The organism is Tatumella sp. JGM94 (genome assembly GCF_018257595.1).
GTDB classification, from domain to species: Bacteria; Pseudomonadota; Gammaproteobacteria; order Enterobacterales; family Enterobacteriaceae; genus Tatumella; species Tatumella punctata.
This window is the reverse complement of record NZ_JAERJN010000012.1, coordinates 57,871-114,121: the sequence shown is the minus strand read 5'-3', so window position 1 is coordinate 114,121 and position 56,251 is coordinate 57,871. Positions and strand designations below refer to the sequence as shown.

The 56,251-nt window shown below is 52.4% G+C and carries 47 protein-coding genes, 1 tRNA gene and 1 other RNA gene (1 of these 49 cut by a window edge); 29 read left to right on the top strand and 20 right to left on the bottom strand.

Going from position 1 to position 56,251, the window contains the following annotated elements; translation table 11 throughout:
- Positions 1-881: 881 nt before the first annotated feature.
- The 3 genes from JK216_RS10220 to eptB all read right to left on the bottom strand — a co-directional run bounded on the left by JK216_RS10220 (position 882) and on the right by eptB (position 2,916).
- Positions 882-995, bottom strand: a non-coding RNA gene (locus tag JK216_RS10220) — RtT sRNA.
- Between the two features lie 32 nt (positions 996-1,027).
- Positions 1,028-1,104: transfer RNA gene (locus tag JK216_RS10215), tRNA-Pro, on the bottom strand.
- Positions 1,105-1,227: 123 nt separating this feature from the next.
- Entirely contained in the window at positions 1,228-2,916 is a 1,689-nt protein-coding gene (gene eptB, locus JK216_RS10210; RefSeq protein ID WP_212708183.1) for a kdo(2)-lipid A phosphoethanolamine 7''-transferase, read from the bottom strand.
- A gap of 237 nt (positions 2,917-3,153) precedes the next feature.
- On the opposite strand from eptB, the gene JK216_RS10205 reads away from it, so the two are divergent.
- From JK216_RS10205 to JK216_RS10190, 4 genes are all read left to right on the top strand, one after another.
- Entirely contained in the window at positions 3,154-3,750 is a 597-nt protein-coding gene (locus JK216_RS10205) for an HD domain-containing protein (RefSeq protein ID WP_212710488.1), read from the top strand.
- 102 nt (positions 3,751-3,852) lie between these two features.
- Entirely contained in the window at positions 3,853-4,566 is a 714-nt protein-coding gene (locus JK216_RS10200; RefSeq protein WP_212708181.1) for a DUF3053 domain-containing protein, read from the top strand.
- 363 nt (positions 4,567-4,929) lie between these two features.
- Entirely contained in the window at positions 4,930-6,201 is a 1,272-nt protein-coding gene (locus JK216_RS10195; RefSeq protein ID WP_212708180.1) for an OprD family outer membrane porin, read from the top strand.
- A 156-nt stretch (positions 6,202-6,357) separates the two neighbouring features.
- Positions 6,358-6,720, top strand: a complete 363-nt coding sequence (locus JK216_RS10190) for a YibL family ribosome-associated protein (protein ID WP_212708179.1) — start codon at positions 6,358-6,360, stop codon at positions 6,718-6,720.
- 20 nt (positions 6,721-6,740) lie between these two features.
- On the opposite strand, the gene JK216_RS10185 is transcribed toward JK216_RS10190, so the two are convergent.
- From JK216_RS10185 to JK216_RS10175, 3 genes are all read right to left on the bottom strand, one after another.
- On the bottom strand, positions 6,741-7,685 hold the full coding sequence (locus JK216_RS10185) for a VirK/YbjX family protein (protein ID WP_249213092.1): 945 nt from the start codon (positions 7,683-7,685) through the stop codon (positions 6,741-6,743).
- 287 nt (positions 7,686-7,972) lie between these two features.
- Positions 7,973-8,590: a superoxide dismutase [Mn] gene (gene sodA / locus JK216_RS10180; protein WP_212708178.1), complete on the bottom strand. Its 618-nt coding sequence runs from the start codon at positions 8,588-8,590 to the stop codon at positions 7,973-7,975.
- A gap of 196 nt (positions 8,591-8,786) precedes the next feature.
- A complete protein-coding gene (locus tag JK216_RS10175; RefSeq protein ID WP_212711599.1) occupies positions 8,787-10,127 on the bottom strand; it encodes an aspartate aminotransferase family protein in 1,341 nt (446 codons plus the stop codon).
- A 188-nt stretch (positions 10,128-10,315) separates the two neighbouring features.
- Here JK216_RS10175 and JK216_RS10170 point away from each other — a divergent pair, with 188 nt between their 5' ends.
- Positions 10,316-11,092 (top strand): DeoR/GlpR family DNA-binding transcription regulator, encoded by a 777-nt coding sequence (locus tag JK216_RS10170; protein WP_212710489.1) that lies wholly within the window; start codon positions 10,316-10,318, stop codon positions 11,090-11,092.
- Here JK216_RS10170 and fdhD read toward each other — a convergent pair.
- From fdhD to JK216_RS10150, 4 genes are all read right to left on the bottom strand, one after another.
- Positions 11,089-11,928: a formate dehydrogenase accessory sulfurtransferase FdhD gene (fdhD, locus tag JK216_RS10165; RefSeq protein WP_212710490.1), complete on the bottom strand. Its 840-nt coding sequence runs from the start codon at positions 11,926-11,928 to the stop codon at positions 11,089-11,091. The two genes, JK216_RS10170 and fdhD, sit on opposite strands and share 4 nt — an antisense overlap.
- A 165-nt stretch (positions 11,929-12,093) precedes the next feature.
- Positions 12,094-14,163, bottom strand: coding sequence for a glycine--tRNA ligase subunit beta (glyS, locus tag JK216_RS10160; protein ID WP_212708174.1), 2,070 nt, complete (start codon positions 14,161-14,163; stop codon positions 12,094-12,096).
- A gap of 9 nt (positions 14,164-14,172) precedes the next feature.
- Positions 14,173-15,084 carry a glycine--tRNA ligase subunit alpha gene (gene glyQ, locus JK216_RS10155; protein WP_212708173.1) on the bottom strand — a complete coding sequence of 304 codons (912 nt, stop codon included), beginning with the start codon at positions 15,082-15,084 and terminating at the stop codon, positions 14,173-14,175.
- Between the two features lie 102 nt (positions 15,085-15,186).
- Positions 15,187-15,498 (bottom strand): cupin, encoded by a 312-nt coding sequence (locus tag JK216_RS10150; RefSeq protein WP_212708231.1) that lies wholly within the window; start codon positions 15,496-15,498, stop codon positions 15,187-15,189.
- A gap of 351 nt (positions 15,499-15,849) precedes the next feature.
- Here JK216_RS10150 and JK216_RS10145 point away from each other — a divergent pair, with 351 nt between their 5' ends.
- Together JK216_RS10145 and JK216_RS10140 are read left to right on the top strand one after the other, a co-directional pair.
- Positions 15,850-16,725, top strand: coding sequence for an SDR family oxidoreductase (locus tag JK216_RS10145; protein ID WP_212708172.1), 876 nt, complete (start codon positions 15,850-15,852; stop codon positions 16,723-16,725).
- A gap of 105 nt (positions 16,726-16,830) precedes the next feature.
- Positions 16,831-18,084 (top strand): AGE family epimerase/isomerase, encoded by a 1,254-nt coding sequence (locus JK216_RS10140; RefSeq protein ID WP_212708171.1) that lies wholly within the window; start codon positions 16,831-16,833, stop codon positions 18,082-18,084.
- Positions 18,085-18,142: 58 nt separating this feature from the next.
- Here JK216_RS10140 and JK216_RS10135 read toward each other — a convergent pair whose 3' ends face one another.
- The 3 genes from JK216_RS10135 to JK216_RS10125 all read right to left on the bottom strand — a co-directional run bounded on the left by JK216_RS10135 (position 18,143) and on the right by JK216_RS10125 (position 21,184).
- Complete coding sequence (locus tag JK216_RS10135) at positions 18,143-18,613, bottom strand: DUF1456 family protein (protein ID WP_212708170.1); 471 nt, start codon at positions 18,611-18,613, stop codon at positions 18,143-18,145.
- Positions 18,614-18,751: 138 nt separating this feature from the next.
- Complete coding sequence (locus tag JK216_RS10130; RefSeq protein ID WP_212708169.1) at positions 18,752-19,471, bottom strand: DUF554 domain-containing protein; 720 nt, start codon at positions 19,469-19,471, stop codon at positions 18,752-18,754.
- Between the two features lie 225 nt (positions 19,472-19,696).
- Positions 19,697-21,184 carry a UbiD family decarboxylase gene (locus JK216_RS10125; RefSeq protein WP_212711600.1) on the bottom strand — a complete coding sequence of 496 codons (1,488 nt, stop codon included), beginning with the start codon at positions 21,182-21,184 and terminating at the stop codon, positions 19,697-19,699.
- A gap of 203 nt (positions 21,185-21,387) precedes the next feature.
- Between JK216_RS10125 and JK216_RS10120 the strand changes: the two genes are divergently transcribed.
- The 3 genes from JK216_RS10120 to mmuM all read left to right on the top strand — a co-directional run bounded on the left by JK216_RS10120 (position 21,388) and on the right by mmuM (position 24,754).
- Complete coding sequence (locus JK216_RS10120) at positions 21,388-22,287, top strand: LysR family transcriptional regulator (RefSeq protein WP_212708167.1); 900 nt, start codon at positions 21,388-21,390, stop codon at positions 22,285-22,287.
- A 117-nt stretch (positions 22,288-22,404) separates the two neighbouring features.
- The gene (gene mmuP, locus JK216_RS10115; RefSeq protein WP_212708230.1) at positions 22,405-23,823 is read left to right on the top strand and encodes an S-methylmethionine permease; all 1,419 of its coding nucleotides are present in this window, start codon (positions 22,405-22,407) and stop codon (positions 23,821-23,823) included.
- Entirely contained in the window at positions 23,810-24,754 is a 945-nt protein-coding gene (gene mmuM, locus JK216_RS10110; RefSeq protein WP_212711601.1) for a homocysteine S-methyltransferase, read from the top strand. Before mmuP ends, mmuM begins: the two co-directional genes overlap by 14 nt.
- A 211-nt stretch (positions 24,755-24,965) precedes the next feature.
- Here the strand turns inward: mmuM and JK216_RS10105 are convergent, their stop codons facing one another.
- Both JK216_RS10105 and JK216_RS10100 read right to left on the bottom strand, forming a co-directional pair.
- The gene (locus JK216_RS10105; RefSeq protein WP_212708165.1) at positions 24,966-25,748 is read right to left on the bottom strand and encodes an ABC transporter ATP-binding protein; all 783 of its coding nucleotides are present in this window, start codon (positions 25,746-25,748) and stop codon (positions 24,966-24,968) included.
- Positions 25,748-26,818 carry an iron ABC transporter permease gene (locus tag JK216_RS10100; protein WP_212711602.1) on the bottom strand — a complete coding sequence of 357 codons (1,071 nt, stop codon included), beginning with the start codon at positions 26,816-26,818 and terminating at the stop codon, positions 25,748-25,750. Before JK216_RS10100 ends, JK216_RS10105 begins: the two co-directional genes overlap by 1 nt.
- Positions 26,819-27,240: 422 nt before the next feature.
- Between JK216_RS10100 and JK216_RS10095 the strand changes: the two genes are divergently transcribed.
- On the top strand, positions 27,241-28,392 hold the full coding sequence (locus JK216_RS10095) for an ABC transporter substrate-binding protein (protein WP_212708163.1): 1,152 nt from the start codon (positions 27,241-27,243) through the stop codon (positions 28,390-28,392).
- 164 nt (positions 28,393-28,556) lie between these two features.
- Here the strand turns inward: JK216_RS10095 and JK216_RS10090 are convergent, their stop codons facing one another.
- From JK216_RS10090 to JK216_RS10075, 4 genes are all read right to left on the bottom strand, one after another.
- Positions 28,557-29,885: an MFS transporter gene (locus JK216_RS10090; RefSeq protein ID WP_212710495.1), complete on the bottom strand. Its 1,329-nt coding sequence runs from the start codon at positions 29,883-29,885 to the stop codon at positions 28,557-28,559.
- 320 nt (positions 29,886-30,205) lie between these two features.
- Positions 30,206-31,141 (bottom strand): biotin-dependent carboxyltransferase family protein, encoded by a 936-nt coding sequence (locus tag JK216_RS10085; RefSeq protein WP_212711603.1) that lies wholly within the window; start codon positions 31,139-31,141, stop codon positions 30,206-30,208.
- Positions 31,131-31,859: a 5-oxoprolinase subunit PxpB gene (pxpB, locus tag JK216_RS10080; RefSeq protein ID WP_212711604.1), complete on the bottom strand. Its 729-nt coding sequence runs from the start codon at positions 31,857-31,859 to the stop codon at positions 31,131-31,133. The genes JK216_RS10085 and pxpB overlap by 11 nt, the downstream gene beginning before the upstream one ends.
- A gap of 60 nt (positions 31,860-31,919) precedes the next feature.
- Entirely contained in the window at positions 31,920-32,345 is a 426-nt protein-coding gene (locus tag JK216_RS10075) for a VOC family protein (RefSeq protein WP_212710497.1), read from the bottom strand.
- Positions 32,346-32,469: 124 nt separating this feature from the next.
- Here JK216_RS10075 and JK216_RS10070 point away from each other — a divergent pair, with 124 nt between their 5' ends.
- The 5 genes from JK216_RS10070 to JK216_RS10050 all read left to right on the top strand — a co-directional run bounded on the left by JK216_RS10070 (position 32,470) and on the right by JK216_RS10050 (position 37,777).
- Positions 32,470-33,372, top strand: coding sequence for a LysR family transcriptional regulator (locus JK216_RS10070; RefSeq protein ID WP_212708158.1), 903 nt, complete (start codon positions 32,470-32,472; stop codon positions 33,370-33,372).
- A 540-nt stretch (positions 33,373-33,912) separates the two neighbouring features.
- Positions 33,913-34,596 (top strand): nucleoside recognition domain-containing protein, encoded by a 684-nt coding sequence (locus tag JK216_RS10065; protein ID WP_212710513.1) that lies wholly within the window; start codon positions 33,913-33,915, stop codon positions 34,594-34,596.
- A complete protein-coding gene (locus tag JK216_RS10060; RefSeq protein WP_212709687.1) occupies positions 34,589-35,056 on the top strand; it encodes a YjiG family protein in 468 nt (155 codons plus the stop codon). Before JK216_RS10065 ends, JK216_RS10060 begins: the two co-directional genes overlap by 8 nt.
- Before the next feature lie 68 nt (positions 35,057-35,124).
- Positions 35,125-36,231, top strand: a complete 1,107-nt coding sequence (locus tag JK216_RS10055; RefSeq protein ID WP_212711605.1) for a M20 peptidase aminoacylase family protein — start codon at positions 35,125-35,127, stop codon at positions 36,229-36,231.
- 181 nt (positions 36,232-36,412) lie between these two features.
- A complete protein-coding gene (locus JK216_RS10050; protein WP_212710499.1) occupies positions 36,413-37,777 on the top strand; it encodes a glycosyl hydrolase family 28 protein in 1,365 nt (454 codons plus the stop codon).
- Between the two features lie 72 nt (positions 37,778-37,849).
- Here the strand turns inward: JK216_RS10050 and JK216_RS17140 are convergent, their stop codons facing one another.
- Positions 37,850-37,981 (bottom strand): hypothetical protein, encoded by a 132-nt coding sequence (locus tag JK216_RS17140; protein ID WP_283092852.1) that lies wholly within the window; start codon positions 37,979-37,981, stop codon positions 37,850-37,852.
- Positions 37,982-38,172: 191 nt separating this feature from the next.
- On the opposite strand from JK216_RS17140, the gene JK216_RS10045 reads away from it, so the two are divergent.
- From JK216_RS10045 to JK216_RS09985, 13 genes are all read left to right on the top strand, one after another.
- A complete protein-coding gene (locus tag JK216_RS10045) occupies positions 38,173-38,784 on the top strand; it encodes a methylthioribulose 1-phosphate dehydratase (protein WP_212709684.1) in 612 nt (203 codons plus the stop codon).
- Positions 38,785-38,836: 52 nt separating this feature from the next.
- Complete coding sequence (locus JK216_RS10040) at positions 38,837-41,152, top strand: molybdopterin guanine dinucleotide-containing S/N-oxide reductase (RefSeq protein ID WP_212709683.1); 2,316 nt, start codon at positions 38,837-38,839, stop codon at positions 41,150-41,152.
- 383 nt (positions 41,153-41,535) lie between these two features.
- Positions 41,536-42,882, top strand: coding sequence for a histidine-histamine antiporter (hdcC, locus tag JK216_RS10035; RefSeq protein WP_212708701.1), 1,347 nt, complete (start codon positions 41,536-41,538; stop codon positions 42,880-42,882).
- A 36-nt stretch (positions 42,883-42,918) separates the two neighbouring features.
- Positions 42,919-44,055, top strand: a complete 1,137-nt coding sequence (locus JK216_RS10030) for a histidine decarboxylase (RefSeq protein ID WP_212708700.1) — start codon at positions 42,919-42,921, stop codon at positions 44,053-44,055.
- A gap of 167 nt (positions 44,056-44,222) precedes the next feature.
- Positions 44,223-45,593, top strand: coding sequence for an amino acid permease (locus tag JK216_RS10025; protein ID WP_249213093.1), 1,371 nt, complete (start codon positions 44,223-44,225; stop codon positions 45,591-45,593).
- Positions 45,590-46,888 (top strand): histidine--tRNA ligase, encoded by a 1,299-nt coding sequence (gene hisS, locus JK216_RS10020; RefSeq protein ID WP_212708699.1) that lies wholly within the window; start codon positions 45,590-45,592, stop codon positions 46,886-46,888. The genes JK216_RS10025 and hisS overlap by 4 nt, the downstream gene beginning before the upstream one ends.
- Positions 46,889-46,954: 66 nt before the next feature.
- Positions 46,955-48,796, top strand: coding sequence for an ATP phosphoribosyltransferase regulatory subunit (locus JK216_RS10015; RefSeq protein ID WP_212711606.1), 1,842 nt, complete (start codon positions 46,955-46,957; stop codon positions 48,794-48,796).
- 94 nt (positions 48,797-48,890) lie between these two features.
- Complete coding sequence (locus JK216_RS10010) at positions 48,891-49,679, top strand: TIM barrel protein (RefSeq protein WP_212708697.1); 789 nt, start codon at positions 48,891-48,893, stop codon at positions 49,677-49,679.
- Positions 49,680-49,727: 48 nt separating this feature from the next.
- A complete protein-coding gene (locus JK216_RS10005) occupies positions 49,728-50,507 on the top strand; it encodes an N-formylglutamate amidohydrolase (RefSeq protein WP_249213094.1) in 780 nt (259 codons plus the stop codon).
- 437 nt (positions 50,508-50,944) lie between these two features.
- Positions 50,945-52,420 (top strand): glycine betaine/L-proline transporter ProP, encoded by a 1,476-nt coding sequence (gene proP / locus JK216_RS10000; RefSeq protein ID WP_212708695.1) that lies wholly within the window; start codon positions 50,945-50,947, stop codon positions 52,418-52,420.
- 437 nt (positions 52,421-52,857) lie between these two features.
- On the top strand, positions 52,858-53,445 hold the full coding sequence (locus JK216_RS09995) for a common pilus major fimbrillin subunit EcpA (RefSeq protein ID WP_212708694.1): 588 nt from the start codon (positions 52,858-52,860) through the stop codon (positions 53,443-53,445).
- A gap of 31 nt (positions 53,446-53,476) precedes the next feature.
- Positions 53,477-54,148: a hypothetical protein gene (locus JK216_RS09990; protein WP_249213095.1), complete on the top strand. Its 672-nt coding sequence runs from the start codon at positions 53,477-53,479 to the stop codon at positions 54,146-54,148.
- 18 nt (positions 54,149-54,166) lie between these two features.
- Positions 54,167-56,251 carry the 5' portion of a TcfC E-set like domain-containing protein gene (locus tag JK216_RS09985; RefSeq protein WP_212711609.1) on the top strand. 423 nt of this gene lie beyond the right edge of the window, so the window shows 2,085 of its 2,508 coding nt (coding positions 1-2,085); its start codon is at positions 54,167-54,169; its stop codon lies off the right edge, out of view.

The following is a 56,251-nucleotide window of genomic DNA, read 5'->3' as shown; positions in this document are numbered from 1 at the left end:
CCGTGACCTTGACGGACCGGCCGCGATTCGCTCCTGCTCAACACGGCCTCTCGCCGCTTCCCTGCGGCTCGCCCTGGTCACACTCATTCACTCAGCGGCCCGGATGCCGCCTCCGGTAACCTGCCTCAGCTATCGATAACGCGGGTTGCAGAAACATGTTTCAGCGGTAAAAGTATCTGATAAATGCTGATTTATTACCGCGGCGGTGTGACCACGCGCTATCCGCAGCGCTGAGCGCAGAGTGACGGCCCGGAGGAGCCGGCAGGACGCCGGCGATAGCACGGCTGAGCCATGGACGGCGAATCCGTGCGGTCCGGAAAGACGGAGCGATAAGCGAAGGAACAGCGAGGACTGCGCGAAGGCGTGGATTGTTAAGGCCCGCGCCCCCGGGCCTTAACCCGTCCGCCGCAGCGCGGCTGCTGAAACTCCGCCACTGATGGCGGAAGGAAGATGCTCAGAGTCAGACGTTTACATAGCGAGCCAGGTGACTCAGCGCTAAAGGATGACGCGAAGGCGTGGATTGTTAAGGCCCGCGCCCCCGGGCCTTAACCCGTCCGCCGCAGTGCGGCTGCTGAAACTCCGCCACTGATGGCGGAAGGAAGATGCACAGAGCCGGACGTTTATGCCCGAAGGCGGGTGGATTAGCACTGGCTATCGATAACGCTGACTGCAGCAAAACTGTTTCAGCGATAAAGGTGTCTGATAAAGGAAGATGCTCAGAGCCGGACGCTTATGCCGGGAACCGTAATCCGGAGGTAAAAGGCTACACACCAGGCGCAGATCCAAAGACCAGCGCCCTCTGGTCTTTCCTCACCCGAAGGTTCTCATCCTCTTTTACTACAGACGTAAAAAAACCCGCTAAAAGCGGGTTTCTTTGAAAATGGTCGGCGAGAGAGGATTATTCCCCTGCGGGCCGTTGCTTACGCAACGTTGTCTCGCTGCGCTCGGCGCAAACCTCCTTCGGAGGTTCTCATCCTCTTTTACTACAGACGTAAAAAAACCCGCTAAAAGCGGGTTTCTTTGAAAATGGTCGGCGAGAGAGGATTCGAACCTCCGACCCACTGGTCCCAAACCAGTTGCGCTACCAAGCTGCGCTACTCGCCGATGGGGGCGAATATTACTGCGCCCCCCCGAAGGCGTCAACCGCTTTTTCGAAAATCAGCCGCTGACTGACCAAAAAGCATCCGGAGCAGCCAGCGACAGATTATTTTTCGCTTCGGGGCCGCATTACCTGACTGCTTTTTCATCAACAGGATTCTGACACCAGTTATTTTCAGGCCTGATACCACCATCCGGCGAAGTATATCCCAGGCAGCCTAATAGTGAATCATACAGCTCACGATGATAATGGGTCACACCGGCTTTAGCCTGCTGTTGCAGAATACTGAAACGCTGCCGGTTAGCATCATCTGCCAGGTATTTATCTGAAGCCCACACCAGCATCGGGACGCGGAATTGTTCCGCCGGTGCCATCTCTCGCGGCGTACCGTGAAAATGGGTGTTACTGCTGATCGATTCACCATGATCCGCGACATAAAACACAATCGCTTTTTTATCTCTCAACTGGTCAAAGACAGTATCCAGCATATAGTCGACATAACGGACTGAATTATCAAATGAATTAATCAGCTGGTCTTTCGAACAAAAATCATCCACACCAATACATTCCGGGGTAAAAAATGCGAAGCTGCGCGGATAACGCTGGGAATATAAATAATGGGAACCTTTAGTATGCAATATCACTAAATGCTTACCCTGCGGATGCCGCTGCAAAGATTGCTGTAGTTTCGGAATCAACAGTGAATCATCGACCGGTTTACCATTATTCTGCGGCTCTGAACCAATCTGTTCACGAAATGCCATATTGCTGACATCAGTCAGACGATAAAACCAGATTTCACTCTGCATTGCATACAGTCCGGAACTGAATCCCAGCGCTTTCAGTACTGCAAATACGTTTTGCTCTTTTAATGTCCGTCCCGGATCCTCACCGGCTCCCCCCTCGCGGACAAACATACAGCGCAAAGAAAGCTTAGTTGCCGTATCACAGGAATGCCCTTTAAAAGCCACCAGATTTTTTTCTTTTGCCAGTAACGGTGTTGTGTCCCGCGGATATCCCAGAATCCCCATATGATCCCAGCGGGTCGTTTCACCAATCACAAACACCACATAAGTATCATCAATACCTTGTGGTGCAACATAGGTAAAATGGCTGGCCGGAGAGAATAATTTATCCCCTGTCAGCTTTGTATCCAGCTGTGCCCAGCCAAATAACCCTGTTGCCGTGAGCCAGTTGACCGGCAGATAAGAGTGCGCCACCATGCCGCCATAACTGGGTAAATCAATATTCGTTTCCAGCTCACGGTGTTTATACTGTTTATCCAGAACACGCAGGGGCAACCAGACCAGAGCAATACATACCACTAAACCGGTCAGTGCCCTTACACGCTGTCCGCGGGTCGTCAGTTGTGATAACAGCGACTCCGTCAGCTGGCTGCGCCAAATCAGGAACAGGGGTAACACACTGACCAGCACCATCCACAGATAAAAATAATGACCGACCACTTCTTTAGAGAGATCGGTATCCGTCGTCAGTACTGAGGCTACAATCCCGTAACCAATAACAACATTAAAAACCACCATGTAGTAGCCGGCCGAAACAGAAATCACGACTATCACTGATGCCATCAGCCGGAAAAATATTTTCCCGCCCAGCGAAACAAAACGAAATACGATAAAACAGGCCAGTATAGCTGCCACAACTTCAGCCACCGCCGATGACCACTTCAGTACATCTCCGCCTGCCCACAATCCCTGAAATCTGCGTTCAAACACAGACCAGTTTAAAAAAACACCAATATACAAGGCCAGAATCCATGATAACTGACTTTGTGTTAACAGCTTGATTTTATTCATTAATAAACCCTGGAACTCCGGATGATACAAGATTATCTATTCTCAGAGTCTGAACCACTCTATAAGTTCGACACAATTTAAAATAAAATGAAATATACGGAATTTTCCGGAAAATAATTAAAAATCCGAATTATTTATAAAAAGTAATTATTGTTTAAAAACAAAATATATTGCCTTGCCTGTATCCCGGCCAGCATTCTATTATCAGAAAATAAATATCCTGCATACGGAGGGCATATGTATTATTCACTGGAAGAAAAAGCAAAACGCTTTGCCCGGCATATGCATTATCAGTCAGGACAACGGCGTAAATACAGTAATGCTCCCTATATTGTGCATCCTCAGGCAGTAGCTGAGCTGGTCCGTACAACAGGCGCCGATGAAACTCTGCTCGCCGCCGCCTGGCTGCATGATACTTTAGAAGATACCCCGGCCACTTTTGCACAATTACAGCGCCTGTTTGGTCACCGAATTGCAGTCATAGTGCATATGCTGACTAATCCTGATATGGCTGAGTCTGGTACCCGTCAGCAACGCATTACCTGTTGTCTGCAACACACTGTCAGGGCCTCAGCAGAAGCACAAACCATTAAACTTGCCGATATCATTGATAATACAAAAGATATTGTAGATAACGATCCGGTTTTTGCTGCCATCTACCTGGTCGAAAAACAGATACAAATCGGTTTGTTGTGTGAAGGTAACCCGCAACTCCGCGCACAAGCAGAGTTGCAAATAAAGTTTAATATCAATAGGTTATCCAGACACCCTTACAATATATCCGCCAGCTGGTTTCGGCAGCAGGCAAAAAAATATCGCCCTTTTTCCGGATAACCACAGGCTGCAGAAAGATGATTGGCGGAAACCCCGCTTTGCTCTATCCTGTGATCTTTCTGGTGGTCAAACACGTTGTCAAATATCAGGAGCTAGCCCCTTATGGCATCAGGCATTTTCCGTTTAACAAAGCAGTCTGGATTGCTGCTGGCAACATTCCTTATGATTTCCCAGCTGACAGGATGTGGTGATAAACAAGCTGAGCAAAGTCAGGCATTCAGTGATTTCCTGCAGAATACCGTTATGCGTAGCGGTTCACAGTTACCCACCCTGAGCGAGAGTCAGAAAAAAAACTTCGGCAATTTTGCCGGTGACTATGCAATTCTGTATGGTTTCTCACAACAACTGAATAAAGTCGTTAATGACGGTATCCGTCCGGTCACCGACGAATTGTCAGCAATCAAAATTCCTGCCGATTACCAGTCACAACGGGATGCACTGCGCCAGGCCGCAGGTGCGCTTAATGTTGTCACCCAACAGGTGCAGACAGCCCGTAATCTGGCAGACAGCAGTAAATCCTCGCTGAAATTACCGCCAGAATTGCAAAAAACTTATGAGGCGGCATATAGCAAAGTGGTGACCCGGCCGGCAGACAGCATACTGCCTTTACTGCCACAACTGCAGGCACTGAGCCATTCTGTTATTGCCACCGGTGATTTCCTGCAGGCCCAGAGCAACAGTGTCAGCTTTGCCAATAATAATGTCCAGTTCGCATCCAAAGATCAGGTAAACCAGTACAATACGCTGGTCGGTGAAATTGCCAGCGAAGCACCGGTGCTCGGCCAGCTGAAAGCTGCTATCAGCAACGTACAGTAATGTTTTCCGTCCCCGTAATTTTTTACCGCATTACGGGGCGGATTTTTCAACGGCCGCTGAAAAAGGATACAGATCCGGCTAGATAATTAAGTTTTTCATTACTTATTATTTTTATTTATAATTCATAGATTAGCATTAACTGTTTATTTAATTTTTTACTTAACAGAAAAAGCGATTTATTTTATTTAAAACTGTCCGTTATTTCTATTCCCCCGTATACAAAGGGCTATTATTTACGTTGCAAGAGTAATAGAATCCCCCTCCGGTATTTACCATCCTTTATTAATAATTATTCTTCTTATCGGAATAATAAAACAGCTCCGGGCGTAAAACAGATATATAAAATACAAAGGTATAATAAAAGTGAAAAAAGAATTACCAATTATTCTTTGCGGAATATTAAGCGCTATCCCGGCATTGGCAAGTGAACAGTCACAGAGTAAGGGTTTTATTGCCGACAGCCATTTCAATCTTCTGCTGCGTAATGCATATATGAAGCGGGATTATAAAGTACCGGGTATTCAGAACCGTGCAGAATGGGGCCAGGGGCTGATCGCTGACTGGCAGTCAGGCTACACCCGCGGGCTGATTGGATTCGGATTCGATGCTATGGGTCAGTATGCGGTACGCCTGGACGGCGGGCGCGGCAAAAGCGGCGACGGCGGAATAGATTTCTTTAAACAGGCACATAACGGGAAAGCAAAGTCAGAACTGGCAAAATTCGGTGCAACTGCCAAAATGCGTATTTCTGATACGGTGATCAGCTACGGTACACAGCGTCCGCAGTTACCGGTCGTTTCGGCCGATAACTCACGGTTACTGGACGAAACCTTTACCGGGGTGGTGGTCACGTCTAAAGAAATACACGGGCTGGATATTAATGCCGGTTACCTGACCGATGAACAACGTAAAAGTGACGATCGCCATAATAGCGGCCTGAAAAGCCTGTCATTTGGCGGTGCCAGTTACCAGTTTAATGATCGGTTTAGCGGATCATTCTATGCATCAAATGTCGAAAAAACCCTGAACAAACAGTATCTGGGACTCAGTTATCAGCAACCACTGGCGGCCGAACAGTCGCTGGCACTAAACTTTAATGGCTATAACTCACGTCTGACAAAAAAATATGCCAGTCAGCTGGATACCGGCCGCAGTAATACCATCTGGAGCATGGCTGCTAACTATAGCTGGTGGATACATACTTTTAAGCTGGCATATCAGCAGAGTAATGGCAGTACCGGCTATCAGTACGCTGGTTACCGTGACCAGGGCGGCGTCGGTGACGGCGGGAACAGTATCTGGCTGGATAACTCCTACTGGTCAGACTTTGATGCAAAAGGTGAACGTTCCTGGCAGGCCGCCTATGGGATCGATTTTTCCGAGCTGGGGATCCCCGGCCTGAGTTATAACATCGCTTATGTTCGCGGCGACAATATTAAAACCAGCCAGACCAGCAACGGTCATGAGCATGAACTGTATAACCAGATCCAGTACAAGGTTCAGAGTGGTGTGGCAAAAGATCTGACACTGGACCTGCGTTACTCTATCCTGCGGGTGTCAGCAAATGCGGCAGATTACAACAGCGGTGGCAGTGAAATCCGCTTCTTTGCAGACTATCCTTTCAGTTTCTTCTGAGATTAAACCGCTTCCCCCCGACCGGCGATTACATAAAGGGGGTTTCCTGACGGTCTGCCATGGTAAGCTATCGCCGGGATCCACAGCAAACGACGGACAGAGTTAAGTCCGCCGATATTTTGGTGTATCCTTGCCGCTGTTTAACAGGAGTCAACAATGAAAGAACAAGAAAAAGCCGAGATCAAGCGTCTGAGCGATCAGCTGGATGCCATCAATCATAAATCCCAGCCACTGCTCGAAGCCGGTGATATGGAAAAACTGGGTGAGCTCCAGAAAGAAAAGCACACTCTGGAAGAAGAAATCGCCCGTCTGCGTAACGTGCGAGAACAAAAACTCAGCCAGGAAGCACAGAAGCTGCAGAAACTGTCTTTCAGCCGTGCGATTACGAAAAAAGAGCAGGCCAATCTGGGGGCTCTGAAAAAAGCAGCCCGCGGAGTAGTTATTGTTCACCCGATGACTGCCCTCGGTCGGGAAATGGGCCTCAAAGAAGTGACCGGATTTGCCAAAAAAGCCTTCTGACCCCTCACCGCAAGGCAATACTATTTGCCGGTGATCCCCAGCGCGTCGTTAAACTGCTGCTGTAGCTGCGCCAGTAACTGATAACGACGCCGGTATTCTGCCCGTTTTTTACTGACAACCTCTTCCAGCGGTTTACGTATCACCTGTAAGGGTAAATCATAGTTACCCCGGAGATTTGGCCTGCCTCCCAGGCTTTCCCAGAACTCACTGTAACTGGCAAAAAATTTATCCTGTTTACTATAACGGTAACGCAGACTGCGGAAGACATGACTGTTTTCACTGACCGCCTGAATCGCATCAATATTTCCGGCGGCAGCCAGCCAGAAAATAACATCCATCAGCAGTCTTTTCGGAAAAATACCGTAAGCCGCACGGGTTGCCTGACGAATGATTTCTGCCGGGACTTCCGGCCCGGGCCCCTGCAACCCGCCGATAAATAGCACTGATTTTTCTGCCTGGCGGATCAGCGCAAAAGTGATGGTAGCAACTACCTGCTGCTGATAAGACAGGCATAACATCACCTCGCCTTCACGATCAAATCTGGCCGGGCCACAGCTCAGTGTGAATGCCTGTCCCTCAGAACTGTGCCACTGCAGTAACGGTCTGCCCGCCGGCTGCCCGAGGATCTGTTGTAACTGCGGGTTAACAAGGCCGGCCAGCAACTGATAATGGCTGACAATTGCCTCTGCCCGCTGCTGAACGCCCAGTCCGGCGCTCAGATACGGGCGATGGATTTTCGCCGGCAGCAATCCCTGACGTGCCAGTAATCCAGGGAACATATCCAGACCGGTCAGTGCCCGCAGGTAACGGTAACTGATCCGCGGATAGCAGCAGCAACGTAAGATAAATTTCAGGCAAAAAGGCCTGCTGCGCCATGCCCTGTCCGGGTGGTATCTGCTGCTGATTACTGACCAGAGCAGTGAAGTGTTGGATTTTCTCAGTGAATCAGTCACAAGGGTCGACATAACAAAGCCCGGTTTTTCATCATCTCTCTGGCAAAGCATAGATCCTGATGTTTCAACAACAGAGCAATCAGCTGCAGGTTGCCTCCCGCTATTGAAAAATATGTTATTTGTTGATGACTGATTTACTTTCGGTAACCACTAGCAGCACGGTGAAAAACAGTCTCCGGGAGGAGTACCGCACCACAGCACACGAAGAAGGGAGAAATAACAACAGCATACAAAAAAATACCGGCAGCCAGGGCCGCCGGTATCAGTAGCTGATCAATACGTTGTCAGCCAGTACAGCATTATTTTGCAGAAGCAAAACGCGCTGCAGCTTCATCCCAGTTAACGACGTTCCAGAATGCTTTGATATAGTCCGGACGTTTGTTCTGGAATTTCAGGTAATACGCATGTTCCCAGACATCCAGACCAATGATCGGGAAACCGGAAGCACCTGAAATCGCTTCACCCATCAGTGGGCTGTCCTGGTTAGCCGTAGAAACTACCGCCAGCTTATCGCCCTTTTTCACCAGCCATGCCCAGCCGGAACCGAAACGGGTCGCGGCCGCTTTTTCGAATTCTTCTTTGAATTTTTCAACGCTGCCGAAATCTTTTTCGATAGCCGCTTTCAGATCGCCCTGCAGGGTAGTACCGGTTTTCAGGCCTTTCCAGAACAGACTGTGGTTGGCGTGACCACCTGCATTGTTACGCAGAGCTGTTTTTTTCTCAGCCGGTACCTGATCCAGTTTGGTGATCAGTTCTTCAACAGGCAGAGCAGCGAACTCAGTACCTTCCAGCGCCGCGTTGGCATTATTAACATAAGCCTGGTGATGTTTAGTGTGATGGATTTCCATCGTTTCCTTATCAAAGTGCGGCTCAAGCGCATCATAAGCATAAGGCAGGGATGGCAGTGAATAACTCATGTTCAACCTCTCCATTCTAATGTAAGGACAGCGCACCAGGGGGATGCACTGCATAAGCACCGATCTCCATTATAGTTAAATAATTGATCGGGAAAAGGAGAATCAATACATTGTGTGCGATAACGATTTGTTTTCAGACAAAAAAAAACTGCCGAAATAGCACAATTTCAGCAGTTTCAGAAAACACTCCCGTTGGTCAGCGCCCCAGTTCAGTCAGCGACTGGTCAAGGGCCCCTGTCAGCCAGTCAATATCAGCGCTCTGGAATGCCAGTGGCGGGCGCAGTTTCAGCACATTACCGTAAGGTCCGGCGACCGAGGTCAGTACACGATGCTCACGCAGTTTTTCGATAAGATTCAGCGCCAGTGTTTTATCCGGCGTCTTCGTCTGACGGTCTTCTACCAGTTCAAAACCAATAAATAGTCCGGCACCGCGTACATCACCGATACATTCATGACGATCCATCAGTTTACGCAACTCAGCCAGCAGCTGGCCACCGACGATACGGCTATGTTCCTGTAGTCCTTCCTGCTCAATTACCTGCAATACTGCCTGCGCTGCCGCCATCGCCACCGGGTTACCGCCGAAGGTATTAAAATAAGGGATCTCATCACTGAAGGCTGCCAGCACATCACTTTTTGCCAGCAGTCCGGACACCGGGATGCCGTTACCCATCGGTTTGCCGGTGGTAATGATATCCGGTACCACACCATGACGGCCAAATCCCCAGAACGCATCGCCGGTACGGGCAAACCCCGGCTGTACTTCATCGGCAATAAAAATACCGCCATTTTTATGAACTACATCGACGGCCTGTTGCAGAAAACCACGGGGATTAGGCAATACACCGTCAGAAGAGAAAATTGAATCCGCCAGCAAGCCGGCAAACTTAATGCCGTGGGCTGCCATATCATCAATCTGCGCCTGAATTTCTGCCGCAAACCATGCCCCTAAATCCGCAGCGTTCACCCGATAATCGTCAGGCGGTGAGACCAGTCGGGTCGTTGCTGCCAGCGGCTGACCGCTGCCCAGCGCAGGCGATGCTCCGGAGGTTAATTCACTGGTACCGTGATAGGCTTCTTTAGTAACGATAATCCCTGTACCGCCGCTAAAAGAGCGGGCAACACGGATCGCCAAATCATTGGCTTCCGAGCCGGTACACATGTACATGGCCTTATTAATCTCTGCCGGTGCCGTCGCCAGCAAAGCCTCACTGTAATTCAGGATACCTTCGTGCAGATAGCGGGTATGGGTGTTCAGCTGTTTCATTTGCCGGGTCACCGCATCAATCACTGCCGGGTGGCAATGACCAATACTTGCCACATTGTTGTACACATCCAGGTATTTATCCCCGTTCGCATCCCACAGATACTGGCCTTCACCACGCACCAGATGCACAGGCTTGCGATAAAACAGACGGTAAGAATCTCCGAGTACTCTGCTGCGTTTATCCGTCAGTGTGCGGGTATCTGCATCAAGTTCTGCGGCATGTTCTGCGCGAAAACTGTTGGTATCCATGATGGTAGAACGCGTGGCCATAACTACTCCTGTCGCAATAATCAGTGGGGAAGACGGTGAATAAATTCGCTGTAACTTCATCATCGCTTATTTTCAGAAAAATGCAACAAAATACACAAACGCAACTAAATACATATTCAGGGTATCTCGGCTGCGCTACACTCAGACAACTGTTATCATCCGCCGCACATCTCACTGAGGATTTCTCTATGCTGCAGGAAACGCGATTACACCGTATACGTTCATTAATCAGTACTCATCATCAGGTCAGCACTGAACGCATTATTAATGAACTCGGCGTTTCCAGGGAAACCGCACGGCGGGATATTATTGCGCTGGAAGAACAGGGCGTTGCGCGGCGGGTTCATGGTGGCATTGTCGCTATTGATGCACCGGCAGAACCCCCGTTGCCAGTACGTTATGCTGCCCGGGAAAAAGAAAAACGCAGTATCGCGCGTTGTGCCGTCAGTCAGCTGAATGCCGGGCAAACCCTGTTTCTCGATTCCGGCAGTACCACCACCCTGCTGGCACAGGAACTGAGAACGATGTCAGGGCTTACCATCATTACTAACAGCCTGCAGGCCGCACTGGCACTGACCGCGACCGAAAATGACAGTCAGCTGCAACATGAAGTGATTTTACTGGGTGGCAGTATGTCAGCAGGAACACAACAAACGCACGGTGGTACCACCGTCAGTGAAATTCATCGCTACCAGGCCGATGTTGCCCTGCTTTCTCCGGTCGGTGTGGATGCGGTGAACGGCGCCAGCAGTTTTTCACTGGCGGAAGCCGCCATTGCCGGAGCAATGGCACGCCAGGCAAAACAGCTTATTCTGCTGGCAGACCACAGTAAACTGGGGCTGACCAGCCGCTACTGCTACGCACCTCCGGCAGACGTCAGTTTACTGATTTCCGACAGTACCGCCGTCCGCGACCGTTCATGGCCGGCATTAACTCAGGCGTTTAGCAGGGTGCTGAGCGCTTAATACAGACGCCGGGGATGGCTGTAAACAATGGTACGGCCGGGTTTACTGAAGCCTGCCAGGGTCACACCACAGCGTTCTGCAACATCGACCGCCAGCGCGGTCGCAGCCGATACGGCAAACAAAATTTCCACACCACAGATCGCTGCTTTTTGTACCATTTCATAGCTGGCACGGCTGGAAACCACCACCGCGCCCTGCTGGCGGGGCTGACGCGCACGATCACCCAGCAATTTATCCAGCGCCACATGCCGTCCGACATCTTCATATCCCTGCAACAGCTGGCCGGTATCGTCCATCCAGGCCGCCACATGGGTACAACCGGTCTGACGACCAGCTGGCTGAAAATCTGCCAGCTGTGACAATCCTTTATCCAGCGCCGATAAATTAAACCGCCAGCTAAAAGGCAGTGGCGGGACCGGTTTGCCTATTTGCTGTAACTGCTCAACTCCGCATACACCACACCCTGTCCGGCCTGCCATTGCCCGGCGTTGCGCCTTCAGGGCCATAAAACGCCGCGCTGAAAGTTCAATATGCACCTCAACACCTGCACACAGAGGCTGTACTTCAATACCATAGATTTCTGAAGCCTGGCTGATGATCCCTTCTGACAAAGAGAAACCCAGGGCAAAAGCTTCCAGATGTTGTGGTGTCGCCATCATCACTACATGAGAAATTCCGTTATACACCAGCGCCACCGGCACTTCTTCGGCCAGAAAATCTTCGCTGCTTTCGGTGACTGTACCGGCCTGTACTGCCTGCCGTGTCCAGATGCGGCGGGAAGTCACCCCCGCAGCCACCGTCATCTCCTCGCCGGGAATTGCAGAGCCTGTCTTCATCTCACGGGTCCGTGTATTTTTTTGATGATATAAATATTGTTAATGGTTTTTAGCACAGAAACAGACAGCGGTGTTAAACACATTGCGGCAGCTGGCAGGGAAAACCCGGGCCCTGAAAACAAAAAAGCGAGCCACTGGCTCGCTTAACAGATCATATCTTCGCGGTTATTGCAGTAAAGAAATATCAGCAACCTGCAGGAACAGATCACGTAATTTCGCCAGCAAGGTCAGACGGTTGACTCGAATATCCGTCTCTTCTGCATTCACCATTACTTCTGAGAAGAAATTATCAACCGCTTCCCGCAGTTCAGCCAGTTCAATCAGTGCTTCCTGATAACGGCCTTCCGCGAAGTAAGGTTGCAGTTTGCTGCTCAGCGCACTGACATAGGTCGCGAGGGTGATTTCAGCATTCTCTTTCAGTAACGACGCCTGCACACTGTCGTTCAGCGGAACATCCGATTTTGCCAGAATATTGGATACACGTTTATTCGCCGCTGCCAGTGCCGCCGACTGCTCCAGTGTCCGGAAGTGAGATACTGCTTTCATGCGCGCATCGAAGTCTGCGGGACGCGTCGGACGACGGGCCAGTACAGCCTGCAGAGTATCAATACTGTGACCTTCTTCCTGATACCAGCTACGGAAGCGACCCAGCATAAAGTCGATAACCTCATCCACCACTGCGGTATTTGTCAGTTTATCGCCGTACAGACGTACCGCTTCTTCTGTCAGGGTTTGCAGATCCAGTGGCAGGTTTTTGCCGACGATAATCCGCAGTACACCCAGTGCCGCACGACGCAGCGCAAACGGGTCTTTATCCCCTTTCGGATGCTGCCCGATACCGAAAATACCCGCCAGCGTATCCATTTTATCTGCAATCGCCAGCGCACAGGACACCGGACTTTGCGGCAACTGATCACCGGAAAAACGTGGCTGATACTGCTCATTCAGGGCCACAGCAACGTCTTCGGCTTCGCCATCATGACGGGCATAATGCATTCCCATCACGCCCTGCGTATCGGTAAATTCAAACACCATGTTGGTCATCAAATCGCATTTTGACAACAGTCCGGCGCGGGTCGCATGGCTGACATCGGCACCCATTTTTTCGGCAATCCAGCCTGACAGCACCTGAATACGATCGGTCTTATCGCGTAATGTTCCAAGCTGCTTCTGGAACAGTACCGTCTCCAGACGCGGTAGCTGATCTTCCAGCCGCTGTTTACGGTCGCTGTTAAAGAAAAACTCTGCATCGGCCAGACGCGGGCGTACCACTTTTTCGTTACCGGAAATAATCTGCTGCGGGTCAGCAGACTCAATATTCGCCACGAAAATAAAATTCGGCAGTAATTTACCCTGCGGGCTATACACCGGGAAGTATTTCTGGTCACCTTTCATGGTGTAAACCAGCGCTTCTGACGGGACTTCAAGGAATTTTTCTTCAAAGGTCGCCGTCAGCACGACTGGCCATTCCACCAGAGACGTCACCTCTTCCAGCAGGCTGTCATTCAGGTCAGCCTGTCCGCCCAGTTTTTCGGCTGCGGCTTCCGCGGCCGCTTTGATCGCGGCTTTACGGGCATCATAGTCGGCGATCACTTTACCCCGTTCCAGCAGGATCTGCGGATACTGATCCGCATGATCAATACTGAACTCAGCTTCACCCATAAAGCGGTGCCCACGGATAATACGATCAGTGCTGATCCCGAGAATCGTCGCCGGAATGACTTCATCACCCAGTAACAGGGTAACCGTATGTACCGGACGAACAAACTGTACATCACTGTCAGCCCAGCGCATCAGTTTAGGTACCGGCAGCTTACTCAGCACCCCTGCCACCATCCCCGGTAACAGGGCAGCGGCGGTTTCGCCTTTCACCGCAGCACGGTAAACCAGCCATTCGCCTTTATCTGTTGCCAGACGTCCGGCCTGATCGACGGTAATACCATTACCACGCGCCCAGCCTTCAGCCGCTTTGGTCGGTTTGCCTTCCGCATCAAATGCCGCACTGATCGCCGGGCCACGTTTCTCCACTTCACGATCGGCCTGGGCGGCACTGAGTGCGGCAACTTTTACTGCCAGACGACGGGGAGACGCAAACCACTCTACCGCGCCGTGGGATAACCCTGCGCTGTCCAGTTCACTGGTCAGCTGGCTGGCAAAAGATTCGGCCAGCTGACGTAATGCTTTCGGTGGCAGCTCTTCGGTGCCGATTTCCACCAGTAAGGTTTTTTCTGTCATCGCTGCCTCTTACTTATTGTTATTGCACATCGGGAAGCCAAGGGCTTCACGGGAAGCATAATAGGCTTCAGCCACCGCTTTGGTCAGGGTACGGATCCGCAGAATATAGCGCTGACGTTCGGTGACAGAGATAGCTTTACGCGCATCCAGCAGGTTAAAGCTGTGGGCAGCTTTCAGAATACGCTCGTAGGCCGGCAGCGGCAGTGGTTTCTCCAGTGCCAGCAAGGTCTGCGCTTCTTTCTCGTACTGTTCAAAACAACTGAACAAAAACGGCACATCCGCGTATTCGAAGTTATACGTCGATTGTTCCACTTCGTTCTGGTGGAACACATCTCCATATGTGGTGGTACCGAACTGGCCATCACTCCAGACCAGATCATAAATACTGTCGACGCCCTGGATATACATCGCCAGGCGCTCAAGGCCATAGGTAATCTCACCGGTCACTGGCTTACATTCTATGCCGCCCACCTGCTGGAAGTAGGTAAACTGTGTGACTTCCATTCCGTTCAGCCAGACTTCCCAGCCAAGACCCCAGGCCCCCAGCGTCGGGTTTTCCCAGTTATCTTCAACAAAACGGATATCGTGGATGTGCGGATCAATACCTAAGGCTTCTAATGAGCCAAGATACAGTTCCTGCATATTCTCCGGCGATGGTTTAATCATTACCTGGAACTGATAGTAATGCTGCAAACGGTTAGGGTTTTCGCCATAACGTCCATCGGTAGGACGGCGCGAAGGCTGCACATACGCGCTGGCTACGGGCTCTGGCCCCAGCGCACGCAGACAGGTCATCGGATGGGAGGTGCCTGCACCTACTTCCATGTCCAGTGGCTGAACAATCGTACAGCCCTGTTGCGCCCAGTAATCCTGCAAGGTCAGGATCAGGCCCTGAAAGGTCTTGGTATCAAACTTTTGCATGTTGAGTTCGCACGCTATTTGGCCGGATAAAAAAAGTGGGTCGTAGTATACCCTTTGACCGGCAGATGTGCAGCCGGAAATCCGCACAAAGAAAGGCTTATGTTAAATAGAGTGCTGTTTCTCAGTCACTAAGATACGACTTATCCCCTGCGGGTAAGCGACATGTTCAGTGCCTTCACTGGCGTAAAAGATATCTCCGGCATACAGGGTGATGACCTTCTTTTGTCTGTCCCGTTTGTAGTGTATATCGACGATACCGTCCATCACCGCAAACACCTCCTGTCCGTCATTGATATGCCATTGACAGGCTTCATCAGTCGAGTGGGGGTTGACGCCGGTTTCCCCGAATATCGTGACCGGTAACGCCTCCCATGCCTTATTGCCGTGAAAATCTTTGCTGCGAATAACGTTGATTCTATTTACCCTGAAAGAAAATGATCATCCGGAAGGTCCGTCAGGTGAAGAATCTTCCCCTGTCTCCGCGACAGCAGACCGCTAATGTCAGGTTAGTTTGACCATACGCTGTGCCCGGACAGCACCGAAATTAACATCCTGAAACATAATTTCAAACTCCCTCCAACAACCCGCCAGCTCAGCCATTCCGCATCAGACAACGGGTAACTTACCGCCGCTGATTCGACAACCGGCTGTCGATTTCTATACTTAAATTATTCTGATAGTTACCTGCGACGGGTAAACAAATTCGCTGGAGTGGACGAAGTCAGTGTGTTGTTTACCCGTTTGATGAACTCAAACGGAGGAAATATGGTTCAGAAAACAACAATTCATGCACAGTCACAAACCCTGCCCGGCAGCGATGAAAAACTCAAACCTGCGGCGACATTTATCCGTGAGGATTATCAGGGGAGTCATAAACTGGCAGGAAAAGTTGCACTGGTTACCGGAGGTGACAGTGGAATCGGCCGCTCCGTGGTCCAGCATTTTGCCCGTGAAGGCGCAGATATTGCCCTGACTTATCTGCCCGACAGTGAAGAGGAAGCGCAGGATGCAAAAGTGGCACAGCAACTGGCAGAGCAGGAAGGCCGTAAATGTGTTATTTATCCGGTCGATCTGCGTAGTGCCGATCATTGCCGTCAGCTGATTTCCCGAGTCGTGAGTGAGTTTGGTCAGTTGAATATCCTGGTCAATAATGCCGGCACCCAGTATCCGAACGAAGACCTGACGACGCTCAGTGATGAACAATGGCTGAATACCTTCGATGTGAATATTCACTCTGTATTCTTCCTGACAAAAGCAGCACTGCCTCATATGAAAGCAAACGACGCTATCATCAATACCACCTCGGTGAATGCCTATATCGGCCCGGAAATTCTGCTGGATTATACGGCCACCAAGGGCGCAATCGTCAGTTTCACCCGCGCGCTGTCAAACCAGATTGTCAGCAAAGGTATCCGTGTGAATGCCGTGGCCCCCGGTCCGGTATGGACACCACTTCAGCCTGCCACTTTAGGCCACTACAATCCCCGGTGGCTGGAAGATTTTGGCCACGAAACACCAATGGGCCGTGCCGGTCAGCCTTCTGAACTCGGGCCGGTTTACGTCTTCCTGGCAAGCCAGGACTCTTCATTTATCAGCGGCCAGGTACTGCACCCTAACGGTGGCACCATGGTCGGCGGCTAAACTCTGCCTTCTTCTGCCGGACACTGTCCGGCAGCCCCTGATTCTTTTTATCACTTGCGGCCGCAGACCCTGCGGATGCAGGGTGCCCTGATAACGGAGTAAACCATGTTATTTAAACATCTGACCGACAGCTGGCTGAATAAACCTTATCACCATGACTGGCTGGAAAAAGAAAGCCGCCGCTTAATGTCTTTTTACCGGCAGGCACGCCATCCGGATGCCGGTTTTGCCGCACTGGATAACCAGGGAAAGCTGGCTGACGACAGCCAGCCGGACACGATGCTGACGGCACGGATGACCCACTGCTTTGCCATTGCCAGCATACAGGGGGAGCCCGGGGCAGGCGCACTGGCCCGCTGGGGTATCCGCGCACTGCTCGGCAAACTGCGCGATGCCGAATACGGTGGCTGGCTGGCTGGAATTCCGCAGCAGACACCCGATGGCCGCAAACAGGCGTATCTGCATGTGTTTGTGACTCTCGCCGCGTTGAGCGCGACGCTGGCTGACATTGAAGGCGCCGATAAATTACTGGCTGAAGCCACGGATATTATAGAAAACCGTTTCTGGTCTGATGAGGAAGGCTGCCTGAAAGAGAGTTTTAACCGGCAGTGGCAGGATCCTGAAGCCTACCGGGGCGGTAACAGTAATATGCATGCTACCGAGATGTTTGTGCAGCTGGCCGATGTTACCGGCGACAGCAAATGGCGTCAGCGGGCCCTGTCGATTGTCACAAAAATTATCCACCAGCATGCACGGTCCAATGATTATCTGCTGGCAGAACATTTTACCGCGCAATGGCAGGAGTGGCATGACTACAACCAGGATAAACCTGCCGACGATTTCCGCCCTTACGGGGTCACTCCCGGCCATGCCTGTGAATGGGCTCGCCTGTTGCTGCACCTTGAGGCGGCACTACTGCGCCACCATGAAACCACCCCCGACTGGCTGCTGACCGATGCCAGAGGGCTGTTTGACGCAGGGATCCGCTACGGCTGGTGTGCTGACGGGGAGCCGGGCATCATTTACACCCATGACTGGCAGAAAAAACCGGTCACGGCTAACCGGCTGCACTGGACGGTGGCTGAAAGTTGTTCCACCGCAGCCAGCCTGCTAAAACGTACCGGCGATGCCACCTATGAGCATTGGTACAGAACCCTGTGGGATTACATCGCAAATTTTCTGATTGATACACAGAATGGCAGCTGGTGGCACGAACTGGATTCAGACAATAAACCATCGTCGGTGGTCTGGTCGGGTAAACCGGATTTATATCACGCCTGGCAGCTGACACTTAACAGCAGACTGCCACTGGCTCCGACCCTCGGCACTGCGGTAAAAGCGGGTTTAGACCGGCCATAATCCGGGATTGCTACGTCAGTCCTCGCCCGGCAGTCCTGCAGGCGAGGATGTAGTCGCATTATTTTTTAGACTTACGCACCCGCTCAGCCAGGCCTTTCAGGATATAACGCAGTACCTGATCACCACACTCACGGTAGTTTTTATGGCCCTCTTTACGGAAAAATGCACTCAGCTCATTTTCTGACATCGCAAAATCAACGGATTTCAGAATTTGCTGTAAGTCTTCGGTCTTCAGTTCAAAAGCTACCCGCAGTTTTTTCAGCATCACATTATTCGTGACCCGTTTTTCTACTTCCGGTGCCGGGAAACGCGGATCACGCCCGCGGCGATAAAAGATCAGGCCATTCAGAAAGTGGGCCATGATTTTATCGGTGCAGGCTTTATACCCGGGTTCGTCTTCTTTTTGCAGGTAGCTGTGCATCTCCTGCAGGCTGACTTCTGCGCCGCCGGAGATCAGAATTTCCAGCATTTTTTCATCCCGCAGATCGAGCATATAGCGAACACTGCGCAAAACATCATTGTGCATCATGGTATTTATTTCCTGCCACTGTCTGACCGGCTTAGGGTCGCGGGCTGTTTAGGTGCATTTAGCCGGGCATTATACAAGCCTGTTCGCCCGGATCGCCTGTTAGTTGACAGAATAGCGAAATAAAAATGTTCCGACAGGCTAAAATACCGCAACCCACACCGATGAAAACGGCATTGCCAGCAGTAATGCCGGCAGCATATTGGCTACCGGAAATGACTTAATACCACAAATCCGGAAGCCGGTCGCCAGCATTAGCACGCCTCCCACCGCCGAAAAATCGGCCTGCATTACCGGTGTGGTCAGCGGCAGAATATAAATTGCCCCGTAAGCCAGCAGCAACTGAATCGCCAGCTGGGGGATCGCCACCATCGCCACCGCAACCCCCAGCGAGGTTGCAAAAATCGCGGCAGTAAACAGATCGAGAAACGACTTCGCGATCAGTATGCTGGTATCGCCGGTCATTCCCTCATGCATGGCACCAAAAATGCCGGTACCACTGGCACAGAATAAAACGATAATGGCAACATAACGTTGCAGGAAGGCATCCTGAGATTGCAAATCATGATTTTTTGGCCGAACCAGCCGCTCTGTCAGTCCCCTCGCCTGCGCCCCCAGTTTACCTATCCCCTGTTCCAGACAAACCAGTTCACCGAGTAACGCACCGAGGACCACCGACAGTACCATCACCGGCATATTCACCACCTTCACCACCAGCACCACTCCCATACACATGGAAGCCACCCCGAAAATCAGGGGCATACTGGTGCGTACCCGCTCCGGCAAACGATGGCTTAATATTGCCCCAGCAATACCGCCAATCAGTACTGCCGAACCATTGATATAGGGTCCGATAATCATTTTTATACTCCCTGCAGATACTGCCACAGACTTTCCCGGGTGCGGCGCGGTCATTCCACTGACCGGACTGATGATAATTAACCACCATCTCTGATAACGACACGTTATTCCGCTGTGCGGTCATGCCTGCGGCGCGGTAAGGGAAAGCATAACAGGCGGTCACCGGCAGACCTGTTCACGGGGCCGGTAAGCGCCAATATTCCGCCCTTCATTCTGTCCGGCGGATTATTGCGGGGTAAACCCCGGGATAAAACGACTCACATCCACTTCCATAAACACACTGCGCTGGAAACCGGCTTTCAGATCGTAAGGCACCGTACAGTCAAAAATCGTTTTACAGGCAATCCCCTGACTACGGATGGACGGACTGAATGCCGGATCAGAAGAAGGGTCTAACGGATGACAACGCACACCCGGGATAAAAACCGTACTGATATCTCCCTGGTAACGGGTGGTCATTGCCCACATCACATCACTCAGGTCGAAAATATCGACATCCTCATCCACCAGCATGACATGTTTCAGTTCTGAGAAGGCCGCAAACGCCAGCAGAGCTGCCTGCCGCTGCCGTCCTTCATCTGCTGGTGTCCGTTTTTTTACCTGCAACACCGCCAGGTATTTACCGGTGCCCGGCGACGGACAGTGCACATTCAACACAAAACCGGGTAAAGCACGTTCCACCAGCTGTAAAATACTGGCTTCGGTGGGGATCCCCGCCATATTGGTATGTTCATCACTCGGGCCAATACAGGTTTGCAGAATCGGATGTTTTCGGTGGGTAATTGCTTTGACTTTTATCACCGGCACCGCAGTCTGAGCAGCACCGGTATAGCCCGGAAATTCCGGCATCGCTTTACCTGTGCGGGTATTCTGATCTTCCTGCACCCGGACCCCGGGGAGTAACTCTCCTTCAATAACCACTTCGGCATTAGCGATGGCCAGGGCATCAACCGAGAGACAACGCGTCAGTTCGACAGGTTGTTGGCGCAGGCTGCCGGCAATCGAGAGTTCATCAAACCCCAGCGGGGTGGCTGGCGGTTCAAAACAGGCGCCGATTTCAATGGCCGGGTCGACCCCGATGCTGACGGAAATCGGTAACGGTTTCCCCGCCGCTTCCGCTTTCTGGCGAAAGACATCCAGATGGCGACCCGGCACAAAATACATTGAAATTTCGTCTTTGCTCTGCACACATAAACGGTGAATAGTGACATCATGGGCCCCCGTTTCCGGATCAGCCGCATAACACATACCCAGCGTAAAATACGGACCGGCATCCTGCGGGGTATTGGTCGGTGCCGGCAGAATCTTCAGGATATCAAAACCGGGATCCGTCGCCAGATGGACGACCTGCTGACATTCCGCTGGCTGCCCGGCAATCACTCTGGGCGGAATCGGTGTCGACACCGCATCTTTCAGCATAAACGCCAGTTTTTCCGGCACAGTTCCGAATAACCGTGCGACCCGCTGGCGTGAAGACAGCAGGCCAATCAGTACCCGCATATCCTGATAACCTTTAACCTTATTGAACATCATCGCGGGGCCAATGCGGGTTGGCCGTTGTACAGTACCGTGAGCACCAACATAGCGGTACACTCCGGATAGCTCAGCCACCGGGTCAACCGGTTCGTCCGTGTAAATCAGTTCATCATCAAAGCGGCTGAGCAATTCAATGGCACTGCGTAAATCCGTTACTTTTTTCGGGGTATCTGTCATGGTAAGCCTCTCAGACGGTTGGCATCGGGGGAAATCGACGGCAAACGTCTCAGGTCTTTATTGCTGTGACCCGGCATGTGCATTACCAGCAGGTCTGCGCCGACTTTATACCCGACCAGTGTCTGAATTCTGCTGATTATTGTCTAATCACAATCACCCTGTGTTTAATAAGCTATCGTTATCAGGATTTCGCGGAGAGCCCTATGGAATACCGCCATCTGCACGCCTTTGTGCTGTTGTCTGAAGAGCTGCATTTTGCTAAAGCTGCCAGCCGGCTTAATATCGCCCAGCCAGCTCTCAGCCAGCATATTAAGGCCCTCGAACAGGAAACCGGATTAGCGCTATTTACACGTGACCGGCGACACGTCGCGCTGACCCCTGAAGGCCGGCAACTCCTGCCACAGGCCCGGCTGGCCCTCAGCCATTTCGCCCGGTTCCGTGATACTGTACGGGTACTGAAACAGGGGGTACGGGGACAGTTAACTCTCGGCTATGTCGGCAGCTCGATTCTCGACCCGGCGTTATCCACCCTGATTAATCATTACCGGCAACAGCAGCCAGCCATCGGTATTCACATTGAAGAACATTGTGTCGACCAGCAAATAGTACGCTTACTGAATGACCAGCTGGATGCCGCTTTTATCCGCTCTCCTTTCCCGCAGGTTCCGGGGCTGAATTATCTGGATATCGTCACCCGGCCCCTGATTGCCGTACTGCCGGCCGGACACCGGCTGTTAAAACATCCCGCTTTGTCGCTGGAATCCCTGGCCGATGAAACCTTTCTGCTGCAACAGGACCCGCCGGGGGTGGGCCTTGGCTGGTCGGTGATAGAAGCCTGCCGCCGGGCAGGATTTACCCCGCATTCCGTGATCCCTGCCCGTGACGTCTCTGTCGCCTGTGGCCTGGTTGCCATGGGTATGGGGATTACGGTAGTACCGGAAACCCAGCGATCGATACTCACCCCGGGCATCGGCTACTGCCGGCTGAAAGATCAACAAGCTACTACCACCCTGACACTGGCCTGGCAACGCCGTCGCTATCACCACGCCTTAAAAAATTTCATCCTGTTTATGAAACAAGTAACCGGGAAAAAACAGTACTGACTGACCACAAAAACAGATTAGCCAGGCTCAGTGGCTCACAACTTTTGCATTTCCCGGTTATTCCCGGTATAAACACTGACTCAGCTTTTTTGGATGTCTATACGTTTAGAAGGTTATATGCAGGATCACTCTGAGAATGCGCCACTGAAGCGCACCATGAAGTCCCGTCACCTGGTGATGCTGTCACTGGGCGGGGTTATCGGTACCGGGTTATTCTTTAATACCGGTTACATTATCGCTTCCACCGGAGCCGCGGGTACCCTGTTAGCCTATCTGATTGGCGCACTGGTTGTCTGGCTGGTAATGCAGTGTCTTGGTGAATTATCCGTGGCTATGCCGGAAACCGGCGCATTCCATGTCTATGCCAGCCGCTATCTCGGCCCCGCCACCGGATATACGGTGGCCTGGCTTTACTGGCTGACCTGGACGGTGGCCCTCGGCTCCAGCTTTACTGCGGCCGGATTCTGTATGCAATTCTGGTTTCCGCAAACTCCGGTCTGGTTGTGGTGTCTGATCTTCTGCGTCCTTATCTTCGGGCTGAACGTTGTTTCAACCCGCTTTTTTGCCGAAGGTGAATTCTGGTTCTCACTGATCAAAGTGTTTACCATTATCCTGTTCCTGATACTTGGCGCTGCGGCCATGACGGGGGTGCTGCCAATGCACGATGGTACTCCGGCTCCCGGTCTGCACAATATCACTTCACAGGGCTGGTTCCCTCATGGCGGCGTGCCGATTCTGATGACGATGGTCGCGGTTAACTTCGCCTTTTCCGGTACCGAGCTGATTGGCATTGCTGCCGGAGAAACCGAAAATCCCCATAAAGTGATCCCTATCGCTATTCGTACCACAGTCGCACGACTGATTATTTTCTTTGTCGGTACCGTCTTTGTGCTGGCCGCGTTAATCCCGATGCAACAAGCCGGGGTCGAGAAGAGCCCGTTCGTCCTGGTGTTTGAAAAAGTCGGTATCCCTTATGCCGCCGGTTTCTTTAATCTGGTGATCCTGACGGCTATTCTGTCTGCCGCAAACTCAGGACTTTATGCATCTGGCAGAATGCTGTGGTCACTGGCGAACCAGAATACCCTGCCGCGCTGTTTTACCCGGCTGACCAAACGCGGCGTCCCCCTGACCGCCCTGTCCGTCAGTATGCTGGGCGGAATACTGGCGCTGGCCTCCAGTGTGATCGCGCCTGACACCGTGTTTGTCGCTCTGTCGGCAATCTCTGGTTTTGCAGTAGTCGCGGTGTGGCTGAGTATCTGTGCCTCCCATTTCATGTTCCGCCGTCGCCATTTACAGCAGGGTAAATCCCCGGAAGAGCTGCTGTACCGGGCCCCCTGCTACCCGCTGGTGCCGGTACTGGGGTTTGTACTCTGCCTGGTGGCCTGTGCCGGGCTGGCATTCGACCCTGATCAGCGCATCGCCTTATGGTGCGGTATCCCGTTTGTCGCGTTATGCTACCTGGCCTATTTTATTACCCGCAAAATGAAGATGCGCACCATCCAGCCATCAGGGGAGAAGCACTATGCCGCAAAATAATCCGCTATCACTGCTCAGCAACGGGCTGCCTTTTTTACTGATTGACGGGGCGATGGCAACTGAACTGGAAAACCGGGGCTGCCAGCTGGCCGACAGCCTGTGGTCAGCAAAGTTACTGACCGAAAACCCTCAGCTGATTGAACAGGTCCATTACGATTACTATCAGGCCGGAGCACAGTGTGCGATTACCGCCAGCTATCAGGCCAGCCTTCCCGGCTTTGCGGCACGCGGAATTTCTGCCGCAGATGCACAGGCTCTGATGCGTCTGAGTGTTACCCTGGCGGCCAACGCCCGCCATCGTTTCCTGTCACAACATCCGGATACTGGTCCGTTGCTGATTGCCGGATCTGTCGGCCCTTACGGTGCCTGGCTGGCTGACGGGTCAGAATACCGTGGCGATTACCACCTGACCCCTGAGCAATATCAGACGTTTCACCGCCCGCGTATGGCAGCCCTTCTCGAGGCCGGCGCCGATCTGCTGGCCTGTGAAACCCTGCCATCCTTTGAAGAGATTCGGGCTCTGGCAGAGCTGTTAACCGAATTCCCGCGGGCGAAAGCCTGGTTTTCATTCACCCTGCGCGATGCTCAGCATCTGAGCGATGGTACCCCTCTGAGTGAAGTGATCGCGTTTATTGAGTGTTATCCGCAGATTTTCGCGACAGGGATTAACTGTATTGCGCTGGCGCAGACCACTGATGCGTTACGTTATTTACATTCACTGACGCCTCTGCCGCTGGTGGTCTATCCCAACTCCGGAGAGGATTACGATGCTGTCAGTAAATGCTGGCACGGCCACGGTGAAAGCGACGCCACTCTGGCTGAATATTTACCGGCATGGCTGGAAGCAGGCGCAAAACTGATCGGCGGTTGCTGCCGCACCACCCCGGCAGATATTACCGCCTTACGCCAGTTACAGACCGGCAACCGCTAAGCCTCAGGCGGTTTCCATTTTTCACTGGCCGTCCGCTACGCCCGTCATTCCGCGGGTATATACACTTATAGCAGTCTCCGCGATTATTTTTATCGGGAACAGAAAGCAACTTATATGCCAGAACAGCGTGGAGTGATACAAAAGCGGGATTGCGGAGAACGTCACGGAACAGATACAGCGGATAACCTGCGGTTATCCGCTGTCAGGCAGGTCAGAGTTCGCCGCTGACCAGACCATCGATATGTACCTGAGGTACACCCTGTGAACAGAGTTCGATACGACCACGAACACCATAGACTTCGGCCAGGCTTTGCGGGGTAATAACCTCTGACGGTGCACCGCTTGCCACAATCCGTCCCTCTTTCATCATGACAACATGATCACTGTGACGTAATGCGATATTAATGTCATGCAACACCACCACGGTCACCATATTCCGTAACCGGGTTTCACGTGATACCAGGCTCATCACATGGTACTGATAGTTCAGATCCAGCGCACTGAGTGGCTCATCAAGTAACAGTAACGAGGGATTACGTACCAGCGACTGGGCCAGCCCGACCATCTGCTTCTGCCCGCCGGATAACTCATCCATAAACCGCAGAGCCAGAGCACCGATCCCGACTTCATCGAGCAGTTGCATAATACGTTCGGGCGTAAAATCAGCCCCCTGCTGACCTGTCGCCCTGGCGGCCACCAGTATCGATTCCAGCACCTGCAAATGCACCCCGGAAGGCAGACTCTGTGGCAGGTAGACCACTTTATCCCCCCTTTCCGCCAGTGACATCTGGTTAAGATTCTTATTATCCAGCCAGATTTCACCCTGTGCCCGGTTCAGCCCGGCCAGCGCACGCAACAGTGTCGATTTGCCGCAACCGTTAGGCCCCAGTAACACCGTCACTTTACCGCGCGGAATCTGTTCGAGGGTCATTTGCTCAATCACCGGATGACGACGATAACCGGTGGTCAGCTGTTTAATATTCAGGGAATCCATTACAAATTCCCCCGGTGACGCAGAATGATCACAATAAAGAAAGGAACTCCGACCAGTGAAGTAATAATACCAATCGGGATTATGACTCCCTGTTCAATATTTTTTGAAACCACGGAGGCCAGCGATAATACCAGCGCGCCAATCAGACCGCTGGCGGGCAGATAGAAGCGGTGATCTTCCCCGACCAGTTGCCGTGCAATATGCGGTGCCACCAGACCGATAAAACCAATCGGTCCGACAAACGCCACCGCCAGTGCAGATGCCAGACTAATACGCAGCAGCGACGTCATCCGTAACCGGGCCACATCAATCCCGAAACTTGCCGCCCGGTCTTCACCCAGCCGCAATGCCGTCAGCTGCCAGGCACTTCTCATGGCCCAGGGAAGTAAAATCACAATTGCGGCCGCCAGAATACCCAGTTTTGGCCATGAAGCACGACCCAGGCTGCCCATGGTCCAGAAAACCAGCGACTGCAGGGTATCTTCACTGGCAATAAACTGCATCATGGCGACCAGCGCATTAAAGGTAAACACCAGTGCAATACCGAACAACACCACCGTGGTGCGGGTATTTACCGTGCGGCGACTCACCAGATTGAGGATAAACGCGGTAAGAATGGCAAAAATAAAGGCATTACCCGTCACCAGCCACTGGCCGGGGATCCACGGGATACCAACCCCCAGTACCAGGGCCAGGGCCGCACCGAAAGAGGCTGCCGAAGACACGCCTAAGGTAAACGGGCTGGCTAACGGGTTATTCAGGATAGTCTGCATTTCGCTGCCGGCCATACCGAGGGCAAAACCGACCACAACTGCCATCAGGGTAAAAGGTAAACGGATGTCCCAGACAATCACCCGGGTAGCATCATCGACCGACGAGGGAGCAATCAATGCTGTCAGTAAGGTGCTGAGATCCAGACGGGCAGGACCGATAGTAAAATCAAGAATGACACTCGCGCAGATAGCGATAAACAACACCAGCAGTAATAACACCCGTTTACGGATAATTTTTCGATACTCTGCCCCGATACCGCCGGTCTGGCGGGTCACAGGTTCTGTTACAGTACTCATAAATAATACTTCCGCGTTCTGAAAACTGATTGCAGTGTTTGCCAGCCGCCGGCCCCGGACGATAACTTTCCCGGCAGTGCACATAATAAAAATGGCTTTCAGTAAGCCATTCTTCCCCGGTGACAAAATATAATAATAATCATTCCGAATGATACCCTGAAAACAAGCGAATTCAACGCTAAACAATTTACACAACGTAAACATTGATGAGATAAGTCTGCCCGCCGCGTCCCCCTTCTCTGTCGCGGATTGTCAGATGCTCTGACCATCACAGTCACGCCCGGTAACAGTTTTACTCTATAACTGCTGCGCTTTAAGGTTAATAGTAATTATGATATCAATTCGTATTCATATTCAGGTCCGGTAGTGATGCCCCGCGCAACCCACCGGTTATTGGTCATAAAATACTCAGGAATCCCCCGATGAAGTACGCGAAGCAACGTTTTCAGGGTTTATCCCGTTATGCACGTCATTGCCTGGCTGCCGCTTTATGCTTATCTCCGCTGGCAGCCCTGGCGACGGATTATCCTCTGACTGTCAAAGATATGGATAACCGGACGGTGGTGATTAACCATGAACCCGAACGCATTATTCTGCAGGACGGCCGCGATATTATGGCGCTGGCACTGCTGGACCGCGATAATCCGTTTGCCCGGGTGGTGACCTGGAACAACCTGATCAAAAAGCAGGACAGTCAGGAATGGGCAGTGCTGAGTAAGACCTGGCCGGACGCTGCCAGAATTCCTGATATGGGATTATCAGATCAGGGGAATGTGAACCCGGAAACTGTCCTTTCCACCCACCCCGATCTGCTGGTCGCTCAGTTACGGGCGAAACCGGCGCTGGAGCAAACCGGCGTTCTGAAACGTTTCCGCGAATTACATATTCCGGTGATATTCCTCGACTATGAACTGCACCCGATGCAGGACACGGTGCCAAGTATCACACTGCTGGGGAAAGTACTGAACAAAGAGCAGAATGCTAAAGCATACACTGACTTCTATACCCGCCGGCTGGATCAGATTAACCAGGTCGTCAGCAAACAACAGAAAAAGCCATCGGTATTTATTGAGCCGATTGCCGGTAACTCTGATAACTGCTGCTTTACCCATGGTAAGGCTGGCTGGGGTGAGCTGGTGGCTGCAGCCGGCGGAATTAATATCGGTTCAGAATTACTGACCGGCGCTTCCGGATTTATCAACCCGGAACAGATTATCACCATGCGCCCGGACTGGTATCTGATGACCGGTTCCAGGCGGGGTGCACCGGGTAATCCGGTATTGCCGTTTGGCTACAACACCAGTGTACCGGCCATTCAAGCCAGTTTTGATGCCCTGTTGCATCGTACTGCCGTCGCCAATATTCCGGCAGTCAGCGAAGGCCACGTCGGCGGTATTTATCACCATTTTTATAATCACCCGTGGAATATTATCGGTGTCGAAACCCTCGCCCACTGGTTCTATCCGCAGCAATTTGCCAGCCTGAACCCGACCGCAGATTATCACTATATTGCGACGCATTTTACTAAACTGCCCGATGACCCGGTGAATCTGAGCTACCGTCCGGAGAAATAAACCGTGACAGGGAAGTCTGCTGACTTCCCTGCTACACTCTGGCCGGGCCTGAGGGACACTGCAAAAGACGGCGTTTTACAGGATAAGTACGGCCGGAGGTGTAACGTGGCGGTGACCCGTCACCGGCCGCCGCTGGTTTACGGCGATATTGCCAGATGCGGGGATCATTTCGGCAGTTCCTGCCGGTGAGTATCACGCATCCGTAACAGCACCCACAGGCCGGGTAACGCCGCACAGGCCATAACAATCCCCGGCATATATAGCCAGCCGGTTTTTTCGATTAACGCAGTCACCAGATAAGGGGTAAGACCGCCGCCAAGAATGGCACCCAGGTTAATACTCAGCGCCATACCACTGTAGCGCACCGCCGTCGGGAACTGTTCAGCATAGGTCGGATACCCGACCGACTGCACAATCGGCATCGGCAGGCTGGCGATAAACATCGCCACACAGGCCAGCCAGTAATTATGGTGATCCATCAGTGACATCATCGGCAGCACCAGCACCACATAGCCGATAAATCCGGTTTTCAGCACTTTGCTGCGCCCCAGTTTGTCCGACAACCCGCCCCAGAATGGCATCATCGCCGCCATTGCCAGGCTGATCACGGCCATCATCCAGAAGACCTGCTGTTTGTTATAGCCAAGCCAGGTGGTCAGATAAATATTCATAAAGACAACACCTATCCAGTAACCGGCATTCTGACCGAATGTCAGCACAATCACCCGCAGCAATGCTGAACGGTGTTCGCGGAGCATGGTGAAAAACGGGACAGGTATCGGCTTTTTACCCCGACTGAACGCTTTAAATGCCGGTGTTTCTTCCACCTGGTGGCGCATCACTGCCGACAGGATCACCAGCGGAATAGTCAGCAGAAAAGGGATCCGCCAGCCCCAGCGATGTAACTGCCCGGCGTCGACAAACTGCAGCATACAACCACAGATAAAAGCTGCCAGTGCGCCCCCGAGAGCCACCCCGACCGGGGTAAAAGCACCGTAAAATCCGCGTTTACCGGTGGGCGCTGACTCAGCGACAAAGGCTGCGGCACCGACAATCTCAGCCCCGGCGAAGAAGCCCTGGGCCAGGCGTAATATAACCAGTAGCACCGGTGCCAGAATTCCGGCACTGGCCGCATCCGGCAGCAAACCGATGGCAGCGGTCGATCCCCCCATGCCAAGAACCGTCAGTAATAATATTTTCCTGCGTCCCAGTTTATCGCCTATCCGGCCAAGCAGAATCCCCCCCAGTGGCCGGATAAGAAAAGCACTACCAAAAACGGCCAGTACTGATAATAATGCAGCCGCAGGACTGGCCCCCGGAAAAAATAACGGTCCGATTACTGATGCCATAAAACCATAAATACCAAATTCGTAATATTCAATCGCGGTACCGGTCATTGCAGCCACCGCGGCTCGCCGGGCTAACAAATGACGATCCTGATTATTCTGGCGTACTGACGCCAGCGTAAATTCCGGTTCAGTTTCATAGGACATGGTGGTGTTGCCTCACAGGTGAATGTATTAACAGGCCTGCCGAATACAGCGGCATTCTTTTTTATAGTGAGCAGGTAACAAGCAACTCCGGGACCAGTTCTGCCATTGATAGAAATTATTCGTCAGTCATCCGCCCGTATAAAAATAAATACAGAGTCAGACCGGTGAATAATATTTATTCTCAATGACAGAGCGAAAAAGAGTGATTCAGCGACGGGGTAAAAATAAAAGACGCGGCAGTAAACCGCAGGGAGAAATTAATCGCCCGGATGTTTTCACCAAAATGATCCGGGCTCACTCAGCTGGTGCAATGGTTATTTTCAGCCGCAGGGAATTTTTTCCAGCCACTGCTGACGCTGATAAGCCAGTTGCTGTGCCGTATGCAGAGAAATCTGCCGGAAGCAAAACTGGGCGCCGGGCAATGCCTGTGCTAAGTAAGGCAGATCCATCGTCGCAATATGCGCAATCTTCGGATATCCGCCGGTGGTCTGACTATCGGCCAGCAGAATAATCGGCAACCCGTCGGCAGGTAACTGTACCGTACCGCGGCTGACGGCTTCGGAGTAAATATCCGCCGGCTGGCTCAGGGTCAGCGCTTCCCCCTGTAAACGATAGCCCATCCGGTCAGAATACGGGCTGACCGTAAATACGCTATCGGTGAAACGCTGTTTTGCTTCCCCGGTTAACCGATCCCAGTGTTTCCCCGGGATAAAGCGCAGGACCTGTAATGGCTGAGGAAAAATATCCGGCAGACCAAAAGGGGCCAGTGACCGGCTGATATTATGTAACGGCCAGCGGAACGCCAGCCGATCACCTTTTTTCAGGTAACGTCCGCCATAACCACCAAAGGCACTACCGGAACAGGTACTCTGACTGTCCATAATTTCCGGCGCGGCGAAGCCGCCTTTTATCGCCAGATAACAACGGGCACCCCGCCGGCGGGCACCAAAACTCAGTACCGCACCGGCAGGAACCGTTAAGGGGCGCAACATTTCCACCGGTTCACCGTCCAGCATAGGTGACAGATCAGCGCCGGTCAGGACAATCACCGCCCGACGTAAAAAATGCAGTCTGGCACCCTGTAACGTCATTTCCAGAGTCGCAGGATCATCACTGTTCCCCGCCAGCCGGTTCGCCAGCTGGTGAGAAAAAAGATCCATCGCTCCGGAGATCGGTACACCGAAATGCTGCCAGCCATACCGGCCACTGTCATGCAATGCCGTCGCCAGGCCAGGGTGTAAAATTTCAATCGCCACGCTGAGACTCCTGTTGCAGTTTCGTAAACTGTTGACGGCTGATAGCAGAAAAACGCACTCTGTCACCCGCCTGTAACAGGCAGGGCTCCGGACGATGGGTGCTGAACATGGACAGGGGCGTACGGCCAATCAGATTCCAGCCGCCGGGACTCTGTTGCGGATAAATAACACTTTGCCGGTTAGCGATGCCAATCGCCCCCTGCGGCACACTCAGGCGCGGAGCAGATTTACGCGGCATAGCAAAACAGGGATCGAGGAGCCCCAGGTAAGGATGGCCCGGTAAGAATCCCAGCATCATCACATCGACAGTAACCGCCTGATGGCGCGCGATCACCTGCTGAGGCGTTAACCGGCAGTGTTCGGCGATCTCCTGTAAATCAGGTGCAAACTCAGGGTGATAACAGACAGGGATCACGACTTCACGGGGATGATGCTGGCTGGCTGGCTGCCAGCTGTTCAGTAAGTTTTCCAGCCGGTTATACATCTGGCTGTACGGAGAAAGCTGGCTATCCAGCGACCATAACACCCCCGGCTGGTAGTAGATCCCGAGGGTTGTTACCCCAGGTACAATATCAATGACCCCGGTCAGTGACTGAGACGTTAACCAGTCGGCCAGCTGGCTGGTCAGCCGCCAGGGGGCGTCCGCTACATCCAGGGTAACGATCAGGCAGTCTTCTCCTGACGGGTCACAGCGCCAGCGCAGCGCAGAATACGACATATAAACTCCACAAAAATACCGGGGACCGCGCCCCGGCAGGCACCCACTGACCGGTGATTATTATTTGGCAAACAGCCGGGACATATCTTTAAATGCTTTGAATTCCAGGGCATTACCACAAGGATCCAGCAGGAACATGGTCGCCTGCTCACCCACCTGGCCTTTAAAACGGACATAAGGTTCAATCACAAATTGGGTGTTGAAATCACGCAGCCGTGCCGCCAGACTTTCCCATTCCTCCCAGCTCAGGACAATCCCGAAATGTGGTACCGGGACATCATGGCCATCGACCGGATTGGTATGGGCTGATTGCTGTGTCGCTGTCCGCGGATGTTCATGGATCACCAGCTGATGACCATAAAAATCGAAATCAACCCACTGCTCACTGGAACGGCCTTCAGCCAGACCAAAAATCTCGCCATAAAAACGACGGGCGGCAGGTAAATCATAAACCGGAATTGCCAGGTGAAACGGACTTAATGCCATAACGATACTCTCCGACTGCTCTGTTTTTCTGAGGGTGAGATTGCATTCTTATTGATATATTTTTTGATGAAAAGCGAATATTATGCGTTTCAATCAACAATAATTTTAATGAGTGGCACCACTGATGTTAAGAGAACTCAAAACCTTTGTTGCCGTCACTCAGTACGGAACGTTCGCCGCCGCAGGACAGCGTATCGGCCTGACACAATCCGCGGTCAGCGCCCAGATGCGTATCCTGGAAAATGCACTCGGCATCCGTTTATTTGACCGCTCCGGGCGCAGTGTCATGCTGAGCGCCGCCGGTAACCGTGTACTGCCAATGGCAGAAGAAATACTCAGTATTTTTGCCCGCATGTCACAGCCGAATAACGTCAGTGAATACCGTGGAGTGGTGAAAATAGGGGCGATTTCGACCATCCAGTCCGGGTTATTGCCCGAAGTGCTGGTCGGTATTCAGCAACTGGCCCCGCACCTTGAAACCCGGCTGGTGCCCGGGGTCTCTTTTAATCTGTTATCAATGGTCGAAACCGGCGATGTCGACCTGGCGATTACCATCAAACCGTCCTTCAGTCTGGCCAAAGAATTATGGAGCGAGACGCTGTTACGTGAGCCTTATGTGTTAATCGTCCCGCAAGATGTCACCGGCGATGACGCCAGAGCCCTGCTGCGTGAGCAGCCATTTGTCCGTTACGACCGGACCTCATTCGGTGGCCGGCTGGTGAGTCAGTTTTTACGCGAACAGCGCATCGAACCACGGCAAATCCTCGAACTTGACGAAATAGAAGCCATTGTCCGGATGGTCGAAAACCGGCTCGGGATTGCACTGGTGCCTCTTTCCGGCCAGTGGCTGAAGCGACACGCAAAAGTACGGGTGATCCCGTTACAGGCAGCCACCTTTTACCGTGAACTGATTATTGTCATGCGACACGCTAACCGGCGTTCCTCACTGCATATGATGCTGACACGCTGTCTGTCAGAGGGTGCACGGGCACTGGAATCCGACCACCAGGCCCCGTCACCGGACTGACCGCACGGCTTTTATCCGTGAGCGGCGTAGGTGCCGCTTCAGATACCATGATACGGAATTTGCTGACCCGCGGCTCATCCCGGCCGCACGACAGATTCCCCCCCAATCGCCGTGCCATCTCAATAATTTATCGGTTTTTCATAAAACAACGGTCCGGCAGTCACGCCTGACTAAAAGTAATGCTATAACTCATAAAATACTGTTTCTGTTTTTATAAACCTTTCCGGTAATTTAATGAAATAACCGGCATCACTAATCCGAAATAATCTTATCTATTGCACCAAAATAGCACCAGCGCACCAATACAGTGCCGGTTATTTACCGGATATAGAATAAAAGAATATATTATCAGCTCCGCTCCGGGTGCAGTGTTATATCCCTGCAGATAACCCTCTGTGGATATTTTTCGGCCCCTGCGTTACCGGTAATTTTATTGCTGGCATAAAACCTGCTAATACTCCGGATTGCGGACAGGCAATACAGAGTATTTAGCTTCCGGCATCAGGGAATTTACTTAATTAAATAACAAAGAGAATAATGATGAACCACAACACTACTCCCCGGCAAAAGCCGGATAAAGATGACACAGCCCTGCGGGTAACCCCCGGCGCATGGATCGCACTGGCCGCTGTATTACTGGTATTTTCCGGACTGTTTTTTAATGTCAGAGGGATGGAATGGCTGGGCGCATTCGATTTTACCACCCTCGGCGGAGCCTTCGGTACCCTGAAAGCCGGTGGTTCAGGGACCTTTGTCGGCAGTGGCGGATTAGGTGCGAAAGCCGGTTTTCTGTTTGCCTTGTCGCTGGTGCCTACGGTAATGCTGGCACTTGGCTTACTTGAAATATTTACCTATTACGGCGCGATCCGTGCAGCCCATAAATTACTGACTCCATTACTAAAACCATTACTTGGCTTGCCCGGCTACACCGGGCTGGCACTGATCACAGATTTACAGAGTACCGATGCCGGAGCAGCATTAAGTAAAGAGCTGTATGACAGTCAAAAAATTACCCGTAAACACGTCGTGATCATGGGGGCCTGGCAGTATTCAGGGGCCGGTCTGATTAATAATTATTTCGCGATTGGTTCTGCACTGTTTGCCTCACTGACAACCCCGCTAATTGTTCCGTTATTACTGATGTTTGTACTGAAATTTGTCGGCGCAGGTCTGGTCAGAATGACGTTAAACACGGTCTGTAAAAAGGATTTTATCCATGAGTAATCCATTGTCTGCCCGTAGCAACCCGTTTGATATTTTTGTTATCGGGGCCCGTAAAGGCTTCAATATCGCCATCAACAATCTGATGCCAAATGTGGTGATGGCCTATGTTATTGCCGAAATGCTCAATCTGCTCGGGATTATGCAGTTTATCGGCCATCTTTTTGCGCCGGTAATGGGGGTTTTTGGTCTGCCCGGTGAAGCAGTGACCGTATTGCTTACCGCCTGGCTCTCTTCGTCAGCAGGTACCGGCGTCGCCGTCAGCCTGCTGACTAAAGGCACCTTAGATCCCGCACAGATCACCATACTGATCCCCGCCATTTTTCTGATGGGTTCCCAGTTACAATATATGGGCCGTCTGCTGGGGGTGGCGGACGTCCCGAAGAAATACTGGCCGTTACTGATGCTGGCCAGTGTTATCAACGCGGTGATCTCGATGCTGATTATGCGTTTTATTGCCTGAAACTATAACTACATCGTCCCGGCCGGCCTGAGTGCGCCGGCCTGACCGAAAAGATCAAGGAGTGAAATATGTCACGTACCTTACAGCACTTTAGTGTGCTGCATGAAATTCCGGAGCTGGGCTTCGAAGAATTTAAAACCTCCGCCTACATTGCGTCGGCCCTCGAAACCGCAGGATTTAACGTTACTCGTAACATTAACGGCACCACCGGTATTATCGCTGAACTGGACAGTGGCAACCCCGGGCCGGTATTAGCACTGCGGGCCGATATGGATGCCCTGGGGCATATTATTGACGGGCAGCACGTCGCTCGCCATACCTGCGGCCATGACGGTCACTCTTCAGTTGTGCTGACTGCCGCAGAAGAGATCCTGCGCGAAGGCCTGGTCAGAAAAGGTAAGCTGAGGATCCTGTTTCAGCCCGCCGAAGAACTCGGGACCGGGGCGATTGCGATGGTAGAAGGCGGTGCACTGGAGAATGTGGATATGCTGCTGGGTTTCCATCTGCGTCCGGTGGAAGAATGTCCGATGGGCCAGGCGGTTGCTGCCATGTACTATTCAGCTTCTGCGACCGTAGAAGCCGTATTTACCGGAAAAGCAGCCCATGCTGCGCGCCCGCATCTCGGGGTGAACGCCCTGGATGCAGCGGTACAGGCAGTGCAGGCAGTAAACAGTATTCATCTGTCACCGTCCCTGACCTTCAGTGCCAAAGCTACCCGTTTCCTGTGCGATGCGGGGGTCACAAACTCCATCCCTTCTGAGGCGCGGGTATGCTGGGATCTGCGTTCAGCAGAAAATGCACCGATGGACGAACTGAAACAAAAAGTCACCGCTGCGCTGCAAGGCAGTGCCGCCGCACTCGGGGCCAGTGTGGAGATCAGTATCCTGAAACAGATGCCGGCGGCTATTCTGGACGAAGATGCCACCGGAATTATCAGCCAGGCTATCTGCCAGCAACTGGGCGAAGCAGCTTTGCAGCCCGCCAGAACAACCCCCGGCAGCGAAGACTTCTTCCATTACCTTCGTCTCTGCCCGCAGGTCAAAGGTGGCTTCTGGGGACTGGGAGCTAATCTGACCCCCGGTCTGCACCATCCGGATATGCACTTTGACCACGATGCGCTGGCTATCGGCGTCCGAATTTTCAAATCCTGTGTACGTCAGGTACTGGGCGAGTAATGTTTTCGGCCTCTTGTGCGGAGGCCGGACTTCAGTATTCTGTCCCCCCGCCCCCGGCGGTCAATTGTGTCAGCCGGTAAACACTGTGCACATTCCGAAACGCTTATTTTCTGGCAGCCTGCCGCGCAGCGATAAATGATAGATCCTGATACTTTCCGGACCAATTTTTTCAGGAAAATCTATGTCATTGACCAAAATAAACCGCCGTTTGCTGGCACTGTCCGGCGTTATCAGTGTATCCGTACTGGCACCGCTGGGTTCCGCCAGCGCCGCTGTGGCCAGTCACCACTGTCTGTTTACCCCTTCTGCCGGGACAAACAGGGTTACCGTGCCCCTGCAACAGGCTATTGACCAGTGTCATCAGCAGGGAGGGGGTGTTGTCACCCTGCCTGCCGGTGAATGGATCAGCGGTCCGCTGATGCTGAAAAGCCACGTCACTTTACACCTTGCCGCCGGCAGTACCCTGAAATCTACCGGTGATCCTGCTGATTTCAGGCCCGCCTTTATCAGTCAGCCGCTACGGCCACAGGAAGCGCTGATTATTGCCAGCCATGTTACCGATGTCGGACTGACCGGCCCCGGGACTGTGGACGGCCAGGGACAGCATCACTGGTGGCCGGTTGCCACCGAGGCACGTAATCACCTGAAACAAGGGGACAGCCAGTGGTTTACCCGCCGCTGGCAAGGTGTCCCTGCTGCTAACGGTATGCCACGTCCGTGGCTGATTGAATTTGACCATGTACAGCACGGCACCATCAGTAAGCTGCAGGTGATCAATTCCCCGATGTGGAATGTAGTACTGCGTGACAGTCAGGATATTCAGGTCAGTCACAGCTCTGTGACCAACCCGCCAGACTCACCAAATACGGATGGGGTGGATATTGTGTCATCGCAGCATATCAGCCTGGATCACCTGAAATTGTCGACCGGTGATGATGATATTTCGATTAAATCCGGGCTGGCTTCTGCCGGTAATGCCCCGGCCAGCCGTGATATCACTATTGAAGATATTGATGTCCTGCGCGGCCACGGCGTATCCGTCGGCAGTGAAACCGCCAATGGTATTGGCCGTGTGACCCTGAAAGATATCCGGTTTAACGGTACCGAAAACGGGCTGCGGATTAAATCCGGCCGTGACCGTGGTGAAGGGATCGGTCCTTTTACTGCGGATAATATCCGCATGACCGGCGTCAGTGTTCCGCTGGTGATCACCGACAGCTACGGAGGAAACGGAGGATATTCAGCGAACAGTCTCGGCGTCCTTTCTCCTGCTGCCGTTGGCCGCTATACCCCGTTTATTCACGATGTCACCATTAATCATCTGACCGCCAGCGGTGCGAAAATGGCGGGTATTATCAGCGGTCTGCCAGAAGCGACGCTCAGGAATATCCGCTTACAGAATGTATGGATCTCCGCCGGCCATGGCCTGCAGAGCCGTTACGTGTCCGGCAGCCGCAATAACGTGCATATTACGACACCGCCTCACGGACTCCCATGGCAACAGGGACCGGAAAACCACTGGACCGGGCAGTTTACAGCAGGGTAAGTTATAGCACGGCGGCCGGATACATTGCCGGCCGTGATAAATCTGTTTTCCCTTACCCGCAGGTACTGATGATCAAATATTCAGACTGTCTTGTCGCGGACTATCCGTTCCGCGAACCGCCTCAGTCACGTTACTCTGCGGCAACGTACCGGTGAGCATCCGCTGGCCGATGGACTGACCGGCCAGTTCCGGAAAGGCAATCATGGAGCCGTCCGTATTCCGTCAGCGGAGTGACCCGCCAGCGCATATTCTCCGGGATTGCCCGTCACTGCCGCCCGGGCAGAGAATTATTGCTCCCCTGATGGCACAGTGATAACATCCTTACAGCCATTTAGACGGCTAAAACCGGAAGAATAATTCAGATAAACACAACATCAGGTATTAAAGGAATCCGTATGTGGCAACAACGACTGGCGGACTTAGTCACCGCCTGCCATTGGATCGGCAGTAAAGGCTGGGCACCTGCGACCGGCGGTAATATGTCAGTACGTCAGGACCCGCAATGGTGCTGGCTCAGTGAATCCGGCCGCGATAAAGGCTCGCTGACGACGGACGATTTTTTGCAGGTCGATATTGCAACCCTGCAGGCCCCTTCCGGGCGCATTCCCTCGGCCGAAACCGGTTTACATACCCTGGTATACCGCCTGTTTCCGGAGGCTAACGCGGTATTACATGTTCATACCCCGAATGCCACCGTACTGTCACGCCTCGAGACCGGCCCGCAGCTGAACCTGTCCGGTTACGAAATGCAGAAAAGCCTGAGCGGGCAGACCAGCCATCTGGACACGGTTCCGGTGGCCATTTTCGATAATGATCAGGATATTGCTGCCCTTGCGCAGCGTATTGAACACTGGTCAGAAACACACCCGCTCAGGTATGGTTTTCTGCTGCGCGGACATGGCCTGACCTGCTGGGGTAAAGATGTCAGCGAGGCCCGCCGCCATCTGGAAGGTCTGGAATTTTTGTTTGAATGTGAACTAAAACTGCGCAGCTTCGGTACTCAATAGCCCGTGCCAGCCCGCCAATACCTATCACCCAACACCAGACAGGCCGTTATTGATGCAAGCTGAAAATAAACTTACCTCCACACACTGGGGGACTTACCATGTCGACACCGCGGACGATAAAATTACCGCCATGACGCCGGTGGCATGGGATAAGAACCCGTCACCGATAGGCCAGTCAATGCCGGAGGCCGTCACCGGCAATACCCGTATCCGCCGTCCGGCGGTCCGCCTCGGCTACCTGCAGCACGGCCCTGATTCCCGTGAAGGCCGCGGTAAAGAACCGTTCGTTGAGGTCAGCTGGGAGAAGGCGCTGGATTTACTGGCTGGTGAACTGCACTCTGTTAAACAGCGTCACGGCAATCAGGCCATTTTTGGCGGCTCTTATGGCTGGGGCAGTGCCGGACGTTTTCACCACGTTCAGAGCCAGCTGCACCGTTTTCTCAAAGGTTTCGGCGGTTATACGGCCAGTACCAATACCTATAGCAGCGCTGCCGGGGAGCGTATTTTACCCCATATTATCGGTCCCCTGAGCCCGCTGCATAAGCAGCACACCCATTTTTCGGTACTGGCTGAGCATTGTGAGGTTTTCGTTGCCATCGGGGGCCTGCCGCTGAGGAATTCACAGGTCAATGTCGGCGGTGCTAGCGATCATATGCTGAAGTACTGGTTGGAAAAGATGCAGGCCCGCGGGGTGAAATTTATCAATGTCAGCCCGGTCAAAAACGATCTCAGCGCAGTCAGTAATGCACAGTGGCTGCCGGTCAAACCCGGCACAGATACTGCACTGCTACTGGCCTTATGTCAGACATTAATCAGTGAAGATCTGCATGACACGGCCTTTATTGCCAGTCATACGGTCGGCTTTGAACCCCTGCGTCAGTACCTGAACGGCGAGACCGATGGTGTGGAAAAAAATGCCGCCTGGGCAGCCCCCCTGACCGGGTTAAGTGCCCGGCAGATCACTGAACTGGCACGCACCATGGCTGCGCAGCGCACCATGGTCAATATCTCCTGGTCCCTTCAGCGCTCACGGCAGGGGGAACAGGCCTACTGGGCAACGGTTGCACTGACTGCCCTGCTCGGTCAGATCGGCACCCCGGGTGGCGGCCTCGCTTTCGGCTATGCCTGTACCAACCTGGCAGGGGCTGATCGGCGGTCGTTCTCCGGGCCACGCCTGCCCGCCGGTGAAAATAACGTTAAGAGTATTATTCCGGTCGCCAGGCTGTCAGATATGCTGCTAAATCCCGGCGGAGAGTATCAGTTCGATGGCCGGCAGTGCCGGTATGCCGACATTCGTTTAGTTTACTGGGCCGGGGGCAATGCATTTCATCACCACCAGGATCTGAACCGGCTGGCGGAGGCGTGGCGACGTCCGGAAACCGTGGTTGTCCACGAACAATACTGGACTGCGCAGGCCAAATTCTCGGATATTGTTCTACCTGCCACCACAGTACTGGAACGTAATGATATCGGCAGTGGCAGTCATGACGGGTTTATGGTGGCCATGCGCCAGCATATTGCGCCGTTTGCCGGGGCCCGCGATGATTACGCTATTTTTTCTGACCTGGCCGCACGGCTTGGTTTTGCAGATAAATTCACCGAAGGGCGTAATCCGGAACAGTGGCTGAAACATATTTATGATGAATCCAGACCGCGCGCGGAAAAAGACGGTATCGATCTGCCGCCGTTTGATGAGTTCTGGCAACAGGGCAAACTTGAATTTGACCGGCCGGTTACCCCGCAGGTATTTTTAGCGGATTTCCGTGCCGACCCGCAACAGTACCCGTTAAGTACCCCTTCCGGCAGGATCGAACTGTTCTCTGAAACCATTGCCGCATTTGGTTACAGCGAATGCCCGGGTTATCCGTACTGGGATCCCCGTGAATATGAATTTCAGCAACAACAGTCAGAACAGTGGCCGCTGCATATGCTCTCCAGCCAGCCAGCAACACGGCTGCACAGCCAGTATGATCATGGCAGTATCAGCCGCCGCACAAAAATCCACGGCCGCGAACCCTTGTGGATGCACCCTGACGATGCAGCAGCACGTGATATTACCGAAGGCAGTGTGGTGAAAGTGTTTAATCAGCGCGGAGCAATCCTCGCCGGAGCCCGCATCAGTGATCAGATCCGCCCCGGGGTGATCCAAATCGCTACCGGTGCCTGGTATGATCCGCAGGATCCCGCCACCCCGGGATCACTGGATAAACACGGTAACCCGAATGTGCTGACCGAGGACCGGGGCAGTTCACGTCTTGGCCAGGGCTGCAGCGCCCAGAGCTGTAAAGTAGAAATTGAACGCTGGCAGCAGCCTCTGCCGGAGATTACCGCTTTCTCTCCGCCGGAATTTGTCACCCTGAGTGAATAATTATCGCAGACCTCTCCGCTAACTCCCCGTCCCGCTAAACAGGGTCCGCTCCGGCGGACTCTTTTACTATCCTCATGAATACATATTCAGCCGGAAAACAGACTTTCCGCAGACATTTAATTCCTCAGATAAATAAATTAACTAAAATAAAGAAATAAGAAATAATAATAAGTACATATAAAAAATAAAACAGACACAAAAATAAACAGGGACAGAGTCAGTTTCCGATTTTTTCCCTCGTTACTCATCAGATAATGACCTTCTGCCAGTTTCTGTTTATCACAATATGATTTTTATCAAAAAATACCCTTATCCCCTGCCTAAAATAACCTGAAAAGTAACGGATACACGTAATTCCACTTTTAAATATAGGAAATATTATTATGGGGAAGGTAAGTAAAGGCTCCGCTCATAAAATGGGTGTTGTCGCTCTGACCTTAGTGACCGCATCAAATATGATGGGGTCCGGGGTATTTATGTTGCCCACCAATCTGGCAGGGGTCGGTTATATTTCTCTGTGGGGCTGGGCATTAACGATTATCGGGGTAATTGCCCTGGCACTGGTATTTGCCAAGACCAGTCTGCTGACTCCGCGGAATGGCGGTATCGTCGCCTATGCCAGTGATGCATTCGGCCCATTTATCGGCTTTCAGACCACCCTGTGCTACTGGATAAGTGCATGGGTCGGGAATGTCGCCTTACTGGTCGCCGGAGTAGGCTACCTGAGTTATTTTTTCCCGCAACTGCGGAACCCGGTCTATGGCTGTATTACCGCCATCGTTATCCTGTGGGCCTTTGTGGTTCTGGCAAGTTTCGGGGCCAGGGTCGCAGGCCGCGCCCAGTCATTCACCGCCAGCTGTATGCTGGTCGTGGTACTGGGGGTCGGTGTCGTCGGCTGGTTCTGGTTTGATCCACATATGTTCAGCCAGGTGTATAACGGCACCGGAAAAAGTGACAGTTCGGCGATTATTTCTGCCGCCTCGATTGCCTTATGGGGTTTTCTGGGAGTCGAGTCGGCGGTGGTGTCCAGCGGACAAGTCGATAATCCGGAAAAAACCGTGCCCAGGGCTACCGTCTACGGCCTGCTGATAGCTTCTGTATGTTATGTCGGTAGTTGCAGCGTGATTATGGGCCTGGTCCCCCATGAGGTCTTAATTAAGTCCGCCGCCCCGTTTGCTGATGCCGCACGTTATATGTTTGGCGATATGGCAGGGAATATCGCTTCTGCAATGAGCATTATTGCCTGCTTCGGCTCTATTTCAGGCTGGTTAATACTGCAGTCAGAAGGTCCGCGGGCCGGTGCACAGCAGGGACTGTTTCCGAAATTCTTCTCGGATACCAATAAACAGGATGTCCCGATGAAAAGCCTGATCTTTACCGGGGTGCTGATGAGTTTGGTCCTGATGCTGACGGCTTCACCTGATCTGGCCCGCCAGTTCCAGGTAGTGATCCTGATGGCGGTCTTTGCTTCATTACTGCCTTATATGTATGCACTGATTTCTCTGCCAATCATCATGATATCCAAAAAGATCAACCGCGGAAGAACCTTTATGTTCTACAGCGTACTGACACTGATTGGCATTATTTACAGTATTTTTGCCCTGCTGGGCGCCGGTACTGACTCAATGTTCTGGGGTGTGGTGATGATGATAATCACTATCCCGTTATATTCATTTGTCGCTGCCGGACGAAATAAACAAGGCCAGAAAATTCTTTATCTCGAAAAATAAACATACTTTCTATTTTTTCACCAGAGGAGTCCTATCATGACATTATCAATTACCGATCAAAATAAACTTGATGAGTTCTGGTCTTATTGTGTTAAGAATCAGTACTTCAATATTGGTTATCCGGAATCTGCTGATTTTGATTATACGATCCTGGAACGTTTTATGCGCTTTTCTATTAATAACTGCGGTGACTGGGCGGAATATTGTAACTATTTACTGAACTCCTTTTCTTTCGAAAAAGAGGTTATGGAATACTTTGCTCATCTGTTCCGGATTCCGTTTGAAGAAAGCTGGGGATATGTGACTAACGGCGGTACTGAGGGCAATATGTTTGGCTGTTATTTAGGGCGTGAGCTGTTCCCTGAAGGGACGCTCTATTATTCCAAAGATACCCATTATTCTGTGGCTAAAATTGTCAAACTGCTGAGGATTAAATCCTGCGTCGTCGAGTCTCAGGCGAATGGTGAAATAGACTATGATGATTTAATACACAAAATCAGCCGTGATAATGAGCGCCATCCGATTATTTTTGCCAATATCGGGACCACCGTGCGCGGTGCAATTGATGATATTGCACTGATACAACAGCGGGTCAAAGCGCTGGGGATCCCCCGTGACGAATATTACCTGCATGCAGATGCAGCCCTGAGCGGAATGATCCTGCCCTTTGTCAGTGATGCACAACCTTTCAGTTTTGCTGACGGCATCGATTCTATCGGGGTTTCCGGCCATAAAATGATCGGTTCCCCGATGCCCTGTGGGATTGTCGTCGCGAAAAAGAAAAATACCGACCGTATTTCCGTAGAAATTGACTATATTTCGGCCCACGATAAAACCATTACCGGCTCACGTAACGGACATACTCCGCTGATGATGTGGGAAGCTATCCGCAGCCATTCAGAAGCTGACTGGCAGCGCCGCATCGAACGCAGCCTGACACTGGCACAATATGCAGTGGATCGTTTTCAGCAGGCAGGTATTCCTGCGTGGCGTAACCGTAACTCGATCACGGTAGTGTTCCCCTGCCCGTCCGAAGCCGTCTGGCAGAAACATTGCCTGGCAACGTCCGGCGATATCGCCCATCTGATCACCACCGCACATCATCTGGACAGCAGTAAAATTGATGCCCTGATCGACGATGTTATCGCCGACTATGCCCATAAAGCGGCATAAAAAAGGACAGTGGTAATCACCACTGTCCTGTCCGATACGTCGCCGGTACTGACGCCAATCACGCCCGGCGGCGTATAACAGCTGGTGCAGAGTATCACGTGGCCCGCCCTGCTCTATACGGGTCAGATCAACTCTCCGGCAATATCTCTCTTTTACGGGGCAACATCATGATGACCTCCAGAGATAATACTGCCCCTAAAATGGGGCTGCTGACACTGACCATTATGACGGCCTCAAATATGATGGGCAGTGGTGTGTTTATGCTACCGGCAACCCTGGCCGGTATCGGATCCGTGTCAGTCTGGGGCTGGCTGCTGCTTTTTCCCGGCGTACTGGCTCTGGCCCTTATTTTTAATAAAATTAACGATCTCTGCCCGCAAAATGGCGGCATTATTGCCAATATCAGCCAGTACTTCGGCCCGTTTACCGGCTTGCAAATGACCCTGTTTTACTGGTTATCCACCTGGATAGGGAACTGCGCACTATTGCTGGCCAGTATCAGTTACCTCTCCGGACTGCTGCCGGGGCTGACGACCCCCGGCGGCGTGTTTACCGGCTGTATGGTTCTGCTCTGGCTGTCGGTAATTTTCGGGCTGTTTGGCGTACGCCAGGTCGGCAGAGCCCAGATTATCACCGGCGGTTGTATGCTGCTGGTGATCCTGTCAGTCAGTATCGCCGGCTGGCTGCACTTTAGTCCGCAGAACTACCTTGCCGCCGGTAATGTCAGTGGTAAGCCGATGCCACAGGCTATTTTTCATGCAGCCACCCTCTCTATGTGGGGTTTTCTGGGAATGGAATCAGCGTCAGTTTCGGCAGGCCAGGTACGTCACCCGCGCCGCACCATTCCCCTTGCGACCCTCGGCGGGATCAGCATAGCTCTGGTGTGCTATCTCTTTTCCACCAATGCCATTATGGGGCTGTTACCCCATAACCAGTTAGTGCTGTCCTCTTCGCCGTTTACTGATAGCGCACAGCTGCTGTGGGGACCGGCCGCGGCCCATATTATTGCGTTACTGGTGGTTATTGCCTGTATCGGTGCTATTCCGGGCTGGCAAATACTGCAAACAGAAGTCCCCAGAGCTGCCGCCGGAGCTGGATTGTTCCCGGCCGTTTTTGCTAAAACCAACCGCTATGGTGTGCCCTGGGTCGCACTGTTAGTCACCTCTCTGCTGATGTCCGGGGTGTTGCTGATGACATTATCGGCGAATCTGCAGGCACAGTTCCGCACCGTGATCGGCCTGGCGGTGTCAGCGTCACTGTTCCCGTATGCCTTCGCGGCACTCTCTTTGCCGGTGATGATGATGACATCAGGCTCTCCCTGCAGACAGCGATCAGCTTATTTGCTGCTGTCCCTGACAGCATTGCTGTTTATCAGCCTGGCAATTATTTCCGGTCAGTCTGACACGCTGGTATGCGGAATATTGATTCAGATGGCCACTCTGCCTCTTTACCTGCTTTACACTTCACGTCGGAAAAAACAGCCCCGGCACCTGTTTATGCCCGCCGGTCTTTTTCCTGATCACAAGGAACGCTTATGAATGATATAAAATCTGTTCGCGGCATGCGTGATGTTCTGCCGGATGAAACCCCTCAGTGGCAATGGCTGGAAGCCAGATTCCGCCAGATGGCCCACCGCTATGGCTACCAGGAAATGCGCCTGCCGTTACTGGAACCCGTATCCCTGTTTGAACGGGCGGTCGGCGTGTCCACGGATATTGTGTCGAAAGAGATGTATAACTTTCGCGACAAAAGCGGGGAAAATATTACCCTGCGGCCGGAAGGCACCAGTGGCTGTCTGCGGGCAGTGCTGGAAAATAATATGTGTTATCACAAAACCCAGCGCCTGTGGTATCAGGGCCCGATGTTCCGCTATGAACGCCCGCAAAAAGGCCGTCTGCGCCAGTTTACCCAGTTCGGGGCCGAAGCCTTCGGTATGCCGGGTGCCGATATTGATGCTGAACTGATTTTTATGGTCAGGGATCTGTTTACCGGTCTGGGTCTGGAAAATCATGTTCGTCTCGAAATAAATTCATTAGGTAACAGCAGCGAAAGACAACTCCATCGTCAGGCACTGGTTAACTGGTTCAGCCACCACCAGCAACTGCTGGATGAAGACAGTAAAATGCGTCTTGCCATCAATCCGCTGCGGATACTCGACAGTAAAAATCCCCGGTTGCAGACTCTCATTGAGCAGGCCCCGCGGCTTACGGATTTTCTGCAACAGGACTCACAGCAGCATTTCGCCACCCTGTGTGAATTACTGGATAAGGCAGAGATCGCTTACCGGATAAATCCGCGGCTGGTGCGCGGGCTGGACTATTATTCCCACACCGTCTTCGAATGGATCACCGATGATCTCGGGGCCCAGGGCACTGTGTGTGGAGGCGGACGCTACGACGGATTAGCCGAACTGTTCAGCGGGAAACCTCTGCCGTGCTGCGGTTTCGCTATCGGGATTGAACGGCTGTTGCTGCTACTGGCAGCCACCAACCGTACCGTCACAGATCACCGCCATGTTCCCGATATTGTCGTGACTTCTGAGTTATCCGATGGCGGTATCAGTGCATTATTACTGGCAGAACAGCTCAGACGCCGTTTCACGACCCTCAGGGTACTGACCGACAGCAGCGGGGCCCGGCTGAAACGCCAGCATCAGAATGCCCTGAACAGCCAGTGCCGGATAATAATTACGCTGAATCATGACGGACACATCCGGCTGTGGGACTTACAGAGTCAGCAGCAATCAGAGACGGATAATGCCGGGCTGATGACAATGATTGCCGCCCGCCAGCAGCACTGGCAAAAATCAACCCCCAATAGCGACAGACCTTAACCGGTCAGCTGCTGCCTGCCGTGGCCGCCAGCGATCACGGCAGGCTTTTTTCGTGGAAAGGATGTCATGCCAAGAAAGAATCGCCTGTTTATTCAGGGCCTTCCCCATTTGGTGCGCCTGCGGGGGCATAACTCACAGCCACTGTTTCTCGAACCGGCCGACTATCAGTACTGTCTGACCTGTCTCGATAAAGCGCTACAGGAATATGATGTTAACTTACATGGCTATTCTCTGAACGCCGATCAGGTATTGCTGCTGCTGAGTGCCGCTGACAAACAACAACTGGGACGCTTTATGCAACAACTGGGCCGCAGTTATGTGCCTTTTTATAATCACAAATATCAGCGACGTGGCGCACTGTGGGAAAGCCGTTATGACAGCTGTCCGCTGGAGAGCAGCAGCTATTTTCTGCTGGTGAAGAAATATATCGAACAGCCGCGGCTGGCCGCTCCCTGTCGTAGTCTGGCTGAGGACCCGCCGCAGAGGATTATCCCGCACAACGAATACCTGAATCTGGGGCCTGACGCAGAGCAACGCCGCCGCCATTACCTGCTGTTTTGTGAAACCCCGGACAGTCCGGCAATCGTGCAGAATATTCGCTATGCGCTGGAGCAGAATTGCCTGCTGGCTACTGCCGGTTACAGCCGGCCTTTGGAGCACACCCTGCAGCGTCGTTTACGTCCCCGTCAGTCAGGCAGACCCAGAAAACGTTTTACCAATCCGGTGGTGATGTGGAGCAGGCTGGAAAACCAGGTGAAGACACTGCTTGAACGCTACTGCTATCAGGAAATTCGTCTGTCATTGCTGGAACAGGGCACTTCAGTTCCTTTTTCCCTGCAGCATAATGACTGTCCGGTGACTCACCGCAGCCGGTTACACCGTGATGGTACTGACAGCTGTCTGCAACTGGTATCACGCCACCGGCAGCTTCAGCATGCCAGCAGACTCTGGTATCTGGGGGCGGCCTTCCGCCACGGTGAGGAACAGCCACATACCCTGCGCCAGTATCACCAGTTGGGTGTCGAAGCTTTCGGTTACCAGGGGATCACTATGGTGCTCGAACAGCTACAGCTGCAACAGACACTGTTCAGGAGCTTAGGGCTGGATAACCACACAGAGCTGCGGATAAATACCCCGGGCACCGGCAGCGAATTCAGTGATTACTGCGCCAGGCTCCGCCAGTGGTATCAGCCGTTACGCTATTTACTGACCCCACAGCAACAACGCTGGTCAGAAGAAAACCCGATACGTTTACTGCAAAACCACGATAACGATCCACTGCTGAGTCGTCTTAATCAGCAGGCACCCTGCGCCAGCGGATTTATTTCTGAACATAGCCGCCAGCAATTCAGGCAGCTGTGCCAGGCATTGCAGCAGCTGGGAATTCCGTATCTCCATGACCACGGGCTGTTCTCAGCCAACCATTACAATACACTGGTCTTTGAATGGCACAGTAACCTCGCAGAGGAACATTCGTTACTCAGCCGGGGCGGTTGCTACGACGAAAATGCAAGCCGGATCACCGGTCACCCGCTTGCGGCCTGCGGCTTTACACTGATGTTCGATAATCTGATGCAGTTGCTGGCCGGGTTACAGGGATACGATATGCTGAGTCCGCAGGCGGATGTAGTGATCCTCGCTGCACAGGCACAGACCCGCGGCCCGGCGCTGATCCTTGGCCGTACACTGCGCCAGCATTTTCCACAGCTGAGTATTATTAATGACTGCTCCCCTTTCCGTTTGCCGGTCTGCCGTAAAAATGCGTTACGCCAGGGCGCACAGGTCATTTTACAGGCAGAAGATGATGACAGCCTGGTGACGGTTTTTACCCGCGAATCTGTTCACGGACAGCGTCTGCCGGTGACAGAGGTTATCGCGCAGTTAAGCCGGTTAATATTATCCTCCTGACCTTCACAGGGCTGGCATAAATTTTCTTCCGGCGGCACACTGATAAAAACTCAATAACATCACCGCCATCCGGCCATCAGACAAGGAACGGGTTATGCAGGCAGCGCTGCGTTTTTGTGCCAATCTGAAGTGGTTATTTACTGAACTTCCCTTCGGACAGCGTTTTGCCGCCGCCGCACAGGCCGGGTTCACGGCCGTCGAATATGCTGCTCCCTATGATTTCCCGGCCGCCGATCAGCGCCGCTGGCTGAGCCAGCAGGGTTTGCAACTGCAACTGATCAATACTCCGGTCGGCCCGGCAGGCAGTTTGTCTTCGGCCGGGCAGGCCTGCCATCCACAGCGCACCAACGCTTTTCGCCGCGACATTATCCGGGCAATCAACTATGCCAGTGCTTTATCCTGCCCGATGATCCACGTTCAGGCCGGAGTGTTACCGGCCGGGGTGACGCATCAGCAGGCTTTCGATACCCTGTGTGAAAATTTACAGATGGCAGCGGGGCTGGCCGCCAGCCATGATATTACCCTGCTGCTGGAAGCGATTAATCACTATGATATTCCAGCCTATTTTTTACAGACCCAGGCCGAAAGCCTGGCGGTCATTCAGCAGGTAAATACCGGAAACCTGCGGCTGTTATTTGATATCTATCACTGCCAGCGCACAGAAGGTGATGTCAGCGGGCGGCTGGCAGAGTTCTGGCCGTGGATCCGTCATATTCAGGTGGCTGACACACCATTACGCGGTGAACCGGGCAGCGGAGATATCGACTGGCCGGCGCTATTTTCACAATTACGTTCACTGAATTACCACGGCCGGATTGGCTGTGAATACCGGCCATCTGCCGGTACTATCGCTGGACTGGGCTGGATCAACAGTTATCGCTGAGACCTGCACAGTCACCATCACCCCACAGGCTTATAAAGGAGCATGACCTTGTCTGAACCCCTGCTTTACGCAGATGAACCTGCTGCGTTTACCGTCAGTAATCCCGACGGAAAATCCCCTTTTTTGATTTTGTGCGACCATGCAGGAAAAAGGATCCCACGGCGACTGGGTGATCTGGGGTTAACCGACGCAGATATCAGTCGTCATATTGGCTGGGATATTGGTGCGCTGGCAGTATCGCAGTTGCTCAGTCAATCACTGGATGCAACCCTGGTATCCCAGACCTATTCACGACTGGTGATTGACTGCAATCGTACCCCTGGCATGGAAAGCTCCATCCCGCAACTGTCGGAAGACACGGTAATCCCCGGCAATCAGGGGATCTCCCCTCAACAGAAAGAGTCCCGCCGCCGGGAGATCTTCACCCCCTACCACGATCAGATCCGCCAGATCCTTGAACAGCGCCGGTTGCGCGGGCAGATGACCTGTATTCTGGCAATGCACAGTTTTACTCCGGTTTATCTTGGTGTCCCCCGCCCCTGGCATATTGGTGTGCTCTATAACCGCCTGAAAGCGTATCCGCACGCATTACTGGCGCAGTTAGCAGCCAGAGATCAGTGGGTCGTCGGTGATAATCAGCCCTATGCCGTGTCCGATGCCACTGACTATGCACTGCCACAGCATGCAGAAAAAAATGCACTGCCTGCGGTCGAAATTGAGTTACGTCAGGATTTGATTGCCGACAGCGCCGGACAAGCCCGCTGGGCACAGGATTTGGACAGCCTGTTTCGTGATGCCTGGAAACACTACCAGCAAAAAACATTATAATTATTTATGTTTATACGCAGCACCTCCTGATTCCTCTGCAGGCCGGCAACGACTATCCGGCCTGTGGAATAAGCGCCCCGGCAGGACAAAACAAACAGATTTACCCCGCTACCGGCACAGAATCCGGTAATATAACAGCATATTCTTCAGGATATTTCCCCTGCTATCTCAATGGCATTTCTATAGTTATATCATCCTTTTATTTTATGTAATTCGGAATATATAACTGTTATATAGACTTAATGTCGCTATTTCCCCCTGAAACTTGAAACTGATCACAGTTTTATACTAAGGTAGCTATATATCAATTTGTATTGATAATATTTGGCCTTATTCTTCTGGCTTCTTATAGCTTTCTTTCCCCCTTCTGTATTTTCTGTTCTGTTTATGGCAACGAAAGCTATAAGGCGCTCTCATTGATTATGTTATGAGGACTTATGACAAGCACCAGTCACGCTAGCGAAAAACAGAAAAAACATTTCTGGAACAAAAAACAAAAAGAGCTGACCGTTGATGATATTACTATCGTCGATAACGATATGCTGAAACGGGCGGTGGGCGCGGCCGCTTTAGGGAATGCCATGGAATGGTTCGATTTTGGTGTCTTCAGTTATCTGGCCGTGACCATCGGTAAAGTGTTCTTTGCCGATGCCAGTGCAACGGCACAGTTAATTGCCACGTTCGGGACTTTCGCCGCCGCTTTCCTGGTCCGGCCGCTGGGTGGTCTGTTTTTCGGACCACTGGGTGACCGCTATGGACGACAAAAGATCCTCGCCATTACGATGATAATGATGGCGGTGGGTACTTTCTGTATCGGTCTGATCCCTTCCTATAGCAGTATCGGTATTATGGCACCGATCCTGCTGCTGGCCGCACGTCTGCTGCAGGGGTTCTCTACCGGGGGGGAATACGGCGGTGCCGCAACCTTTATCGCGGAATATTCGACCGATAATCGCCGCGGGTTTATGGGCAGTTTTCTGGAGTTCGGGACCCTCGGTGGCTATTTGCTGGGCGCCGGACTGGTCACCGCCCTCACTTCTGTGATGCCTGCCCGGGCAATGCTCGACTGGGGCTGGAGAATTCCGTTCTTTATTGCCGCCCCGCTGGGACTGTTCGGCTTATATGTACGTCTGAAACTGGAAGAAACCCCGGCATTCCAGCAGCATATGGAAAAACAGGAGGCCCTGGAACACAGTAAACCCCGCCTGAATTTATGGCAGATGCTGACCAAATACCGTGCCCAGATGCTGAAATGTATCGGCCTGGTATTACTGTTTAATGTCTCCAACTATATGCTGACATCCTATATGCCAAGTTACCTGACCGGTATCCTCGGCCTGAGTGAACTGAGCAGCCTGTTACTGGTGATGGTGGTCATGTTTGTCATGATGCCGCTGACACTGTTCTGGGGCCACCGTACGGACAGTGTCGGACGTCGTCCGGTGATTGCCGGAGGAGCGATTGGCCTGATCGTGCTGTCGGTTCCCTGCCTGATGCTGATTGGTTCAGGAAATATGTGGGGAGTCTTTGCCGGACTGATTATTCTGGGTGTGGTACATACCTGCTTCAGCGGGACCATGCCCGCGACCCTGCCGGCACTGTTTACCACCGATATTCGTTACAGCGCACTGGCCATCGGTTTTAATGTTTCCGTATCTCTGTTCGGCGGAACTACCCCGCTACTGACCGCATGGCTGGTAGATAAGACCCATAACCTGATGGTTCCGGCCTATTACCTGATGGCTGCCGGCGTTATTGGCCTGATTACGGTGTTCACGTTACGTGAAACTGCCCGTAAACCACTGCGTGGTTCAACCCCGGCGGTCGCCAGTAAAGCGGAAGCCATGCTGCTGATAAAAAAACTGCAGCGCCGGAATAAGAAAAAATCCGAAACACAGACTCCGGCACAGTAAGCCGTTTGTCTTATTCACGCCGGGCTAAGCCCGGCGTTTTTTTTATCCTCTGCTTATTAAGCCGTCACCGGGTGTAGGTTGCCTGTCGACGAAAAGCTTAATGAATAAAATAACCACGCTAATTTGTTATAAATAACCATATCCGGATGAAATAGCAAAAATATAATTGCTACGCTTCCGTCCAGACAAAAACTGCCCTCATAAATAATAATAAATAAAATATAAAATAAATAAAAACCATGCCAATTAAATTTAATTCACTATTTATAGTGATAACCGGATGCTATAGTCCGATCATTAGCCATACCAGTGACAGGCTGATTATTTATCTTATTAAGATAAATAATTATTTCTTTTATGGAAGAAAGATATACAGCCGGATTGCACAGCAATAGATCGTTTATCACCCAAAGAACATCGACTATCAGGGATGTGATATGAAACGTATAATACTTAGCGGGATATTAGTGACGGCGGTAGTTATTCCCGTCATTTCTCTGGCTGCAGAGTCCACCGCCAACGCGGTTGCCACCTGGTCTGCGACGGCCAGAAAAGACACCACCAGTAAACTGGTGGTGACTCCTCTGGGATCACTGACTTTTCAGTATGCAGAAGGCCTGAAAGGCTTTAATACCCAGAAGGGATTATTTGATATCACCATTTACGGTGACAGCACCTCAACAGCGTTCCGGCTGACCTCACGGGTATTAAGCGATACTCTTATCCGTGCAGATAATTCAGGGTCCACATTACAGGTCGGGGTTACTTACCACGGCCAGCCGGTAACAAAAACCAGCGATACCGTGATGACCGATACGGCCAGGGGTATTTCAGGGGGCAACCTGAGTGCTTTATCCGGCAGCTTTAATCTGAATAACCGTACTATGTCCCAGGACCAGTTCACTTTTTCTATTATCGGTGCAACCACCGATGGCAGTACTGCCGTGACCGATTACAGTGCATTGCCGGAAGGGATTTGGAGCGGAGATATCAGTGTGCAATTTAATGCTGTCTGGACCAGCTGATTTATCCTGACCCGGTATATAAGGAGCGGTGATGAAATACCTTATTTTATTCTGCGGATTATTTTCTGTGATATTTTCACGCAGCTACGCATTAGATGTCGGCGATATTACGTCCTTTATTTACAGTGATCAAAATACCATGGGTAAAGAAATTGCTAACCCTACCGATAATGGCCGTTTAATCACTCTGCGAATAAAAAAACTATCATCACCGCTGGCGGACGGAAAAATCATTACGACCGGAAATAGCCGCCGGGAAGTATTAATGACCCCCGCCAGCCTTTTACTGCCGGCTCACAGTAAAGAAATCGTCCGCTTCTATTACCAGGGACCGGCAGATAATCAGGAACGTTATTACCGGATAGACTGGCGGGACCAGTCCCTGAGCCGTATACCGGCCGAAAATACCGCCCGCGAAGCGATCGCCACCTCTTCGGCACAAATAGGTACCCTGCTGGTGGTCGCACCACGTCAGGTCCGCTACGCCTGGCAGTACCGTAACAGCACTCTGTTCAATACCGGCAACGCAACACTGCGGGTCGTTGCCTATGGCCCCTGTCGCAGTGCCACCGACGGCAAGGAATGCCGGGAAAATTACTATCTGCTGCCGGGCAAAAACCGTGCATTCAGTCGTGTCAATGTGGCCATCAGACAAGGCCATATTGGTCTGTGGCAGGCCGCTACTTTTGTGGCTGTCAAATAAACTGCCGGTAAAACAGAGATGCCCCGACTGCTGGCAGCACTGCGGTTTCCGGTATGGTTACGGTTACTGTACCCGGCCGGGCTGATACTGGTGCTACTGCCCTCACTCTGTATGGCAGATCAGGCCCTTCCACAGGTCGCAGGTATTCTTATTCCGCGAGCCTTTGCGCGGGCATTACAGGAAGGTATGAATATTCCGTTATCTCTTCATCTGCAGGGAGCCTCCGGCCGCGGGGATGACCAGAAGATAGGATTTGCTGCTGTCCGTTTACAGGGACAGCAGATAATTGTACGTTTTGTACAGCTCGAAGAACCGCAAGGCAATGCCGGCGCCAGCCAGTCCGTGCGCCAGCAACTGACCACCCTGAAAGATACCCCCTTTAACCCGCAGTTACAGCTCAGGCTCTCAGCAGATGCCAGCCTGAATCTCGATCTGCAGCAGTTGATTCTGCAACTGGTGGTCAGCCGTACCGCGCTGGGCACATTACTGCGCCAGAGAAGCGAGGATATCGGAGCTTCCGGCGTCAACCGACTCAGCAGCAGCCTGAAGTACAACTTGGGGATGTACCATAATCAGGTCAGACGCGGACAAAACAGCGGTTCCGGATATCTGTCATTTAATAATGCCACCGCCCTCGGCGAACATCATATGCTACTCGAGGGATCAATGTATGGCATGGCAAACGGTAGTCGTACTACTTCCCTGTATAAAGCCCTGTATGAACGGGATTTCTCCGGCTACCGTTTTGCCGCCGGAATGCTCGACAGCTGGAACCTGCAGTCTATCGGCCCGGTGACCGCCCTGTCTGCCGGTAAAATCTATGGCCTGTCATGGGGTAACCAGGCCCGCTCCACCGTCTTTGATAATACCCAGTCGGTAACCCCGGTAATCGTTTTTCTGCCTGCGGCCGGGGAGGTCTATATTTCCCGCCAGGGCCGGTTGATTAGCGTACAAAACTTTTCCATGGGCAATCATGAGATTGATACCCGCCAGTTCCCCTACGGGTTGTACGATGTTGAAATTATCGTGCAGGTCAACGGAAAGCAGGTCAGCAAACATACCGAACGGGTAAATAAGTTATTCAGCCGTGATACTGTTCCGGGCCAGCCACTGGCCTGGCAACTGTGGGGCGGAGCGCTGCGGGCTGATCGCCGGCCGGTGAATACCCGGCGATCCTCCGCCGAAAAACAGCGCTGGCTGATCGGATCATCAGGATCAGGATCGCTGAATCTTTTAAGCTGGGCGGCCACCGGTTACAGCTACGATAATAACCTGATCGGCGAAAGCCGCGTTTCGCTGCCGGTCACCGGCAGCCTGGCAATTAATCATCAGCTGATGCTGGCCAATGATCAGTCCCGAAGTTCCCTGAGCAGCATGAGTGCCTCCCTGCCGGGAGGCTTCAGCTCAGTATGGCTAAACCATGAAATTACCCGTATTGGCTCTCGCCTGCAGCGGAGCGATGCCCATAACAGCGCCATTGGCAGTAGCCTGAATATGAGTATGTTACCCCTTCCTGCCGGTACGCTCAGTGCCAGTTACAACAGTGACCGGCTGAATAACAGCCGTTATTACACCGCAGATTATTACCAGACCATTTTCAGCGGCACTCAGGGAACCCTGGGTGTCCGGCTGGGTCTGCAGCGTTACAATAACGGTGACAGCCCTGGCGGCAGTAATAAATATATTGCCATCGATTTTTCACTGCAGTTTGGCCAGCTGTTCAGCCTCGGCCTGACACACCAGCGGGGATATACCCTGGCAAATCTGGAAGCCCGCCAGCAATTTGACAGCGGTTTTTTCCGTTCCGTTGGCGCCAATATGGCCACCGTGATTTCCGGTGATCCGCGTGGCGATAACCGGCTGAGCGGCGGGGCTTATACCCGTTTTGACAGCCGCTATTCCGGCGGTACTCTGGCGGTTAACAGTAGTGCAGAAGGTAATATTAACTCCAGCCTGACAGCCTATGGCAGCCTTGGCTGGCAGGGACGCCATCTGGCAGCCAGCAGTAATAACGACGATACTGCCGGTATCATTGTCCATACCGAACTGCAGGACAATTCACAACTCAGTGCCAGCATTAACGGCAGAGCCTATGACCTGCAG

Bases quoted from the DNA above. Each gene is read 5' to 3' on its own strand.
- eptB (WP_212708183.1), bottom strand. From the start codon at position 2,916: ATGAATAAAATCAAGCTGTTAACACAAAGTCAGTTATCATGGATTCTG.
- JK216_RS10205 (WP_212710488.1), top strand. From the start codon at position 3,154: ATGTATTATTCACTGGAAGAAAAAGCAAAACGCTTTGCCCGGCATATG.
- JK216_RS10200 (WP_212708181.1), top strand. From the start codon at position 3,853: ATGGCATCAGGCATTTTCCGTTTAACAAAGCAGTCTGGATTGCTGCTG.
- JK216_RS10190 (WP_212708179.1), top strand. From the start codon at position 6,358: ATGAAAGAACAAGAAAAAGCCGAGATCAAGCGTCTGAGCGATCAGCTG.
- JK216_RS10185 (WP_249213092.1), bottom strand. From the start codon at position 7,685: ATGTCGACCCTTGTGACTGATTCACTGAGAAAATCCAACACTTCACTG.
- sodA (WP_212708178.1), bottom strand. From the start codon at position 8,590: ATGAGTTATTCACTGCCATCCCTGCCTTATGCTTATGATGCGCTTGAG.
- JK216_RS10175 (WP_212711599.1), bottom strand. From the start codon at position 10,127: ATGGCCACGCGTTCTACCATCATGGATACCAACAGTTTTCGCGCAGAA.
- JK216_RS10170 (WP_212710489.1), top strand. From the start codon at position 10,316: ATGCTGCAGGAAACGCGATTACACCGTATACGTTCATTAATCAGTACT.
- fdhD (WP_212710490.1), bottom strand. From the start codon at position 11,928: ATGAAGACAGGCTCTGCAATTCCCGGCGAGGAGATGACGGTGGCTGCG.
- glyS (WP_212708174.1), bottom strand. From the start codon at position 14,163: ATGACAGAAAAAACCTTACTGGTGGAAATCGGCACCGAAGAGCTGCCA.
- glyQ (WP_212708173.1), bottom strand. From the start codon at position 15,084: ATGCAAAAGTTTGATACCAAGACCTTTCAGGGCCTGATCCTGACCTTG.
- JK216_RS10145 (WP_212708172.1), top strand. From the start codon at position 15,850: ATGGTTCAGAAAACAACAATTCATGCACAGTCACAAACCCTGCCCGGC.
- JK216_RS10140 (WP_212708171.1), top strand. From the start codon at position 16,831: ATGTTATTTAAACATCTGACCGACAGCTGGCTGAATAAACCTTATCAC.
- JK216_RS10135 (WP_212708170.1), bottom strand. From the start codon at position 18,613: ATGATGCACAATGATGTTTTGCGCAGTGTTCGCTATATGCTCGATCTG.
- JK216_RS10130 (WP_212708169.1), bottom strand. From the start codon at position 19,471: ATGATTATCGGACCCTATATCAATGGTTCGGCAGTACTGATTGGCGGT.
- JK216_RS10125 (WP_212711600.1), bottom strand. From the start codon at position 21,184: ATGACAGATACCCCGAAAAAAGTAACGGATTTACGCAGTGCCATTGAA.
- JK216_RS10120 (WP_212708167.1), top strand. From the start codon at position 21,388: ATGGAATACCGCCATCTGCACGCCTTTGTGCTGTTGTCTGAAGAGCTG.
- mmuP (WP_212708230.1), top strand. From the start codon at position 22,405: ATGCAGGATCACTCTGAGAATGCGCCACTGAAGCGCACCATGAAGTCC.
- mmuM (WP_212711601.1), top strand. From the start codon at position 23,810: ATGCCGCAAAATAATCCGCTATCACTGCTCAGCAACGGGCTGCCTTTT.
- JK216_RS10105 (WP_212708165.1), bottom strand. From the start codon at position 25,748: ATGGATTCCCTGAATATTAAACAGCTGACCACCGGTTATCGTCGTCAT.
- JK216_RS10100 (WP_212711602.1), bottom strand. From the start codon at position 26,818: ATGAGTACTGTAACAGAACCTGTGACCCGCCAGACCGGCGGTATCGGG.
- JK216_RS10095 (WP_212708163.1), top strand. From the start codon at position 27,241: ATGAAGTACGCGAAGCAACGTTTTCAGGGTTTATCCCGTTATGCACGT.
- JK216_RS10090 (WP_212710495.1), bottom strand. From the start codon at position 29,885: ATGTCCTATGAAACTGAACCGGAATTTACGCTGGCGTCAGTACGCCAG.
- pxpB (WP_212711604.1), bottom strand. From the start codon at position 31,859: ATGTCGTATTCTGCGCTGCGCTGGCGCTGTGACCCGTCAGGAGAAGAC.
- JK216_RS10075 (WP_212710497.1), bottom strand. From the start codon at position 32,345: ATGGCATTAAGTCCGTTTCACCTGGCAATTCCGGTTTATGATTTACCT.
- JK216_RS10070 (WP_212708158.1), top strand. From the start codon at position 32,470: ATGTTAAGAGAACTCAAAACCTTTGTTGCCGTCACTCAGTACGGAACG.
- JK216_RS10065 (WP_212710513.1), top strand. From the start codon at position 33,913: ATGAACCACAACACTACTCCCCGGCAAAAGCCGGATAAAGATGACACA.
- JK216_RS10060 (WP_212709687.1), top strand. From the start codon at position 34,589: ATGAGTAATCCATTGTCTGCCCGTAGCAACCCGTTTGATATTTTTGTT.
- JK216_RS10055 (WP_212711605.1), top strand. From the start codon at position 35,125: ATGTCACGTACCTTACAGCACTTTAGTGTGCTGCATGAAATTCCGGAG.
- JK216_RS10050 (WP_212710499.1), top strand. From the start codon at position 36,413: ATGTCATTGACCAAAATAAACCGCCGTTTGCTGGCACTGTCCGGCGTT.
- JK216_RS17140 (WP_283092852.1), bottom strand. From the start codon at position 37,981: ATGATTGCCTTTCCGGAACTGGCCGGTCAGTCCATCGGCCAGCGGATG.
- JK216_RS10045 (WP_212709684.1), top strand. From the start codon at position 38,173: ATGTGGCAACAACGACTGGCGGACTTAGTCACCGCCTGCCATTGGATC.
- JK216_RS10040 (WP_212709683.1), top strand. From the start codon at position 38,837: ATGCAAGCTGAAAATAAACTTACCTCCACACACTGGGGGACTTACCAT.
- hdcC (WP_212708701.1), top strand. From the start codon at position 41,536: ATGGGGAAGGTAAGTAAAGGCTCCGCTCATAAAATGGGTGTTGTCGCT.
- JK216_RS10030 (WP_212708700.1), top strand. From the start codon at position 42,919: ATGACATTATCAATTACCGATCAAAATAAACTTGATGAGTTCTGGTCT.
- JK216_RS10025 (WP_249213093.1), top strand. From the start codon at position 44,223: ATGATGACCTCCAGAGATAATACTGCCCCTAAAATGGGGCTGCTGACA.
- hisS (WP_212708699.1), top strand. From the start codon at position 45,590: ATGAATGATATAAAATCTGTTCGCGGCATGCGTGATGTTCTGCCGGAT.
- JK216_RS10015 (WP_212711606.1), top strand. From the start codon at position 46,955: ATGCCAAGAAAGAATCGCCTGTTTATTCAGGGCCTTCCCCATTTGGTG.
- JK216_RS10010 (WP_212708697.1), top strand. From the start codon at position 48,891: ATGCAGGCAGCGCTGCGTTTTTGTGCCAATCTGAAGTGGTTATTTACT.
- proP (WP_212708695.1), top strand. From the start codon at position 50,945: ATGACAAGCACCAGTCACGCTAGCGAAAAACAGAAAAAACATTTCTGG.
- JK216_RS09995 (WP_212708694.1), top strand. From the start codon at position 52,858: ATGAAACGTATAATACTTAGCGGGATATTAGTGACGGCGGTAGTTATT.
- JK216_RS09990 (WP_249213095.1), top strand. From the start codon at position 53,477: ATGAAATACCTTATTTTATTCTGCGGATTATTTTCTGTGATATTTTCA.